General features: G+C 58.0%; 48 protein-coding genes. 43 read left to right on the forward strand and 5 right to left on the reverse strand.

Going from position 1 to position 42,906, the window contains the following annotated elements; all coding sequences use genetic code 11:
- From KDG50_06880 to KDG50_06920, 9 genes are all read left to right on the forward strand, one after another.
- Nucleotides 1-400, forward strand: a 400-nt coding sequence (locus tag KDG50_06880) for a DUF932 domain-containing protein (protein ID MCB1865138.1), incomplete at its 5' end; no start/stop codon positions are given.
- A gap of 64 nt (nt 401-464) precedes the next feature.
- Complete coding sequence (locus KDG50_06885; protein MCB1865139.1) at nt 465-617, forward strand: hypothetical protein; 153 nt, start codon at nt 465-467, stop codon at nt 615-617.
- A gap of 249 nt (nt 618-866) precedes the next feature.
- Entirely contained in the window at nt 867-1,064 is a 198-nt protein-coding gene (locus KDG50_06890; protein MCB1865140.1) for a hypothetical protein, read from the forward strand.
- A 3-nt stretch (nt 1,065-1,067) separates the two neighbouring features.
- Nucleotides 1,068-1,508 (forward strand): hypothetical protein, encoded by a 441-nt coding sequence (locus KDG50_06895; protein ID MCB1865141.1) that lies wholly within the window; start codon nt 1,068-1,070, stop codon nt 1,506-1,508.
- Nucleotides 1,505-1,822, forward strand: coding sequence for a hypothetical protein (locus KDG50_06900; GenBank protein ID MCB1865142.1), 318 nt, complete (start codon nt 1,505-1,507; stop codon nt 1,820-1,822). The genes KDG50_06895 and KDG50_06900 overlap by 4 nt, the downstream gene beginning before the upstream one ends.
- A gap of 19 nt (nt 1,823-1,841) precedes the next feature.
- Nucleotides 1,842-2,090: a hypothetical protein gene (locus KDG50_06905; GenBank protein ID MCB1865143.1), complete on the forward strand. Its 249-nt coding sequence runs from the start codon at nt 1,842-1,844 to the stop codon at nt 2,088-2,090.
- Nucleotides 2,091-2,092: 2 nt separating this feature from the next.
- Nucleotides 2,093-2,476 (forward strand): hypothetical protein, encoded by a 384-nt coding sequence (locus KDG50_06910; protein MCB1865144.1) that lies wholly within the window; start codon nt 2,093-2,095, stop codon nt 2,474-2,476.
- A complete protein-coding gene (locus KDG50_06915) occupies nt 2,473-3,084 on the forward strand; it encodes a hypothetical protein (protein MCB1865145.1) in 612 nt (203 codons plus the stop codon). Before KDG50_06910 ends, KDG50_06915 begins: the two co-directional genes overlap by 4 nt.
- A 12-nt stretch (nt 3,085-3,096) precedes the next feature.
- Nucleotides 3,097-3,291: a hypothetical protein gene (locus KDG50_06920; GenBank protein ID MCB1865146.1), complete on the forward strand. Its 195-nt coding sequence runs from the start codon at nt 3,097-3,099 to the stop codon at nt 3,289-3,291.
- Between the two features lie 581 nt (nt 3,292-3,872).
- Here KDG50_06920 and KDG50_06925 read toward each other — a convergent pair.
- The 4 genes from KDG50_06925 to KDG50_06940 all read right to left on the reverse strand — a co-directional run bounded on the left by KDG50_06925 (nt 3,873) and on the right by KDG50_06940 (nt 8,229).
- On the reverse strand, nt 3,873-4,265 hold the full coding sequence (locus tag KDG50_06925; protein ID MCB1865147.1) for a hypothetical protein: 393 nt from the start codon (nt 4,263-4,265) through the stop codon (nt 3,873-3,875).
- Between the two features lie 31 nt (nt 4,266-4,296).
- A complete protein-coding gene (locus tag KDG50_06930) occupies nt 4,297-4,647 on the reverse strand; it encodes a hypothetical protein (protein MCB1865148.1) in 351 nt (116 codons plus the stop codon).
- 760 nt (nt 4,648-5,407) lie between these two features.
- Nucleotides 5,408-7,837, reverse strand: a complete 2,430-nt coding sequence (locus tag KDG50_06935) for a PriCT-2 domain-containing protein (protein ID MCB1865149.1) — start codon at nt 7,835-7,837, stop codon at nt 5,408-5,410.
- Nucleotides 7,838-7,932: 95 nt separating this feature from the next.
- The gene (locus KDG50_06940) at nt 7,933-8,229 is read right to left on the reverse strand and encodes a hypothetical protein (GenBank protein ID MCB1865150.1); all 297 of its coding nucleotides are present in this window, start codon (nt 8,227-8,229) and stop codon (nt 7,933-7,935) included.
- A gap of 105 nt (nt 8,230-8,334) precedes the next feature.
- Between KDG50_06940 and KDG50_06945 the strand changes: the two genes are divergently transcribed.
- From KDG50_06945 to KDG50_07110, 34 genes are all read left to right on the forward strand, one after another.
- Nucleotides 8,335-8,805: a hypothetical protein gene (locus tag KDG50_06945; GenBank protein ID MCB1865151.1), complete on the forward strand. Its 471-nt coding sequence runs from the start codon at nt 8,335-8,337 to the stop codon at nt 8,803-8,805.
- 48 nt (nt 8,806-8,853) lie between these two features.
- Nucleotides 8,854-9,198, forward strand: a complete 345-nt coding sequence (locus KDG50_06950; protein ID MCB1865152.1) for a hypothetical protein — start codon at nt 8,854-8,856, stop codon at nt 9,196-9,198.
- A 115-nt stretch (nt 9,199-9,313) separates the two neighbouring features.
- Nucleotides 9,314-10,630: a DUF2800 domain-containing protein gene (locus KDG50_06955; GenBank protein ID MCB1865153.1), complete on the forward strand. Its 1,317-nt coding sequence runs from the start codon at nt 9,314-9,316 to the stop codon at nt 10,628-10,630.
- Nucleotides 10,631-11,287, forward strand: coding sequence for a DUF2815 family protein (locus KDG50_06960; protein ID MCB1865154.1), 657 nt, complete (start codon nt 10,631-10,633; stop codon nt 11,285-11,287).
- A 70-nt stretch (nt 11,288-11,357) separates the two neighbouring features.
- Entirely contained in the window at nt 11,358-13,388 is a 2,031-nt protein-coding gene (locus KDG50_06965; protein MCB1865155.1) for a hypothetical protein, read from the forward strand.
- Entirely contained in the window at nt 13,385-14,188 is an 804-nt protein-coding gene (locus tag KDG50_06970; GenBank protein MCB1865156.1) for a site-specific DNA-methyltransferase, read from the forward strand. The genes KDG50_06965 and KDG50_06970 overlap by 4 nt, the downstream gene beginning before the upstream one ends.
- Nucleotides 14,189-14,192: 4 nt before the next feature.
- Complete coding sequence (locus KDG50_06975; protein ID MCB1865157.1) at nt 14,193-14,459, forward strand: VRR-NUC domain-containing protein; 267 nt, start codon at nt 14,193-14,195, stop codon at nt 14,457-14,459.
- The gene (locus tag KDG50_06980; GenBank protein MCB1865158.1) at nt 14,443-16,071 is read left to right on the forward strand and encodes a hypothetical protein; all 1,629 of its coding nucleotides are present in this window, start codon (nt 14,443-14,445) and stop codon (nt 16,069-16,071) included. The genes KDG50_06975 and KDG50_06980 overlap by 17 nt, the downstream gene beginning before the upstream one ends.
- A 113-nt stretch (nt 16,072-16,184) precedes the next feature.
- Nucleotides 16,185-16,868, forward strand: coding sequence for a helix-turn-helix transcriptional regulator (locus KDG50_06985; protein ID MCB1865159.1), 684 nt, complete (start codon nt 16,185-16,187; stop codon nt 16,866-16,868).
- 79 nt (nt 16,869-16,947) lie between these two features.
- The gene (locus KDG50_06990; GenBank protein ID MCB1865160.1) at nt 16,948-17,160 is read left to right on the forward strand and encodes a hypothetical protein; all 213 of its coding nucleotides are present in this window, start codon (nt 16,948-16,950) and stop codon (nt 17,158-17,160) included.
- Nucleotides 17,150-17,713 carry a hypothetical protein gene (locus KDG50_06995; protein ID MCB1865161.1) on the forward strand — a complete coding sequence of 188 codons (564 nt, stop codon included), beginning with the start codon at nt 17,150-17,152 and terminating at the stop codon, nt 17,711-17,713. Before KDG50_06990 ends, KDG50_06995 begins: the two co-directional genes overlap by 11 nt.
- Nucleotides 17,694-19,769 (forward strand): phage terminase large subunit family protein, encoded by a 2,076-nt coding sequence (locus tag KDG50_07000; protein MCB1865162.1) that lies wholly within the window; start codon nt 17,694-17,696, stop codon nt 19,767-19,769. Before KDG50_06995 ends, KDG50_07000 begins: the two co-directional genes overlap by 20 nt.
- 21 nt (nt 19,770-19,790) lie before the next feature.
- Nucleotides 19,791-20,015, forward strand: coding sequence for a phage tail protein (locus KDG50_07005; protein ID MCB1865163.1), 225 nt, complete (start codon nt 19,791-19,793; stop codon nt 20,013-20,015).
- Nucleotides 20,015-21,634 carry a phage portal protein gene (locus tag KDG50_07010; protein MCB1865164.1) on the forward strand — a complete coding sequence of 540 codons (1,620 nt, stop codon included), beginning with the start codon at nt 20,015-20,017 and terminating at the stop codon, nt 21,632-21,634. Before KDG50_07005 ends, KDG50_07010 begins: the two co-directional genes overlap by 1 nt.
- Before the next feature lie 147 nt (nt 21,635-21,781).
- On the forward strand, nt 21,782-23,017 hold the full coding sequence (locus KDG50_07015; protein ID MCB1865165.1) for a S49 family peptidase: 1,236 nt from the start codon (nt 21,782-21,784) through the stop codon (nt 23,015-23,017).
- Nucleotides 23,018-23,070: 53 nt separating this feature from the next.
- Entirely contained in the window at nt 23,071-23,445 is a 375-nt protein-coding gene (locus KDG50_07020) for a head decoration protein (protein MCB1865166.1), read from the forward strand.
- Nucleotides 23,446-23,494: 49 nt separating this feature from the next.
- Complete coding sequence (locus KDG50_07025) at nt 23,495-24,550, forward strand: major capsid protein (protein MCB1865167.1); 1,056 nt, start codon at nt 23,495-23,497, stop codon at nt 24,548-24,550.
- Nucleotides 24,551-24,612: 62 nt separating this feature from the next.
- On the forward strand, nt 24,613-24,876 hold the full coding sequence (locus KDG50_07030; protein MCB1865168.1) for a hypothetical protein: 264 nt from the start codon (nt 24,613-24,615) through the stop codon (nt 24,874-24,876).
- A complete protein-coding gene (locus KDG50_07035; GenBank protein MCB1865169.1) occupies nt 24,876-25,235 on the forward strand; it encodes a hypothetical protein in 360 nt (119 codons plus the stop codon). Before KDG50_07030 ends, KDG50_07035 begins: the two co-directional genes overlap by 1 nt.
- Entirely contained in the window at nt 25,232-25,822 is a 591-nt protein-coding gene (locus KDG50_07040; GenBank protein ID MCB1865170.1) for a hypothetical protein, read from the forward strand. The genes KDG50_07035 and KDG50_07040 overlap by 4 nt, the downstream gene beginning before the upstream one ends.
- Nucleotides 25,815-26,315 (forward strand): hypothetical protein, encoded by a 501-nt coding sequence (locus tag KDG50_07045; GenBank protein ID MCB1865171.1) that lies wholly within the window; start codon nt 25,815-25,817, stop codon nt 26,313-26,315. Before KDG50_07040 ends, KDG50_07045 begins: the two co-directional genes overlap by 8 nt.
- A gap of 60 nt (nt 26,316-26,375) precedes the next feature.
- Nucleotides 26,376-27,194 carry a hypothetical protein gene (locus tag KDG50_07050; protein MCB1865172.1) on the forward strand — a complete coding sequence of 273 codons (819 nt, stop codon included), beginning with the start codon at nt 26,376-26,378 and terminating at the stop codon, nt 27,192-27,194.
- Nucleotides 27,195-27,197: 3 nt separating this feature from the next.
- The gene (locus KDG50_07055) at nt 27,198-27,686 is read left to right on the forward strand and encodes a hypothetical protein (GenBank protein ID MCB1865173.1); all 489 of its coding nucleotides are present in this window, start codon (nt 27,198-27,200) and stop codon (nt 27,684-27,686) included.
- Nucleotides 27,687-27,884: 198 nt separating this feature from the next.
- A complete protein-coding gene (locus KDG50_07060; protein MCB1865174.1) occupies nt 27,885-32,372 on the forward strand; it encodes a tape measure protein in 4,488 nt (1,495 codons plus the stop codon).
- A 201-nt stretch (nt 32,373-32,573) separates the two neighbouring features.
- Entirely contained in the window at nt 32,574-33,515 is a 942-nt protein-coding gene (locus KDG50_07065) for an Ig-like domain-containing protein (GenBank protein ID MCB1865175.1), read from the forward strand.
- A gap of 5 nt (nt 33,516-33,520) precedes the next feature.
- A complete protein-coding gene (locus KDG50_07070; protein MCB1865176.1) occupies nt 33,521-34,684 on the forward strand; it encodes a hypothetical protein in 1,164 nt (387 codons plus the stop codon).
- A complete protein-coding gene (locus tag KDG50_07075; GenBank protein MCB1865177.1) occupies nt 34,681-35,217 on the forward strand; it encodes a hypothetical protein in 537 nt (178 codons plus the stop codon). Before KDG50_07070 ends, KDG50_07075 begins: the two co-directional genes overlap by 4 nt.
- The gene (locus KDG50_07080; protein MCB1865178.1) at nt 35,210-36,667 is read left to right on the forward strand and encodes a hypothetical protein; all 1,458 of its coding nucleotides are present in this window, start codon (nt 35,210-35,212) and stop codon (nt 36,665-36,667) included. The genes KDG50_07075 and KDG50_07080 overlap by 8 nt, the downstream gene beginning before the upstream one ends.
- The gene (locus tag KDG50_07085) at nt 36,664-37,182 is read left to right on the forward strand and encodes a hypothetical protein (GenBank protein ID MCB1865179.1); all 519 of its coding nucleotides are present in this window, start codon (nt 36,664-36,666) and stop codon (nt 37,180-37,182) included. The genes KDG50_07080 and KDG50_07085 overlap by 4 nt, the downstream gene beginning before the upstream one ends.
- Nucleotides 37,179-38,570, forward strand: a complete 1,392-nt coding sequence (locus KDG50_07090) for a hypothetical protein (protein ID MCB1865180.1) — start codon at nt 37,179-37,181, stop codon at nt 38,568-38,570. Before KDG50_07085 ends, KDG50_07090 begins: the two co-directional genes overlap by 4 nt.
- On the forward strand, nt 38,570-39,610 hold the full coding sequence (locus KDG50_07095; protein ID MCB1865181.1) for a hypothetical protein: 1,041 nt from the start codon (nt 38,570-38,572) through the stop codon (nt 39,608-39,610). Before KDG50_07090 ends, KDG50_07095 begins: the two co-directional genes overlap by 1 nt.
- Nucleotides 39,610-39,813 carry a hypothetical protein gene (locus KDG50_07100; protein MCB1865182.1) on the forward strand — a complete coding sequence of 68 codons (204 nt, stop codon included), beginning with the start codon at nt 39,610-39,612 and terminating at the stop codon, nt 39,811-39,813. Before KDG50_07095 ends, KDG50_07100 begins: the two co-directional genes overlap by 1 nt.
- 348 nt (nt 39,814-40,161) lie before the next feature.
- On the forward strand, nt 40,162-40,668 hold the full coding sequence (locus KDG50_07105) for a hypothetical protein (GenBank protein MCB1865183.1): 507 nt from the start codon (nt 40,162-40,164) through the stop codon (nt 40,666-40,668).
- A 17-nt stretch (nt 40,669-40,685) separates the two neighbouring features.
- Nucleotides 40,686-41,063, forward strand: coding sequence for a hypothetical protein (locus KDG50_07110; GenBank protein MCB1865184.1), 378 nt, complete (start codon nt 40,686-40,688; stop codon nt 41,061-41,063).
- A gap of 45 nt (nt 41,064-41,108) precedes the next feature.
- Here KDG50_07110 and KDG50_07115 read toward each other — a convergent pair whose 3' ends face one another.
- On the reverse strand, nt 41,109-42,230 hold the full coding sequence (locus KDG50_07115; protein ID MCB1865185.1) for a tyrosine-type recombinase/integrase: 1,122 nt from the start codon (nt 42,228-42,230) through the stop codon (nt 41,109-41,111).
- Nucleotides 42,231-42,906: the final 676 nt, after the last annotated feature.

Here is a 42,906-nt window from a genome sequence, read left to right on the forward strand (position 1 = left end):
CGCCGAGCAATTGACCGTGTTGCAGGCAATGGCCCGTGTCGAGCTGGAGTCGGAAGATAGCCAAGAATTGCTTGCGCGGATTCTCGGAAAGCCTTCGATTCAAAACCGCGACAAAGGCGACGATGGCGCCCCGAAAATCAGCAAACCCGAGCAAGAGATTCTGCGTCTATACGCTGGCGATGCACGGGGCGCCGATATGGCGGGACAAACCGCTTACGGCCTGTTGAACGCTGTCACGGAGTACACGGACCATCATTATGGCCGCAGTGCCGATGCACGAATCAATTCGATGTTGATGGGACCGAATGCCCAGCTCAAAGACAAGGCGTTCTCCGTCCTCGCCGAGCATACGCGCGAATGCACGGGTTCTGATTTGCTCCGCTCGCTGCTGGCCAAGTAACTTTTCAAGGAATGGCCCGCCATCGTGCGGGCCGACAATCCACATTCAATTGATAGGTGCACTCATGAGTGAATTTAAAACCCTGCTGGCCCGCCCCGTGAAACTCGGCGATCACAAAACCAAGTTTGCCAAGGATGGCGTCGACGTCCTTCTGGCCCGCCTCATGGAACCCGCTGGCAAGGCTCAAGCGGAAAAGGCGAAGGCCCGCGCAAAGTAACTTTCTAGGGTTCCAGCTCATACCCATTCGATTGAATGGGCATGTGCGGCAATCCTGCCGATTCAGATCATAGGGGCAATCATGGCGTCCAATCTCTGTTTGAAAGCAAAGCATGCACTGCGTGCCGTCGACCTTGAGCATTCTTGCGGTCCACGTACGGCAAGAGCCTATGCCGCGGCGCATGGGGTTTTCCGCTTGTACATTCTCGCGCGTCTCTTGCGCCGCAATTCGATTTAACAGGGGATTGCCATGAAAACGGTCCACGAATTCGTCGACGGGGATTTTCCCGTCAAACTGGAGCAATCGGCGCGGGGAAAATTCCGCGCCACCTATGGCGCGGAAGTCCACGCCAATTTGGATTATGCGATTGCCGCCGAGCAATACGGATACTGCGTTTTTCATTCGCTGGCATGTGCGGGAAAACTCGATAACGGCGCGGGGGATTGAATCATGACTGGATCGAATCACGTTTTCAGTAGCAGTGCCCATAGTGGCGACGTCGAAAGCCGAATTGATGAGCTGTTCACAATGGCCCGCTTGTGCCATTGGTCGCATTCGGAAATTCTTGAGCATTTGCAAACCCGTGTTTACGCCCCGCTGGCCATGCGCGCCCCGAATGGTCGACGCAAGCATTCGCAATGGCTGGCAGGGTTCGCCAACGGATACGTGCACGCCAAAATGAAAGAGATTTGGCGAATGGTCGAATTTGTCTATCAAGACGTGGACGGCACGTTGTATTCAACTTACCGCGATTCAACCTTGCGCAAGACTGCCGAATGGCACGAAGCGGGGCGGGGCGCCGAGCTGGGCAAACTCCCGCGCGGGTTCGTATGGTCGGATTGTTCGAAGCCTTTCACGCCGATTCAACCCGAGCAAAGGACCGCATCATGAATTTCGTCGACCGCAATGGCGTGCACCTATCTATTGGAGCGCGAGTGCACGTCCACCGTCCTCGGGGCGCGCATGGCCAAATGGAAACGATCGAAGGCAAAATCATGGCGCTTTACGACAATCCGCCGTCCGTCACACTGCTACTGCTGGCCGCCTATCGGCGTGAATTCAAAAACGTAGTTGAATACCTTGAGCGGGGTGCTGGCTTCTTCGTCGCTCTTCCGGGCCGATGGAACGGCGAGCAATTTACTTGCGACACGGTGCACGACGACATCGAGCATTCTTTTCACGCATGGGCTGAAGTCCAAAAGTAACTTTTCTGGAGCGCACATAATGCCCACCGTTCAAATCAAAACCTACACGTTGCCCTATTTCTGGTCGTCCTATCTGGTCAACGGCGATCATTCCGGAATGGATGATTCCGAGCTGAAAGGCATTCTCGAATGGCTGGCGCAATTCGACGCGCCCCACCATTGCGTCGACGTATCCGAGCAATCGCAATTCTGCTGGCGCCATGATGCAATCAACTATGCAAAGGCTTGCTCTTGCTACGTCTACACTTTCGAAATTTCGGGGAATTGAAAATGAAAAAGAAACTTTACCGGGCCATTGCGTCGCGGATCGCTGCACAAGCAAATTGTCTTGAACGCGGCAATTCGGAATGGCATGCAAAACACGGTGCCGTTATCGCCGAATTGATCCGCGACCATTCGCCCAGCGGATCTGGTTTCGACGCTGGCACTCAATTGGACAACAAGTCCACGCCCGAAAGACTGGTATTCAAAACGTCCTTTCATCACATGAACGACGGTGGCTATTACGACGGGTGGACGGAACATAGCGTTATCGTCACGCCTTCGCTTGTCTTTGGTTTCAATCTGCGCATTACGGGGCGCGACAGAAACGCAATTAAGGACTACATCGCCGATTGTTTTAATACGGCACTGAGGAAGGAAGTCGACGCATGAGCAAACTAACTTTCGCCAGCAGCGTCAACCGCTGGCACGATGAAACCGCGCTAGATCATGCGATGCACGACGTCGACGGCGTGAGCCTTCCAATCTGCGGCGCAAAGCAATACGCTTTCACGGGCCATCGTGCCGCGCCGTCAAAATCACTTTGCGGCAATTGTCGGCGCATCATTGGCGGGGCGATAACCCGCGGCATGCGTCGCGCGTTCTTCGCCAGTGCATGGGCCGAGCAAGCGGAGGAAACCGGGCATAGCGCCGAGCTGGTAGGCAAAGACATTATGGAAATAATGCCCCGTACCGTCGACGCGTCGTGCCATTGCGCCGCGCGTACGCTTTGGTTTGACATGGAGGCACGCAATGGCGGGAGCCTGGACGTCGTCGACCTTTTCGCCCGTGCATGTGGATTGCCGACCGATGGCGCCGATAGAGAATTGACGCCGGAAGCATTCGGCCACTATTGCGCAATGCAAGCAATGGGGCATGGTGTCGGATTGGAATCATTCGGCCATGCGGTCAACGATTCAATTCATGTGCCCCGTGTTGAATTTGGATCGTATTCGCTGGCCCGCGATTATTTCGTCGACCTTACTTCCACCCATGATTGAGGCGTGCACACCATGTTGATAGACATTCTCAGATTGATCGGCGCGGGGTTCGCCTTTGTGTGTGCCTTTCTGGCACTGCTGGCCAAAGTGATCGAAGGCGATTTAATCAGCGGTCTACTCTGCTGGGGCGGGCTGTTTGTCGTTGGGGTTTTCACGCTACCCGACCCGATGCAAGCGGAAAGAATCCGCCGAGCTGTGCGGGATTGAATCCGCCTGTCACTAAACCGAAGGTTTAGATTCAACCCGTTTCAGCCATTGGCCCGCGCAATGCGGGCCTTTTGCTTTCCGCCCCGCTGGCGCCCCGTGAACCCCGCTTGGCTATCTCCCCACCTTGGCCCATGCGATCGGCTGGCCACGGGGCGCGTATTGCGTTCTAGCGGCATGTCTTGAGCTGGCCCGCCCCGAGCTGGGGTGCATGGCTGGCCCGTCCTTCCGTCCTTGGATTGAAACCCGCTGCACTCGGATGCGCCGAGCTGTGCATTGCATCGTGCTGTGCATTGCATCGTGCCCCGAGCTGGCCCGCTGTGCCCCGAGCTGGCCCGTGCTGCTGTGCATTGCGTAGATAGGTCAAAAGGTACTTTCTGGACTTGCTTTCCGGGGCGGGGGTGCGCCGAGCCCCGATTTCGAAGAGGTTATGAAATGCATAGAGGCACCTACTGAAGAAATTTACTTGGACCCCGTTTTTCCGTGCAAAAGGAAACCCCCGTACAGAAAAGCACGAGTGTGCGGATCTGCCGGGGGCCGGTTACGCCAAATTTTTTTTGGATTCAGGTCATGGGCACCGATCCTTACTCGGCGTGTCCTTTATATGTGGGGCTCGTGATTTCGATGATCCGGGTCGCATTGCCCATCATGTCGTGTGCCGTTGAGATTGGGGCGCAGACAATCCACGAATGCACTTCGCCGATGATCCCCTTCAATCGATCAATCTCCTGGCTGGCGCAATGTTGGTGGTAGTCCGCCATGCTGACTGGGGTATGTCCAGAATCCAGCGGGTCGGGGTGCCCCTCCATCGGGGCTCCGCAGCAACACACGTCGACGCCTTCCCCGTATTGCTGGAGGGCTTCATAAAGCCGGCTGACGGCTTCGGCCGCTTCGATGGGGTTGCAGCCCTCTTGCCTAGACTGGCACAGCAGGCATTCACCGCCCCGCTGTTCGTAGATTGACGCGAATGGGGTCATCCGTACCCCACACCGGGTGCACGTGTTCGATTTAGAGGTCATCATCGCTCTCGTCCTCGTTGTCCTCGCTCTCGGGTGTCCAGGGGCCGTCCAAGTCCTCATCCCAATCCGCGGGAGCTGCCGCCGCGCCCTGGGTCTTCGCCGCGCCCGAAGTGGTCTTCGCCGCGCCTGCCGGGCTCTTCGGTTGAAACGGTCGGTAGGCGTGAAGGGGGCAGAGTTCGACGGTGCAATCGCGAACTTCCTGGCGATCGTAGTTTGTGCATTGCAGACATTTTCCTTTCAGGGCGTTCGTCCGCGAGCTGGATTTCGCGAAAGCGCGTTCGAGAATCCCCTTTGCAGAGGGTGGGACGGTGTTCAGGTACTCGGCTTGCTTCGGGGTCATGACTCCTCCGGTGTAAACATGGGTCGTGCGTCGTGAACGATACCAGAAAAATGAAGTGAATCGTCCACTTCAGGTGGAAGGTGCTACCAGGGTACTTGCAGGGGGGGTGTGTCCTCCAAAAAAGGTCAAATTTGCGGGGGTCGGCCAGGTGGGCTTTTTCGCCGAGGTCGGACCGGGGTCGGACGGTGGTCGGCGGATCGACGATAGACCCGGATGGCCGGAAAATCAAAAAACCTCAAAAAATGCACTGTTTCCGAAAAGTCGCCGGATAATCGCTGGATCGCCGGAAAAAGGGCATATTTGCCTTTGTGTACGCTGTCTTTTTTTTATTTTTTTTCCCTGGGGGCGCGGAGTCAAAACAGGGGGTTATCCAGCGATTCAGCGATTATCCGGCGACTTACCTGGTTTGCTCGTGAAAATTTTTTCGAAAATGTGCAGAAATGGCCAAAATAGTAGGAAAATTGCAGTCTTCCGACCAAAACTCGCTGGATAATCGCCGGATACGGGTTAGGGGCGGCTTCGAATTTTCGAAATTCTGACGGTCCGTCGCCCCGTTTTTCACGATTATCCGGTGATTCGATTTTTTTCGGGCTTCGGAAAATTTTTTTCGCGGTTTGAGCAGTTGACACACTCGTGCAAGAAATTTTTTTTCCGATCGTCGTTTTTCGCACTTTCGAACTCCCGCCGGCCGCGATCGGGTCGCGTAAACGTAAAAAAGGCGACCCCTTGGCCGCCTGGTGGTTCTCGGGTCCGAGCCCGACTACAAGTCATCGTCGATTTCCGATCTGCGTTGTTCGAGCAGCTTTCGGACGATCGTTTTGTTCGGAATCGGGTTGCCGTAATCGTCCCTTTCGTTGAATACGTCAGGCTCGCGGGTCCACATTCGATGTTCCCTTTCGTTGTTGATTTGGAACCTGCCGACCAGCTCGAACCCGTATCGCTGAAGGTGCATGGATAGCGTTTTCGGTGGCGGAACTTCGATCCCGACTGCCGCCATATAGTCGACTGTGAAGGTGATATCGAGCAGTTGCGAGCTGATTTCCGCGATGCGGTTTTCGGCGATTGCGTCTTCGATCCACTGGATGCACTCGGGCATGGCGTTTCGGATCATCTGCCCCCTGGCCCCCGTAATCGGGGCGGTCCCTTTCGGGTTGAATTTGGGGGAGAACTCGTGTTCGAGGAACCAGCGACGAATAGCGCCGGGGTATTCCTCGATCTGGCTATACAGGGTCGAAAAGTAGTTTGGGTTCTCCCGCGTGAACCTGTCGATCGCCTGCCGGCTCTGCCACTGGCTGAACAAGACCAGGTATCGCCGGTCGTGGTCGTCGATCGGGATCGCGTCCTTGTAATTGGTGAACAGGATGTAGGCCGTAGTGTTGCGCACGTTGCGCACCGCTTGGCCCTTGGGGTGTACCTCGATCACCGAGTTCGTAATGAACGGCTTGATGCGGTTCAGCGTCTCGTACTTGTTGCGGTCAGCGATCAAGCGCACTTCTTCGACCGCGGCTAGGCACTGCCCTTCGGCCCAATCGGTAAACTCACTTTGGAGAATGTGGGCGTTGAGCATGGACACGTTCGACGGCCCCATGGTCGCCCGCATCATTTCGGCAAGGAACGTCTTACCATCACCCGGCGTGCCTTGGAGAAGGATCGCGTAGTTCGGGCGTTCGCCGGGGTTCTGGACGATGTAGGCCAGCCAGTCGATCAACATCAGCCGTTCCGTAGGGTCTGGCAGTAGGTGGGCAAAGTGAGTTTCTATAATGCGGACGGCGACGGAGTGGGCGGGTAGGTGGTCCTTCGGGATTTTCGGGATTTCGTGTTCAGGGTAGGTGTTCGCGTAGCGTCCCTCGACAGTGGAGAAGATCCGGTCGCGACCCGGCTCGTAGCGCTGACCGTCAATGTTCTCGATGCGGTATAGATTCAAAGCAAGGCTCGATGCGTTCTGCGACGGCATGGCCCGGTTGTTCAGGATGTCGCTCTTCGTCAGGGCGTGCCGGTCGTGCATGGCGTTAAAGCCCTGCTGCGTGGCCGACAGCTTCGTTTCCAGATTGAAAAAGCGGTCCAATCCGACGTTGTAGACCCACGGGCGACACCACTCGGGGGCCAGCTCGCCGATCTTGGGGACGTAGGAAAGAGCCTTCTTGACATCGACGAGGGGGACTTTCTTCCCGGTGATCCGCTCCCAAGCGGCTTTCGCCGTATTGGCCAGGCCCGAGCGGGCGAGGATGTTGATTTCAGCCGTGCGTGCCTGCTTCTTGGCCCGCTCCCACTCGCTCATGTTCTTGGCAACGAGGAAGGCGTGATTCAGCTCCATCGACAGCTTGGTTTCGGCTTCCTCGGCCGCCTCTTGGGCGAGGCGCAGGATGTAGCGAGCGGTGATTGGGGCACGCTGCTTGCCGTCGATGCGGAACTTCTCCCAGCGCTTGTCCAAGGCTTCGCGCTCATAATTCTCGGCTGTCTCGCTCCATTCGTTCCAAAGCTCGAAGCCGAGTTCGTCCCCGTTGTACTGGTGATAGAGCGCCATCCCCACCCGTACCCAATAGTCGTACTCTTGATTACAGGGGATCACCATCAAGTGCCGTCGTAGGTCGGCGTCTTGGATGTCGATCGGCCGACTGTCTTCGACGAAGGGGTTGTCGGGATCGATCGCCGCGGCCTTGCCGTGCCCGTTGGCTACCAGCTCCCACCCCTCGCTACTGGCCAGTCCTTCGAAGAACTCGATCAGGTCGTCGACCAGGTCCGGGGTCAGCGTGGGCAGCTCGTGCGCGGGCACGTCCAGTAACGACTCGCCGCCGACCCATCGGTACGGCTTCCCCGTCTCGGGGTGGGTGTGGAACGCCACGTACTGCTGGCCGTCCCCGAGCACTTCGATGCGGTTCGTCTGGCCCCATTCGTCTTCATACTTGGACGAGGCGCGTTTACGCATGGGCTCGTCACAGCGAAAGGGCAATAGGCGTTTCGGGGCGCGACCGATTCGAACGGGGGTGAACCCGATGTTCTCGGTGCACCAATTCTCGATCTTTTTGGCCGCATCTTCGTCGAGCACGTCAATGTCGATCGCCGGGTGATCCCTGGTCAAGATGCCGACCCCCGACCATTTGTGCCCGTTTTCGATCCATTCCCGCAACTGGTCGGATGTTGCTTTGGAGTTCTGCCACCCTGAGAAGCCCGGTGATTTGCTGCCGATCAAGATCGGGACGATTCTGTATCCGTTGGAAAGCAGTCTCGCTCCGTACTTGACTAGCGGCCCCCCGTTATTCTCCAGGCGTTGATCGCCTTTTTTCGTCATTTGGATTTGATCGCCAGGGGGTTCAGCAGGTCTTCAATCGTAAAACGCACTTTCCCGTCTGCGCTCGTGCCGCAGGCGTCGACAATCTTCTGTGCGACTGCCTCGCTCAGTCGCCCTCTTCGCAGATTCCAGAACAGCGTGGAATGATCGAGTCCGCATGTTCTCGACAGCGCACGAATTGATGGCGCCGGCAGGATCTCGACAGCGGTTCGATTCATTATGTACGTCAGCCGGGCTTTCGCGCGTTTCTCGTCGCCTTCTTTCGGGTCGTCGACCCACGGGGGGAACTTCATTGGTTTGACTCCTGGTAATGGGGCGGGTGCCAGATTACACAAATGTATTGACAGAATCAACCGACAGTGGAATCATGGCGCCGAAGTTGAATTCGGGGGCGGCACATGCCAACATTGGGCAACTTACCTGAAGACGTCGAACGCTACATGCGATTTGGCGGTTACAAGATAGAGACGAGAGACGTTCACCAGACCATGCAATTCACGGCAAACCAGCTCGAATCTTTTGCATCGAAATTCGTCGCCATTGCCGGCGGTTGCGTGGAGCCTGGGCGAAGAGCCCACTTCATGAACCTGGCGAGCATCCTCCGGTTCGAAGCGGCGGAATTCAGAGCCGGGAAACACCGTGGCGACATCATGCGGTCCACCCTGGCCGATATCCTTGCTGCGGATCTCGGGGGTGCATGGTACTCCCTCTGTTGTGCGTTCTCGAATTGCCAGAACATCGGCGGTGCGATCACCGAGTTTGCGTCGCATCAAATCTCTGCCGTTCGGCAAAGTCAGTTGTTCCCCAAGCCCGATTTATCCAGATTCATCGCCTCGTTTGAACGAGACGACGGAGATCCTGCGCGCTAATCGGCTCGCAGTCGTTGCACCATTCATTTCAACAGCAAGGAATTCGACATGCTCGAACAGAAAATCGAAGCACTCGCGGAAGCGATCAACAACCTGGCCGCAGCGTACAAGGCCGGCGGCGGTGCCGCTCCGTCCGGTTCGACCGGCGGCGGTCGCAAGGGTGGTGCTGCCAGCTCGTCGGCGTCCAAGCCGAAGCACAGCAAGGCCGAAATGCAGGCGGCGGTGAACGAGGTCAAGGAAAAGCTGGGCACCCCGGCCGCGAAGGAACTCATCAAGTCGGTCGGCTTTGAGAAGCTGGCCGAAGTCACCGAGGACAAGTTCGACGCGCTCTACGAGGCCGCGAAAGCCAAGGTCGCCGACGACGGCGACGGCGAGGGCGAGGGCGGCCTGTAACCGCCAGTACCGAGTCTCCCTCTTGGCCAGTCGCGAAGGTCTGGTCTTGAGTTGACGCCGGGGGTGCACCCCCTCCCTCCCTTTGCACCCCCTGGCGTCCTTTTTCCGATAAGCGATGAGCGAACACAAAGTCAATTTGACGGCATTGGCGAAAGGTCGGAACGGCCATTCGGCCTACGGGCCGTCCTCGTCGTCGATGTACCTCCATTGCGCTGGATCGTTGATCCCGAACCTATTGGCGCCTGACGATGCCGGCGAAGACGCGGCATACGGCACGGTGGGTCACATGGTCACGGAAACCTGGCTCACGAGTGGTAAGCGACCCGTCCATCTGGTAGGTCAGGTCGAGTGGGTCGAGGCCGGCGATTGGGGCTTCTTGATTGAAATCGATGAAGTCATGCTGGATTACGCCCAGCAGTGCGTCGACTGGGTCGAGTTCCTGCCCGGCGACCATTTCATCGAGATCCGTGTCGACATTTCCAGACTGACGCCGATCCCGAATCAAACGGGGACCGCAGACTTCATTGCGTGTCGGCCCGGCCGGATGGTGGTCGCGGACTGGAAATTCGGCAAGGGGTACATGGTCTTTGCCAGGGAGAATACTCAAGCCCTCTTGTACGCACTCGGGGCGTTCTGGCAATACGACGCGAAATATCACTTTGAAGAGATCGAAATTCGGATCGGCCAGCCACGGCTCGATCATTTCGATGTTTGGATTATTTCCCGAGCCCAATTGCTTGAGTTCGCGAAATGGGCCAAGCCGCGGATGCATGCCGCATGGGAGATCAACGCCCCTCGTACGCCAGGCCCGAAGCAATGCCGCTGGTGCAAGGTCAAGACCACTTGCGGGGCGTACGCAAAGTCGCTTTCCGACATGCTGGAAGGGGTCTTCGACGACCTGGTGGAGCGGGACATCACGCCGAGCGACGTCGAGGAATTCAAGGACCATCTTGATTTGACGGTGATCCCCAAGGTTGCCGATCTCATGACGTTGTCCACGGTGCACATGGAGCAGATTTACGCATGGCGCCCGACCGTGGACGCGTGGTTCAAGGCGATGCAGCTCGAACTATTCCGTCGCCTGTCGCGCGGCGAAAAAGCTACCCTTTGGAAGATTGTCGAAGGTCGCTCGAACCGGGCTTTCCGTTTTCCGAACGATGCCGGCTCAAAACTGGTCGAGTACGGCTGTCCCAAATCAAAGGTGTTTGTCGAATCCGTCGTGAGCCCTGCCGAAGCGGAAAAATTGCTTCGAAAGAGCGGATACCGGACGCGGCAACTGCCGGAATTGCTCGACGGCTTGGTCTACAAGCCGAAGGGCAAACCGACATTGGCGCCGGCCGCAGATCCGCGACCGGCGCTGGTGGATCTATCGGACGGGGTGTTTGACGATCTGGTAGAAAACTGTGAAACCCGTGAAATCGAGGATATGTAAATGTCGAATCTGACAGTGGTAAAGAAGGTCGAAAATGCGGTGCTGTATACGGACAGCTCGGGTGGCCGTGTGATCCGCTTGGATAACGTCCGCCTGTCCTATCCGTTCCTCGGAACGCCGAGCGAGGACGAGAGCGACGACGGGGACAAAAAATTGTCCTGGCGCGTGCAAGGCATGCTGCCCAAGGCGACGCACGTCGCGGCGAAAGACATCTGCAAGGAAGTCATTCAGAAGTTGTGCGCCACCAACGAAGTCAAGATCCCGCAGGCCCAATGGTTCTTGTCGAACGGCGACGACAAGGAAGCCGAGGAAATGCATGGGCATTTCCTCGTGTCGGCTTCGGACATGAAGGTGCGCCCGCGCTGCCGTGACCGTAAGGGGGTCGTGATCGACGACATCGCCAAGATCGACGACCTGTTCTACGGCGGTTGCTGGGGTTCGATCCTCATCCGCCCGTGGTATTTCAACGGCAAGCGGAAGAACTCGGCGAAGATCTACCCGAAGCGGATCGTTGCCGGCTTGAACTCCGTGATGTTCCTGCGCGACGACAAGCCGTTCGGCCAAGGACGGATCGACGATAGCGAGTGCTGGGACGATCTGGCCAGCGGCGACGACGGGTACGACAGCGGCGGTTTCGACGACGACGACGGCCTTTGATCGGCCTCCAAATCAACTTTTGATGGAGTGCGCCCCGAGCAGTGGAAAGCTGTAGGGGCGTTTTCATTTTATGCGCTATTCGGAAACCCGACCGATTGCAGTCTGCGATACCGAGTGCTACCCGAACTACTGGTCGATCGCGTTCAAGTGCCTTGAGACGAACCGGGTGAAGCTCTTCCGGCGCACCCGATCAAACGAACTTGACCGGGTAGGTGTTGCTCGCATCATTCGAAATTTCCGAATCGTCACGTTCAACGGCAACGGTTACGACTGCCCCATGATTGCCCTCGCCATGAGCGGGGCTACGAATTCGCAGCTCAAGCAAGCGAACGACGACATCATCATGGGTGGGATGAAGCCTTGGGAGTTCCGGGACAAATACGGTGTCAGGCTTCCCAAGTATTTCGATCATGTCGACTTGATGGAGGTTTCCCCCGGAAGCCCGCAACACCCGTCACTGAAGCTGTACGCCGGCCGGATGCACTCGCGCCGGATGCAGGATTTGCCGCTAGATCCGGATCGCTCACTTTCGGAAGACGAGACTAGAGCCCTGGACGATTACCATATCAACGACCTTGATGTCACTGCCGACCTGTATTTCGAACTGCGTGAACAAGTCACTTTGCGGTCGGTGATGAGTGATGAGTACGGCGTCGACGTGCGCAGCAAGTCAGATGCACAAGTCGCTGAAGCCGTTATTAAGGTCGAGATCGAGCGTATCACGGGCAACACCGTGCGAAGGCCCGCCAATGTGACGGGGGTGTTCCACTATCGCCCACCGAACTGGATCACGTTCGAAACCCCCGAGCTAAAGGACGTTTACAGCAAGCTCGTCACGGCTCGATTTGCCGTTGGATACGACGGCGTGGTCAAGATGCCCGAGCGGCTAAAGGGCCTGACTGTTTCGATTGGAAATAGCGTCTACCGGATCGGCATCGGCGGGCTTCATTCGAGCGAAGAGAAAGTAACGCACCGTTCCGACGATCAGTTCGTTTTGATTGATCGTGACGTGACCAGCTTCTACCCGAAAATCATTTTGCTTTTGCGCCTTTTCCCTAAACACCTTGGGGAAGTATTTCTTCAGGTCTACGAAAAGCTCTTCGACCGCCGAGTGGATGCAAAGCGGAATTCCCTTGCGACCATTGCCGAAACGCTGAAGATCGTTTTGAACGGAACATATGGAAAGTTGGGGTCGCCCTACTCGATCCTCTGTTCTCCAGACCTGATGCTGCAAGTCACTTTGACCGGGCAGCTCGTGATACTGATGTTGATCGAAAGGCTGCACCTGGCTGGCTTCGATGTCGTTTCGGCGAACACCGATGGGATTGTGATTCGAGTTTGCCGAGATCGTATCGACGATTTCAACACCTACATTTTCGATTGGGAATGCGATACGGGGTTCATGACTGAGGAAGTGCGATACAAGTCCGTGCATTCGCGAGACGTCAACAACTACATTGCAATCTACGACGACGGCAAGAAGGTGAAATTGAAAGGTGCTTTCGCGCCCCCTGGACGGGGGCAGAAGGGGGCATCTGGATTGAAGAAGAACCCGACCGCCGAAGTGGCGATCAGTTCGGCAGTCAACTTCCTTCGCGATGGTGTGCCGATCGAGACGACGGTTCGTGAGTGCGACGACGTGCGGCAGTTCTTGACCGTGCGCAAGGTGGCCGGCGGTGCGGAGAAGAACGGCGAGTACATCGGAAAGGCGATTCGCTACTACTACGCAGAGGACGACGTTACGGCGATCCATTATCGGAGCAACGGCAATACCGTGCCTCGAACGCTCGGGGCTCGTCCCATGATGGAACTGCAAAGTGACTTGCCGGAAGACTTGGACCTGTCCTGGTACATCCGAGAGGGGTACGCGATCTTGCAGGACGTCGGCGCCTCGTATAGCGACCCCGAGCTAGTCGGACGAACCGGCCGAATGTTCGCACGCTTACCCGATCAAAAAAATTTCCACATTGTCGAGCTTCCGAGTGGTGTCGCGATCTGCGGCAAATCGCGCGAATCGATCCGCGACGCTTGGGTTGAACGGGCCAAAATCCCCGATGGGCACAGGTTGTGCCCTCATTGCCGCCGGGAGGATTCACTTTGACACGGGCCGAAATTTACTTTGGCGACTGCCTGGACCTGATGGGCGTATTGCCCGACGCAAGCGTCAATCTCATTTTCTGCGACCTTCCCTACGGTACGACAAACTGCAAATGGGATTCGCCGATTTTGCTTTCGGAGTTGTGGCGCCAGTACAAGCGAATTCTCGCGCCAGGTGGTTGCGTGGTCCTGTTCGGGGCGATGCCGTTTACCGCCCACCTGGTCATGTCGAATCCGTCCTGGTTCAAGGATCACCTGGTTTGGAATAAGAACAAGTGCGGGTCGCCGGGCCTGGCTAAATACAGACCGATGCGCGTGCACGAGGACTTGCTTGTCTTTGCACCTGGCACGACGGTCTACAACCCGCAGATGGAAGAAGGCGAGCCGTACGCGAGAAAGAGCAAAAACCCTGACGGGTATGTCGGCAGAAAGAACGATCACGGGTATGGGCTGAAGCCTCGCACCGAGTTCAAGAACGAAGGCACCCGCTACCCAAAGTCGATTTTGAATTTCTCGCGGGACTTTTCGGCGCAACAGCAGATCCATTCCGCGCAAAAGCCGGTTTCCCTGTGCAAGTGGGTTGTGCTGACCTACAGCAAGCCGGGGGATGTTGTCCTTGACAACACGATGGGCAGTTCGAGCAGCGGGATCGCATGCCATGAGACGGGGCGTTCGTACATCGGAATGGAAAACGATCTCGAAGAATACCGAAAGGCCAAGGGGCGCGTCCCGCACGCAACCCGAATGGTCCAAGTCAGTTTGCGAGTCGCAATCGAAGGGCTTGCGCGCCACATTGGAGAGTAGGACTGTGACAAGAGAATCGGATATTGAAGCTGCAATCACGCAATACGCGGAAGTGCACGGATGGTGGCAGTGCAAATTCACTTCTCCGTCGTTTCGAGGCGTGCCGGATCGGATTTTCATTCGAAAGGGGCGTCACGTCTTTATCGAGCTGAAGGCGCCAGGTGAGACGGCGAGTCCCCAGCAGCAGAAGCGCCACCGTGAAATGAGAATGCACGGGGCTGAAGTCTACGTCGTCGATTCGATTGAGGAAGGTTATGCAGTCCTTCGATGAGCGCATCGCGGGCCTACTGTCCAAAGTCACTTTGAGTCGGGACAGGTTGCACCGTTACCAGGGCGAACTCGCGATACCGTTTCTCTATGAGAACCCGTACTCGGGCCTTTTCATTGATATGGGGCTCGGAAAGACGATATCGAGTCTGACGGTGATTGCCGACTTGCTCGGCCGGTTTGCTATGGAGCAGTTCTTGATCGTCGGGCCGCTGCGCGTGGCCACGGAAACCTGGCCCAATGAGATCGAGTCTTGGGAGCATGTGGCACCGTACGGCTACAACCTGATTCACGTCTTCGACGATGATCCGCGAGTCGATGCGGTTCGTGATCGAGCCCGAAACAAGGCCCGCCGGGATGCGGCCGAGCTGGGATTGACTCCGCGCGAGTGGCAGCAGTTCGTGACCCATCAAGGGCAGAAGGCGGAAACGGCCGAGAAGAACCGCATCCGGGCCGAGGCGGCAAGGCGGCGCAGCTCGATCAACATCATTTCTCGCGATTGGGTCGAATGGCTCGTAAATTTCCACGGACCGAAATGGCCGTATCGGGGCGTGATTATCGACGAGAGTTCGAGTTTTAAGGATCACACGTCGTCGCGCTTCAAGGCACTGGCCAAGGTGCGCAATACGCCGGGATTGATTCAGCGTTTGCACATTCTGACGGCGACGCCCGCGGCCGAGACGTACGAACACCTTTTCGCGCAGATATTTTTGCTCGATGGCGGGGAAAGGTTCGGCAAGGGGATCACGAAATTCCGGGAAAGGTACTTTGTCGAGAACAGGTACAACCGGCGGCGGAAGTTGCGCCCAGGCGCGAAAGACGAGATCACGGAGAAGATCAAAGATATCTGTATGGTCCTCCGTGCCGAGGAATACCTTGATGTCAAGAAACCAATCTTCGTCGAGCGGAAGATTTGTCTTTCCAAGTCACAGATGGACCTATACCGCAAGCTGGAAAAGGACTTTGTGATTACCCTGCCTGACGGGACCGAGATCGAAGCGGAAACAGCGGCCGAGCTTTCGCAAAAGTTGCTTCAGATGGCTTCGGGCACGTTGTACGAAAGCTACTTGGAAGAGCAGGAAGACGGAGAATTCGTTCGTAGGAAGCGGGTTCACCATATTCACGATGCCAAGCTGGACGTGCTTCGCGAGATCGTAGAGGAATCGCAGGGTGAGCCGATCTTGATCGCATATTGGTTCAAATCTACTTTGGACCGATTGAAAAAGGCGTTCCCGAAAGCCGTTCTCATGGACCGCGAGGGAAAGTGCGTTAAGGATTGGAACGCGCGCAAGATCCCCTTGCTGTTCGTGCACCCGCAATCGGCCGGGCACGGCCTGAACCTGCAACATGGTGGGCATACGGTCGTTTACTTCGATCTGCCTTGTAGTCTCGAACTGTACCTGCAATTGATCGGTCGGCTTGCGCGCCAGGGTCAAAAGTCAGTTGTCACAGTACACATGCTGATGGCGTCAGGGACGCGGGACGAGGAAGTGTACGCGGCATTGCAGGACAAAGAGAATTTTCAAGATGCTTTCCTGGAGTCCTTAAAGCGTCGAGTCCGGAAGTACCGAGCGGAGCTGAAGAAGGGGTCAGTGGCGGATTTTACGGACTTGTAATAATTCTCTCGTTCGATAGTTGATTTCCCTAGTTGCAAGGTTGGCCTTTATGTTCCACAATCGGTTGAACCCTCACAATCCGTGAGGTTGAATTGTTGAACACGAGGAACACCATGTCGTCAACTGAAGAGTTTCGAAGGGAGTTCGTAGCTCGCCTGGTACTGGCGTGCGATGAGAGTCAGACAATCCCACCCAAGGATCAAGGGCGTCAACAGTACATATGTGAACGCCTTCAGGTAGCCCCCGAAGCGGTGAGCAAATGGTTTAACGCGAAGTCGATGCCGCGCCCGTTGCTAATGCAGAAGTTGGCATCGCTGCTGGGCGTGGATCACACCTGGCTGCACTACGGCATCAAGCCCGAGCTGGATCGCCGGGAGCGCCAGATCCATGCCAAGGGCTTGGAGGGGGCCGTGCACCTGGTGTGGGGGTTGATCGCACTGGCCGGCGGTCATTGTGGCACGCTGTCGGAGAAAGACCCACGACGCGACTATGTTGATTTCGTCGCAATGGTGAAGGGGGTTTCCTACCCCATGCGCGTCACCCTGGCCCGAGAGATCGCGCCGGATGTATACGAAGCCACTGTCGCCAAGGAATTCCGCGAATTGCGAAACGTACTTGTTGTCCAGATCGCGGACGGGAAGTTCCATTTTCTCGATCTTCCGTCCGATCTGGTCGAGGCGAAAAAGGAATTGAAAGAGGGCAATTTCGCCCTTCGTATCAAACGAGATTCCAAGCGCTACACGGTCGACGGGGAGTTGATTCCAAGGATCGTATCTTTCACCGACTTTTCGGATTGAAAAGCCGAAAGGTGGAGGACTTGCCGAAAAGTTGAATTTGATGATACTGTGCATTGCATAATGGTGCGGTGCGCAGATCGTGAATAACACAGTCCTCGAATTCGAAGACCAAATTGGTTTGAAACCGACGTCAGCTTGCCGGCTGATGGGTGTCGCCTATTCGACGTACGCGCAATACCGTTCCGGTCGACGCGATCTCCCCCTGTATCACGAACATCACATGCGGGCCTTGTTGTTGCTCGCCAAGGGGGAGTTGCGTTCATTGATTCTGGAATATGTCGATGACCTCTAGCATAAAAAGGTCCGCCGGCCTGGATGATGCGAGCAAAGCTCTTTTGTTTGAGGGTGCGAACCTTTCTCAACTTGGCGTGTTGTTCCGGATGGATCACCGGGTCCTGGTGGAGAAATTGCACGGCGTTGCGCCTAGCGGAAAGCGCGGTCACGCGTCAACATGGATGGTTCACGAAGTTGCCCCTTACTTGGTACGGCCTCACTATGACATTGAGGCGTACATCAAGCGGATGAACCATGCCGACTTGCCGAAGATGCTCACAAAGGAATTTTGGAGCGGGCAGCGGGCGAAGCAAGAATACCTGTTACTCGAAGGCGACCTTTGGCCGACTGCGAAGGTGGTTGAGGAAGTCGGCGAGCTGTTCAAACTGATGCGGATGCAAATCCGTCTCGCGAGCGATGCGGTTGAGCGTCAAACCGATTTGACGCCTCGCCAACGGACAATCATTCGCGGCCTGCTTGACGGCACGCTGAGTGATCTAACCGAGGCGATCAAGAAAAAATTTGCCCCGAAAGAAAGTGGTAATGCGGACCATGACGACGAAGAACTATGAGTCTGTCGGGGAAATCATTGCCGACCTTTCCGCATTCCTGAAGCCCCCCGAGAGATTGAGCGTAGCAGGGGCGGCAGAGAAATACCGCTATGTGAATCAGCCTGGCGCATTCGTCGGGCAGTGGGACAACACGGTCGCCCCGTACATGGTCGAGCCGATGAACGTCTTCGGCTCGCTTGAATACCAGGGGTTGATTTTCTGTGGCCCTGCGCAGTGCGGGAAGACGGACGGATTACTTATTAATCCGGTCCTGTATTCCGTCGTTGTTGATCCGATGGACACGATGCTTGTCTGTCCGACACAGGCCGCAGCGCGCGACTTTTCGATTCGACGGATCGACCGTTTGCACCTTCATTCGAAGGACGTCGGCGCGATGTTGTTGCCGAAGTCTGACGCCGACAACGTGTTCGACAAGCGCTACCGAAACGGGATGATCTTGTCCTTATCGTGGCCGACAACGACCGAACTTGCAGGTAAGCCGGTCGGCCGGGTGATCCTCACGGACCGCGACCGGATGGACGACGACATCGGCGGCGATGGTGAGCCCTACGACCTGGCCGCCAAGCGGACGACGACCTTCGGCAGTTACGCCATGACAGTGGCTGAATCTAGCCCGAGTCGATCAGTCAAGGACGACGGCAAGAACTGGATTCCATCGAGCCCGCACGAGGCGCCGCCGGCCGGCGGGATCATGGCGCTCTACAACCGCGGGGACCGCCGCCGCTGGCAATGGCCCTGTCTCTCGTGCGATCGATATTTTGAAGGGAAATTCGAAGACCTCCGTTACGACCGGCATCCGGGCATGACGAACCTCGAAGCGGCTGATTCCGTGCGTATGGTGTGTCCCCATTGTGGCGCCGAAATGCGCCCCGAAGATCGCGAGGAAATGCAGGCGTGGGGTCGCTGGGTCAAGGATGGTCAGTCGGTCGACCGTAGCGGCCGAATCGTGGGGCCTTCGCCGAGGACGATGATCGCATCCTTCTGGCTTCGCGGGGTGGCCGCTGCGTTCGTCTCGTGGCGAAAGCTACTTGCGCTCTACCTGGACGCTCTTGATGATTTCGAGCGCACCGGCAATGAAGAGTCATTGAAGAAGTTCTATAACAACGATCTCGGGGAACCCTACTATCGTCGCGCGAATAGCGATGTTCGAGTTCCGGAAGCGCTCAAGGGTCGGGCTGAAAATCTCCGGGAACGGCATATTCCCGTGGGTGTCCGCTTCCTGGTAGCGACGATCGACGTTCAGCGTAACCGTTGGGTGGTGCAGGTATTCGGCATCTTGCCAGGCACGCCGTTCGATACCGTGCTGATTGACAGATTTGAAGTGAAAAAGTCGAAGCGCGAGGACGAGGACGGGGAACGGCTATGGGTCAAACCTCACGCTTACCTGGAGGATTGGGACGAGTTGATTGAGCATGTCATCCTCAAGGAATACCCGCTCGATGATGACACAGGTCGAATGATGCGCTTGCGCCTTGTCGGTTGCGACTCGGGCGGTAAGGCCGGCGTGACCATGATGGCGTACAACTTCTATCGTCGACTGCGTAAGGACAACCTGCATCGCCGGTTCACCCTGGTCAAAGGTGAGCATACTCCGGGTCATCCGAGGGCTCGTATCTCCTATCCGGATAGCGATCGCAAGGACCAGAAGGCAGGGGCTAGGGGCGATATCCCCGTGCTGATGCTGAATTCGAATGTGCTGAAAGACGACTTAAACGGGCGCCTCGATTGTCTGGTGCCCGGATCTGGAATGTTCCGAATCCCAAATTGGATGCCGGATGCGGTTTACAACGAACTTTGCGCGGAGGTTCGCGGGGAAAAGGGATGGAAGAAGGTTCCAGGCAATCCGAACGAATCCTGGGATTTGAGCTATTACTGTATCGGGATGTGCGTTTCCGAGCTGTTGCGGGTCGAGCATTTGGATTGGAACAACCCGCCGGGGTGGGCCGAGGAATGGGACAAAAATGATTTGGTCCGTACGGCTGACGCAGAGCGCCGCTTTACAACCGGGGCCGAATCGGCTTACGATTTCGCCAAATTCGCAAAAGCCCTAGCATAATTTCGCCGGAGTTTCAACCAAATGGCAACGATTCAACAGCAATTGGACGAGGCGAAAGCCGCTTACCACGCTCTCAAGACGGGCCGTTCGGCGCGCGTCGTGGTGGACCAGAACGGCGAGCGGGTTGAATTCACCGCAGCGAATCAGGTCGGCCTCTACAACTGGATCAAGAGTCTCGAACAGCAGTTGTCGGGCTCGATCGGTGTTGTCCCGCAGAACATCGGCCCGGCGAGGTTCATTTTCTGATGGCTGACGTGACGATTCTCGGAGCGGATCAGAAGCCGCTACAGAAGGTGGCGCTAGGGGGCGGCCTGGAGGGTGCGGATCGCAGTAATCGCGAGCTGGCCCGCTGGTCCCCTTCTGTCGTGTCTGCCGACCAGCAAATCAACCCGGTCAAGGACGATGCCGATTTCCGTTCTCGTGACACGGTGCAGAATGACGGTTACACCGCAGGCGCCGTCTTCGTCCATCGAGATTCGATCGTAGGTTCCCAATTTCGTTTGAACGTGCAGCCGGATTACGACCTGTTGGGTGGTGACGAGGCTTGGGCCGAAGAGTATCAGCGGGTTGTCGAGTCTCGATTCAACCTGCTGGCCGACAGTGAGGAATGTTGGTTCGACGCCGGGCGAAAGCGGACGTTGACCGGCCTCATCCGTCTGGCTGTCGGTGGCTTCCTGTATACCGGGGAGATCCTGGGGGCGGTCGAGTGGATTCGCGAGCAGGATCGGCCGTTTCGGACCGCAATCCAGCTCACTTCGCCGAGCCGGCTATGCAACCCAGATGGGCAGTCGGACACTCGGTTCCTCCGTCGCGGTGTCGCTTCGAACTATCACGGTGCCCCGGTGGGGTACTGGTTTCGGAACGGACATGCGACCGAGACGTACGATCACCTGTCGTGGACGTGGCGCTACGTGGAAGCCCGCAAGCCGTGGGGTCGTCGGCAAGTGCTGCATATCTACGATCCGTTGCAACCCGACCAGACCCGCGGCATCGCCGACATGGTTGCAGCCTTGAAGCAAATGCGCATGACGCGCAAGTTTCAGGAAGTTGTCTTGCAGAACGCCGTCGTCAACGCGACCTACGCGGCAGCGATCGAATCCGAGCTGCCCCGAGAAGTGGTGTTCGGGTCGCTCGGCGCCGGGCAAACTGGCTTTGCCGAAACGCTATCGTCGTACATGGGTGCGCTTTCCGATTACGTCGGCAGCGCGAACAACATCGCGATTGACGGGGTGAAGCTGCCCCACCTGTTCCCCGGAACCAAGCTGAATTTGAAACCAATGGGCACGCCCGGCGGGGTCGGTAGCGGATTCGAGGAAAGCCTGTTGCGCTACACCGCGGCAGCGCTCGGGGTGTCGTACGAAGAACTTTCGCGCGATTACAGTCGCGGTAGCTATTCGTCGATTCGGGCCTCTGCGCTCCAGACCTGGCGGCACATGCAGGGGCGCAAGAAGAACGGCGCCGACAAGCTCGCGACCATGATTTTCACGCTTTGGCTTGAAGAAGAAATCAACGCGGGCAATATCCCGCTACCTCCGGGCAAGAAGCGCGACATCTTCTATGATCCGGTCATGCGCGAAGCGCTGTGCTCGTGCACCTGGATCGGATCGAGCCGGGGCCAGGTGGATGAGCTGAAAGAGACGCAATCGGCCTTGATGCGGATCAAAGGTGGCTTGTCGACGTACGAGAAGGAATGCGCGTCGCTGGGTGAGGACTATCGGCGGGTGTTCAAGCAACGTGCGCGCGAGCAACGAATGATCGACAGTCTCGGCCTTGAGTTCGACATGGACGCCAGGAAGTCGGGTTCGAACTCGGCGCAGAAAACCATGAAGGAAGACGAAGAAAGCGAGGATGTGGAAACGACCTGATGTCGAAAGTTACTTTTTGCTTTCTATCGGGTATAGTGCCGCATTGAATTCAACGCAAAGTGGAGCGCAAACGAAAAAGTGGATACCTCTCCGATTGAAAACCGCAGTGCGACGCGCGAGTTCGTGGCTCGACAAGCCATCGAGCGCATGAATCTGCGACAGGTTGCAGTAGCCCCGCATTACGGCGCCTTGATGGCGGATTTGCGGCGCATGTCTGCAATGTCGAACGAAGAGGCGACGGAAGCACTTTTCGCCAGGCGTTCCGAGCTGTGCGCCGCGTACGGGTTTGGTCCCGACAATCGGTCCAAGCCGTTCGCCTTCGCCAATGGCGTTGCGATCATTCCCGTGTCGGGGACACTCATCAATCGGTTCTCGGGTAGCTACGGCTTCGTTACCGGCTACAACTTCATCCGTTCGCAGAAAGACCTCGCGATGGGTGACGACGACGTGGACGGGATCATCTTCGATCTCAGCTCCTACGGCGGCGAGTACGCCGGATGCCTCGAAACCGCTTACGACATCATGTCGTCCCGCGGGCAGAAACCGATGCTCGGGGTGATCGATTCGAACTGCTATTCGGCGTGCTATGCCATCGCATCGAGTCTCGATCGTGTCGTGTCGATCCCCAGCGGCGGGGCCGGCTCGATCGGCGTCGTCACGATGCACGTCGACATGAGCAAGCTCCTGGACGATTGGGGCATCAAAGTTACTTTCATCCACTCGGGCGATCACAAGGTCGACGGCAATCCGTACGAATCCCTGCCCGACGATGTGCGCGCGAACATCCAGGAAGGTTGCGACGTCGCGCGCAAGGAATTCTGCACCCTGGTATCGGAGGGCCGTTCGCTTGATTTCAAGAAGGTCTTCGATACCGAGGCGCGATGCTACCGGGCCGAGGAAGCCGTGAATCTCGGCCTTATCGATGCCATCGCGTCGCCTCGTGAGGCGGCGTCGGCATTTCTGAGCGAGCTTTCCGGCTCGACACGTCAAAAAGCCAGCAAGGAACCTACCATGACCACCGAAGCGAATCAGCCGGGAGCTGCCAATACCCAACAGGCCGCGACCGAAGCCCGCAACACCGAACGTGCCCGGATTTCGGGGATCGTCGGCTGCGCCGAAGCCGAAGGCAAGAGCCAGCTCGCCAATCACCTGGCGTTCAAAACCGACATGAGCGTCGACGAGGCGAAGGCTGTTCTTGCCGCTGCCACGCCCGCCCCCGCCGCCGACCCGGCACCCGCCGCCGAGGCGAACCCCTTCAAGGCCGCGATGGATCGCGACAAGCATCCCGAGATCGGCGCCGCTGGCGACAGTGGCGAGAAGATGACGCCCGCGCAGCAGATCATGCGCGCCCAGGCCGCGGCGCACGGCAAGCCGTTGAACTGAACGGCGACCGGCATCGAGTTTCAATCGAACATCCATCATCGGAGAACTGAAAAATGAGCATCCTTGCATCGAGCGAGTCGCAAGACCTGAGCCCCGTCACCCCGTTGTTCGCGGGTTCGGCGCCGATCACCACGAACCGGGCGGCCGGCGGCGCGAACGTGAACCTCGCGGCGGGCACCGTTATCGCCCTGGTGAACGATCTCATCGTCGCCCATGACGCGGACGCCGTGAACGGTTCCGAAGTCGCGGTCGGCATCCTGACCGAAGCGCTGAACACCGTCGCTCAACCCGGCTCGTGGGCCGCCTACTACACGGGCGGCGACTTCAACCACGAGGCCCTGGTGTGGGACGCTGCCTTGAACACCCTGGCGCTTCGTCGCGCGGCGTTCGCGCAAACCGACACGATCAAGATCAGCGCAGTCAAGTAAGCGACTCGACGCGCGAACCAAACTCACTTTTGAATAGGAGTCCGCAATCATGGCATTCAGCCCCTTCGATCTCGCGACGTTGCAGGAAGTGCAGCGTCAGCAGATCACCCTTCCGATCTTCTGGCTGGCGTTCTTCGGCCGTACGATCAACTTCGATACCCCGTACATCGATTTCGAGACGGTCGATCGCCGTTACAAGAAGCTGGCCCCCTTCGTGGCGCCGACTGCGCAAGGCCGTATCATCAAAACGCAAGGCTCTTCGATGAAGCGGTTTTCGCCGGCCTACGTCAAGCCGAAGTCGGTCGTCGACCCGGCCAAGGTGTTCTCGCGCCAGCCGGGCGAGTTCATCTACCGGCAGATGAGTGCCGGCGAGCGGCGCCTGGCCGTCATCGCTGAAGAGCTGAAAGAGCAGAAGCAGCGCATCCAGAACCGGCTCGAATGGATGGCCGCGCAGGCTGTCATCATGGGATCGGTCACGGTGGCCGGCGAGGACTATCCGACCCAGGTCGTCGACTTTCAGCGTGACGCTTCGCTGACCGTCGTCCTCGCGGGCGGTGCGAAGTGGGACCAGGCCACGGGCGACCCGCTCGGCGACCTGCTGGACTCCCGTCGCAACGTGAACAAGCTGGCCGGTGTCACGGTGCGGCGCGTGGTCTTCGGTGCCGGCGCGTGGGATCTGCTGGCGACTCGCCTGGAGCTGAACAACCCGGCGAACGGCAATCTGCTGGATACCAACTTCCGCGGCAGCACAACCGACGTTTCGCGCATTCTCGAAGGCTTCGAAGGCGCCGAGTACGTGGGCACGCTGGCCGGTCGTAACGGGCAGGGCGCCATCGAGTGCTGGGTCTACAGCGCCACGTACGACGACGACTCGGACGCCGAGCAAGCCATGATGCACACGAACGACGTCGTGGGTGTCGGCCCGATCGACGGCGTTCGCTGCTTCGGCGCGATCCAGGACGCACAGGCCGGATACCTGCCGCTGGAGACGTTCACGAAGAACTGGTTTTCGGACGACCCCAGCGTCGAATGGCTGATGAGTCAGTCGGCGCCGCTGATGGTCCCGGCCGAGCCGAACGCCAGCTTCCGTATCCGCGTCGCCTGATGGCAACGAGGCGGCCCCCTTGACCGGGGGTCGCCAATTCAATTTACAAAGGAACTTTCAACATGCCCAAAATGGTCCCCCTGCAATCCGTCGTGCTCTTCCGCGAAGGCAAGCGTGTTCGTCCGCAGATCGGCAAGGTTTTCAATTTCACTGCCGACGAGATCGAAGAGCTGACCGAGGCGTCGCCCGAGTGTCTGCGCAAGCCGATCGCCGAAACGGACGGCGACCAGGCCGCCGACGCCAAGGAAGCTGCGGTCGGTAAGGCGCCGACGAAGGAACCCGCAAAGTCGGCGGCCGGCGGCAAGAAAGGCAACGACGAGCTGTAATGGCTTTCGATTTCGCCGCTTTGAAGTCAGAAGTTCGCCAGGCCGTCCACGACGTCCTGGCGGTTTCTGCTGTCTACTCCGACAGCGTTGTTCTCGAACCCGTCGAGATCACCGTTCGGTTTCATACGAAAATCGATCGATTCGGCGACCTGACGGAAGCCGGATGGTCCGAAGTGGTGGAGAACATCAATCGGGTCATCCTCAACGTGCCGCAGCTCGATGAATTGAACATCACTCCCCGCCGGGGTGGGGTCATCCAGATGACCGGAACCGGATTCGATGGTGTTCAATTGATCCTGAATGTGCAAGAGGCCGACACAGGTCCGATCGAAGAAATTTGGCAGGTGACGCTACCATGACGGTCGGCGTTGTCTTGCTCGGCGGAACGGATCTCGCGCGCTATTTCGAAGAGCTTCCCGAGATCGCGGAAAGAGCCGCGTCCCTGGCAATCAATCAGGTTGCCGAGCGTGACGGCATGACGCTGATTCGTCGCGACATGCGCGAGCAAATCGACTTTCCCCCGCGCTACCTTGAAGACGGGCGCCTGCGCGTCAAACGAAAAGCGTCCCCTTCGAACCTGCAAGCTGTGATCTCCGGTCGGGACCGCCCGACGTCCCTCGCTCGGTTCGCCGCCGGTCAGAATCCCGAGAACACCCGAGGACGTGGGGTTCGTTTGACCGTCAAGCGCGGAAAACGAGTGCTACTTTCGAAGGGTTTTCTAGTCAAACTCAAGGGCGGCAATACCGGACTAGCTGTGCGCCTCAAGAAAGGCGAAAAGCTCGCGAATTCGCAGGGCGCCCAGCGGCTCGCGGACAACCTGTATTTGCTGTACGGCCCTTCCGTCGATCAGGTGTTCCGCGGTGTCGCCGACGATCGCACCGACGATCTCGGGCGGATGGTGACAAACCAATTCCTGCGACAGTTCGCGAGGCTTTCCCGTGGCTGATTCCTACCGACTGGCAGTCCTCAAGGCTCTGACGGCCCAACTTGAAACGATCGCCGTTGCCGATGGCTATACGCACGACCTGGCGGGCCTCGTCTTCCGCGGTCGCAATCGCTGGGGTGAAAGCGACCCCGACGTCATGATTTCAATCCTGGAGAATCCGCGACCCGACATCGGCCAGTTTGCGGGCGAGCCGGAAGGGGCGCGGGCCGAGTCCTGGCCGCTCTTCGTTCAAGGCTGGGTGCCCGACGATATCGAGAACCCGACCGACCCGGCTTACGGGCTGATGGACGACGTTGAAACGTGCCTTGCCCGGATTACGGCAGTTGTCGACGCCACGGGCGAGCCGAAGTATCAAAGTGAGTTTTTGTTGGGCAACCGGATCACGAGTTTTCGATTCGGACCCGGCGTCGTTCGGCCGCCGACTGACGGGCTCTCGGTCAGAGCGTTTTTCTACCTGCCCGTCTACGTGGGTCTTGCCGTCACCTACGGCTAGGCGTATCGTTTGCGGGCGAAATCCACCGCAAGTTGAATTCAACACAAGGAGTTTTCAATCATGAGTATCACCGCAGACCTGAACGGCAAGAACTACGTCCTCGGCCGCGGCCGGGTGTATTTCGATCGCTACGACAGTAACGCCACCATCGACGCGAACACGGTCGGCCAGGGCGAGCTGTATTTCGGCAACACGCCCGAGTTCAACACGACCAGCGATTCGGAGAACCTGGAACACTTCGACAGCGACGACGGTATCAAGGTGAAGGACGATGCCGTCCAGCTCACGATGAACCGTTCCGGCACTTTCAAGTGCGACAACATCGCGTCCAAGAACGTCGCCCTGTACTTCCTTTCGGACGTCACCGCAGTTGCCCAAGCCGCGGCCGTCGACACCACCTATCAGGTCACGGTCAAGCCCGGCCTGTTCTACCAGATCGGCGCCGATGCTGCGAACCCGACCGGCGATCGTCTGATTTCGAACGTCACGATCGGCAAGGGTGTGGGCTTCGCGACCGACGTGCCGACCGCGGGCAACTGGCAGGTCGACGAAGTCCTGGGCCGGCTCTACGTGCTGCCCGAGTCGACCGACATCGACGCCGCCGGCACCCTGGTGCAGATCACCTACGACACGGCGGCCGGCAGTCGCGAGCAGATCGTTTCCAGCTCGGACTCGATCTACGGCGCCCTGCGTTTCGTGGCGAACAACCCGAAGGGCGAGAACAAGGACTACTACTTCCCTTATGTCAAGCTCGCTCCGGACGGCGACTACAACCTGAAGGGCGACGACTGGCAGGTGATGGGCTTCAAGTTCGAGATCCTGACGAAAGCCAGCAACATCAAGTCGGTCTACATCGACGGTCGCGCGGTCGCCGAGTAATCCATGCTGCGCGATTTCAAACCAGAAACGCGCGGGGTCAAGTTCTCGGGCGGTTCCTTCGAAGTTCGGGGGATCTCGCTTGAGGACTTGGCCGTCCTGGTGCGCACCCACCTTCCAGACCTGGAAACCCTGTTCCAGCTTTTCGAGCGGGCCGAGGAAATCGACGGCGGGGATCTCGACTCCCTGGCCGCTGCGGTCTTCCGCGAGGCGCCCGGCTTCGTGGCCAATGTGATTGCCCTGGCCGCGGGTGAACCTGACGAGGCGCCGACAGCTCAATTGCTCCCGTTCCCTGTGCAGGTCCAGGTCATCAAGGACGTCGCCGAACTGACTTTCAGCGAGGTCGGGGGCGTAAAAAAGTTTCTGACTATCGTCGCCTCTATGCTGGGGAGTCCGACGACGATAGGGGCGATGCGGGACAAGATTTCGAAGGGATTGGCGAAGGCTACGAAAGCCCCGTCATTCGCAGTTACATCGGACTCCGAAGAGACGTAAGCCTACTGCTGAGCGAAGGACATTGCGAGGCCAGGCGATACCCGATCGCTGTTGCCTGGTCCGAAGCCAGGATCGTGCGACAACGACACGGGGCGCGGGCGAAAAGGGACGCAGTAACTATGCAAATGGTTCTGGCGTCCCTTTTCTCAAAGGACGCCGGCAAGGCACTAGAAAAGCAACTTTCGAGGCTTGACGAAAGTGATTGATCGCAAAGAAATCGAACTTCTAATTCGTGCCCAGCTCAAGGGCAAGCAAGACCTTACGACAATCACGAAGTCGATTCGGGATCTCGAACTTGCCATTACCGAGCAGGCCGCGGCAGCAAAACGTGGCGAATCGTCGATCGACGATCTCAAAGCTACTTTGCTCGGGCTCCAACAGGTCCAGGATCGCCTCGCGTCGAATGCCGACCTGATAGGCCGTTTCCAGCGGCAGTCCGATGCGATCGGAAAAACGGCCGAACGGGTCGAACGCACGGCGAAGGCGTACGAGGAATACCAGAAGAAGCTCGCCGCCGCCGATTCGGTGACGGAGAAGCAACAGGATCGGCTCGTCAAGCTGTCTGTCGCCGCAGAGCGTGCACAGACCGCATTTGACCGGCAGAAGGGCAATATCGAGAAACTGGCGTCCGCCCTGCGGGAAGCCGGGGTCGCGACCGACGATCTTGCAGGCGCCGAAACCCGAGTACGCGACATCGCGGCGCAGATCGGCGTGGCGATCGGCACTGCCCAGCAAGCCATTGCAACCTATGCGACCGACGTGCGGTCCGCTCGCGATGCGCTGCGCGAGAAAGAGCAAGTCGAGAAGGACGCAATCAAGACCGCGCGCCAGTTTGCCGAGGCCGAGGATCGAGCCGCGGACGCCGAGCGTCGACGTGCCGAGAACGCCGCCGAGGTCGACCGCATCCTGTCGGAGCGGAAGGCCCGATCGGCAGCGCAAGGGAACGAGTTCCAAGCCCTGGCCGAAGAGTCGGCCCGAGCCCGCACCCTGGCTGAATTGAAAGCCGACATCATCGCTCGATCTGAAGAGCAGTTGAAGATCGAGAAAGAGCTGGCGAAGACCGATGCCCTCGGGAAGACCGCGGACGAAGCCGTTACGGCAGCTCGGGCTTACGGCACGCTGGGCAGGGCGTCCGACGATCTGCGCAACAAGGGGGCATCGCTGCGCGATACGATCGCCGGCATCGTCAACCCGGCTCAAGGTGCGCGCCGTTCAATCGAAGGGATCGAGCAAGAGCTGGCCCAGCTCGCGACCGGCATCCGCTTGATCGACGGCCCGGTTCAGGAAGCCAACGGCAAATTCACCGCCCTGGCCGCAGTCAGCCGGGAGCTAGGCAAGCAAGCCACCCTGGTCGACGGATTCCGGAACCAGGTGGCCGCATTGCGCGCCGCTCGTGCCGAGTACGTCAAGGCTCGCGATGATGTGCGCAAGTTCGCCGACCAAGTGCGCCAGGGTGGCGTCGAGGGTGAGCAGGCGACAGCGAAACTCGCATCCGCATCCGCCCGAGCAAAGGTCGCCGGGCAAGCCCTCCGTCAACAGGTTGAGGCGGCCCGTGCCAGCCGACAAGCCCTGGCCGACGTCGGTCTTGAAACGAACAACCTGGCAGCGTCCGAAAAGCGTCTGACCGATGCCGCTCGATCCGCCACGTCTTCGGTCGAGAGTCTGTCGCGTGCGGTGAATCAGTACGGCCGGGCAACGGAGGATGCGAGCAAGAAAGTTCGTTTGTTCGGCGACGGCGGTCGGACGACCCTTTCCCTGTTGCAACGGATTCGAGGCGAGATCCTGGCTCTTGCGGCAAGCTATGTCGGCTTGTACGGCGCCGTCCAGCTCGCGGGCGACGCGATCCAAGCGGCTTCGGCTCGCGAGGGGATCAAGAATCAGTTGTCCCTGTCGGTCGGGAACAACCGCGAGGCGATCGACGCCGAATACGCCTACGTCAAGGCGCAGTCAGACCGTATCGGAATTGAGTTCGAAACGGCGGCACAGGGTTACACGAAGTTCGCTGCCGCCGCCGCCCTGGCCGGTCGAAAACGCACGGAAATTCGCTACATTTGGGAAGCCTTCGCCGAAGTTGGACGGGTTGCCAATCTTAGCGCCGCCGACATGCAGGGCGTTTTCAAGGCAATCGAGCAGATCACTTCGAAAGGAAAGATCCAGGCCGAAGAACTTCGGGGACAGCTCGGCGACCGGCTCTTCGGCGCCTTCCAGGTGGCCGCAAAGGCACTTGAGGACCAGTTCCCGAATCTCGATAAGGCGATGGAGCGGGGCGAAGTTTCCGCGAATCAGCTCATCGCGATTGCCCTCAAGTACCGCGAGATCGTCGGCGCCCAGCTTCCCGCGGCAATCAACAGCACGTCGGCCGCGCAAGCGCGGTTTGCGAACGCCGTTCTTGATTTCAAGCTGGCCATTGCCGACTCGGGCTGGCTGGAAACCTACACCGAGACGATCGGCAAGCTGACCGAGTTTCTGCGAAGCGATGACGGACAGCGCACGGCGCAGAACATTTCAAGGGCGTTCGAGGCGTTCGGTAGCTTGGTGATCTTCCTGCTGGACAACCTGGAAGCCGTGAAAGTTGCGGCCGGCGGAGCGGGCCTGGCACTAGGTTCGATCATCGCTGCTACGACTATCCGTTCGATCGGAACCCTCGTGACCGGCCTCAAGGCTCTCCGTTTGTGGGCCGTACAGGCAGGGGGTGCACTCGGGGCGTTCTCCGCTCAATGGCCGATCTTGGCGACCGTGGTCAAAGGGGCGATCGGGGTCATCGGTTCGGCGTTCCTCGGCTGGCAGATTGGCACATGGGCAAATGAGCAGTTCGCCATCGTGCGGAAGGGCGCCGTCCTGCTGGTGACGGGGCTCGATGAGGGCTGGACGCGGATCAGCTACGGTGCACGAATCCTGTTCGCCGACCTGGGCGAGTTCGCTCGCCGCGGGTTTGCAACGATGGTGACGGCTGCATCGAACGGGCTGAAAGGCATTCTTGGCACGTTCCGCGATGGCCTGCTGGCTCTCGGCAACACGGAAGCCGCGGAAGGGCTCGGCCGGATCATCGACGGGTTGACGGTGAGCTTCGACGTTCAGGGGAGCAAGGCCGGCGAGCTGCGTAAACAGATGGAGCGCGACCTTGCGCAGATCCGGGCCATCCGAAAGGACATGCTCGCGGATGCTGAAAAGTCACTTTCCGAAGCTGGCAAGTCGACGAAGCGGGCCGTCAACCAGCTTGGCCAGCCGACCCCGTTCCCCGGCATCACCCCCGGAGGGAAACCCCCCGCTGCGACAGAAAAGGACATCACCGCTCGCCGGAATTTGATCGAAGAGATTACCCGTTCCCTGGAAACCCTTGATGCAAAAATCGACCGGAGTTCGAATCAAACTCTTGCGAACCAGCTTGAAGCGGTGGATCTTCAATATGCCGCTTTGGCGCGCAAGATCGAGAAGGTGGGTGGGGATACCGGCAAAGCGTTCATGACGCGCTTGGCCGAGTCGACGGGTGAATTGAAGGTCCAGATCACGGACAAATTCAATCGAGACTTGGTACGTGCGCAAGAAGAGCTGCAAAACAAGTTGGAGGACGGCGAAGCCCTGGCCGGCAAGCGTAGCAAGTTCGAGCTGGACAAGCGACTAGATGCAGTCGCCAAGTCGTACGCCGACAACTACCGGAAGATCGCGGATCTCCGGGAAACCCTGTTGCGCAACGACCTGGACACGACGCCCGCCGATCTTCAGCGGGATCGCCTGGACGGCCTCGTCCTTGAATTGCAGAACATCGAGCGGATCAAGTTCGCCAAGGAAGAATTGAATCGACTCGACGGGCAGGCCATTGACTTGATCGATCTGCGCCGCGAGCGTATCGAAGCGGTGCGATCCGCTCTCGAAGCGGGCTTCATCGACGACAAGGCGGCGGCCGAGCAGATCAATCGAATTCACGCCGAAGCGATCCCGAACATCGTTGCTGCCGCCGAGGCTACGAAGGCATGGGCTATCGCTCATTCCGCGATCTTCAAGAGTCCCGAGGACATGGATCTCTACATCGCGCGGCTCGACACGATCATCAATCGGGCTCGAACGGTGCAGACCGAGTACACGACGCTGGAGAAGGTGGCGATCCGCTCGGCGACAAACGCTGCGAACGAAGGTATCGAGAAGATGGTAGACGCCTTCGCCGACGTGGTGAGTGGGCAGAAAGGCGTCGTGAGTGGTTTCGAAGCAATCCGCCAATCGACGATCGGGCTGTTCAAACAGTTCTTCAAGGATATCGTCGTCGCGATTGCCAAAATGGCTTTTTTCAATGCCCTCAAGCGTTCGTCGATCCCGTTTGTTTCAGACATCGGGCAGGCGGGCCTGGCGAGCGTCGGTGTCTTTCACTCGGGCGGCATCGTCGGCGCCGGCCCAAGTCGTACTCGGGTCGTGCCTTCCGCCCTGTTTGCGAATGCACCGCGGTATCACTCGGGCGGATTCGTGGGCCTGCGACCCGACGAGTACGCGGCAATCCTGCGCAAGAATGAAGAAGTCCTTTCGGAAAGCAACCCGAGGAACATCCGGAACATCGGGGCAGTTCCGGAGAAGCGCGGAAGTGGTCAGCCGGTCGTGCAGGGGCCGCTTCAAGTCCAACTCCACCCCGACGCTATGCGCATGACCCTGCGCGACTGGTTCGAAGGTGAGCTTACCCGTTCCCTGGCTACCCGATGATTATCGCCCTCCCGTCCTCAGTTCGCGCTGATGCATCCACCCTGGTGGTTGTTTTGGCACAGCCGTTTCGCGGCGTGACCTGGTCCCTCGATGGACCCGGTACCCTCGATGTCATTTCAAATTTCACCGACGATGCCGGTCGTGCGTACGCGAGGTTCACGCCCGCTGCGGCCGGCGACGTCGCGACCGTGAGCGCAGAATATGGCACTTAGTTTACTGGCCGGTCCGATCACCCTTACTTACAAGGGTCAGCCTGTCGTCCCTGTGTCGAGCAAAGCCACCATGTGGGCCGACGAGGTCGGTTTTGTTTTCGGGGCAAATACAGTCGACGGTTACCTTGGGGGCCTGGTGGCAGGGCTAGACGGCGTTGCGCGGCACCGTGGCAGTTCGCATGGGGACGTGTTTGCGGCGATCGTTCACAATCTATCAGATAAGACGCTCGCGCTATGGTTATCAAACGCCACTGAATACGACAGCGCCGATCCGTTCGTTTTCGCAGGGCAAGGGGTGTCGTACCCTGTCGACTGGCAAGGACCGTTCGCGATCGTCAAAGACCGCTGGTTGAGCTGTCTGAATCAGACCCTATACTTCATCCCACTGCACACCGCCGCCGCCGCAGTGAGCGAAGTCGCGTTGCCTGTGCATCTGAATCAGTACGGGTGGATTACTCCGGGCAGGTTTCGCAACTCGATGATGATCGCCGGGCAATCCGGGGTGGGCTTTGAATACGATTGGGTTGAAAAGTCATTTTTCGGATTCACTCGTCAATTCGGAATTACTTGCAGTGATGGCGTTTTCTATTCAAAACGACTTGGCGTCTGGTTGACTTTTTCGAGAGCTACCGGGCCGACTCGAACCGAAATGCGAATTTGGGCCGATGAAGTTGTGCCTGTGAATGCTTCCGACCCGGTTGCAGGCGGGAACGTTGAGAAGGGGCGTCCAGTCACCATGCAATCGACTTTGACCGGCGCGCATGGTGATCCCTGCATAGGGTTTCCGGTAAATTGGTCGATCGTTGCTGGCCAGGGTTTCATCAACCCGACCCAATCCGTGAGCAATGAAAACGGGACCGCCGAAACCACTTTGATACTCGGGGCTCAGGCGAGCGGCAATATTCAAATTCAAGCAGACTGGGTGTTTTGATGCCTTTGAAGAAAGTCTTCGAAACGGTAAATATCCCTTACCGAGATTATCGGCGCCCATTCGGCACCGGGATTTATGCATCATTTCCGGATTCCCACCCGGAACTCATTGCGCCGCCACGTCAGTATTACGAAACCCTATGGTTTTCGAATCAAGGGGGGATTCAGGGGTTGTTCACAGAAGGCGGTCAAGATAGCCCTGTTATCATTTGTCTGCAGGCCAAAGTTCAGACTGTCGAATGGCCTGGCTATCAAATGGTGATCTATCGTTTTAACGGGGTCACGGGTGATGCATATTCATACGAAGAACTGCCATTCGATATTGATGCCCTAATTTCGCCGGCTTATCTGTATATGCGGTATATGACGACAGTGGGTGACGGAAACTACTGGAGTTCAAACGGCCTGTCGCAGCCAATACGGAAATTCGATCGGCCGTTGGGTTCGGTGATAGCCTCTATTGAAAATAACTTTTGGGGGAAAAATCCGGATGACAACCCGTCATTGCAGCCTGCCCCTTATCTATTCTTTATCGATGAACCTAACGATCTGGTAGTAGGGTATCCCTATTATTTCGGATCTCCGTACGGTAATGTGAAAACTGGTCTTTACGTGTGGCGTTTTTCTGACGGTGCCTTTATTCGTCGGATACCAGTGATCGGGCAAGGCAGTGATGTTTTCCGCGAAGACGGCACGCGCTGCTACGCAGTTTCAACAACCGGAATTCTAACCCTGGTTAATTACGCGAGCGGCGAAGTTCTCGGGGTGCTTGGCTTTGGTACACAATTTGAAAAGGCTTACGGCAGAGTTCGATTTGCATGGGATCGTTTCTATCGAAGGATTCTCGTCGCAATCTGGACATCAGATAACGCCGATGGATCTTCTACCGTCAAGGTCGAAGCGTACTATCCACAATCGTCTGTCGTTGGAATGAGTAAGCCGATCCCTCTTGCGGTTCCACGAAAAGGGCGTACAGTTCCACTTTTAGTTGAAGTGCGAGGGGACGCCGGGGAATTTGTACAGGCGCAAATGATCGACCAGGTGTCGTCAGGACAGGCGAGCGTCAAGCCGGCCCGGAAAGCGACCGATGGTTACGGGTGCGCGACGTTCTCGATGAAATGCACGGATACCGGAACTGTAACAACTGACGCAAGCACGGTGATTGAATGACAACTCTTACCAGCTCGGCAACCCTGGCAATCGGTGACGCCCCGACCGCGGTCGAGTCCGTTCAAATCAACGTCATTCCCGTTGCTGCCCCTGGCACTGGCAAGGGGCGCCTCGTGCACCCGACTCTCGGGACGTACGATTACCACTACAAGCCCGATGCCTGGCGCAATTTCGACGGCGATATCGTCGTCCCGCCGGTATGGGGTTCTGCGCAGACCCTGACGAGTGCGACCAATGCCGTTTGGCCTGGCTCCATCCGTGATGTCACCGTGGAAGAGCTGTGGACCGGCGAAGGCGGGATCTCGATGCGCACCGAACAACTGCGCATGTTCCTGGCCATGTGGGCGACCCCGGTCGATCCGGCCGATGGTGCAATCGAGTGGTATCCGAGCTACACGTCATCACTTGGATTCAAAGTCGCAATCGTCGAAGTGATCTCGGGCCAGCAAGTTACTTTTGACGACCTGGCCCGTGCCAAGGATCGATTGCGCTACCCGGTCACTTTGAAAATGAGGATTCTCGATCGTGCGTGATGACGTCAGCGCGTATGCATCGAAAGACGTTGCTCGGAACGTCTCGATCAAGGTGTTTGCGAGTTCGACTTGGGCCGCCCTCGTGTCCGAAACCGCAACTGGTGGTTTCGAGCTGGGGCCGTTCGCCGCATCTTGCCGTCACTCTTCGTCTGAGCTTGCCGTCAACCTGACGTTCTCAAATGAACTGTATGGGGCTAATCAGCCGAAGCCGGGCGACCTGGTTTCGGTCGTTGTCGACGGCATGGTCAGCTTTAACGGCCAGATCGAATCCGTGTCGGACTATCGCGAACAGCGGGGCAATCGCAGCATGTCGATCACCGCGAGATCGCGCGACGCCACGCCAAACTGGCGGGATCTGCGGTGGACTACGGAAATCTACCCCCCTGGAAGTGACGTGATGCAGATTGTGCGCGACGTCTTGCGGGGCCTTGGCATGACAGGGACGCAAGTCCGTCTGCCGAACACCAGTGTTCGTACAGTGCATTCCGGGGTACAGCTTGCCGATATGGACGCCTGGCGGATGCTGGAAGCGTTGTTCTTCCCGCTGCTGGCCTATCCGACGATCGATGCGGTCGGGCGTTTTCATTTCATGGACCGCGACGTCACCCGAGAAGCCGACGTCGAGCTGGGGTCGGATCGGGTAGTTTCGATTCAAGGGTCAAGGTCGAAGGCCCCGATTACGGCAATGCGGATCAAATGGCTTGACCCGAGCATGACCAAGTCGATTCAGCAGTCGCAGAAGCTTGCGACAGTGAGTCTGACGGCTGGATTCTTCCAACAGCATCAAAAGCAACGCACTTATTGGTCTGACGATCGCAGGCAGCGCGCGCAAAACACTTACATGGAAATCATTCAGTCGGTGAACAGCGGCTTATTGCCAGTCGGCGATGAGGATTATGAAATCATCGACGACTGGCACGGGAAAGTCACAGTTACTACAAAAGCCTGGGTGCCAACCTTGGCAACGGCCGCAATCGTTGCAAAACTCGCGGCTCACAAAATTCCGGATTACGCACCCCCTTTCGGTGGGCCGACGATTCCGATCGGCCGTATTGTTGAGGGGACGGCGGACGTGTTTCTGTTTTTAACGATGATGTCAATCGGCAGTGGGGTCTACGACATCTACGGTGAACCTTTCGAGTGGATTCACCAAATCAACACGACCGAAGCTTACAACGATGCTTCGCCAGATTGGATTCGAAATGAAGTTGAAATCGAATCCGATTTGATCGTATCAAGCGAGCACGCGCAATCACTGGCCGCATCTGAGCTGCTGTATCGCAGCTATGAGCCGCAGTCCTGGAATGCCACGATCGTCGACGATCTGCGTATCGAGAAGGGCGATATCGTCGCCCTGGCTGACGGCTCCAGGCTCTACGTGACCGACTACAACCGCGATTTGAGCCGCGGGGCACCGGCCGTCCTTGCCTTGCAGGGGTTCCGGGTATGAGCGGGCTATTAACCTACCTTTCGCAAGCGGTCGTCGACGGCAGTGTGCGCGAGATCGACGGAAAGGTGCTTTCTCGCCCGGCCTTACTCGTGTCGGACGGGGTTGGGGCCACCTATGCCTGCGACGTCGACATCGGCCAGGTGGGGCGCAATGCCGTGACGGCCGAAGAAGAGGCCGTCCCGCTGCGAAATGTGCCAATTTCGACCGGCGTGCGCGAGCTGACGTATGCCGATGTCGGTTCGGCGGTGCGCTTGCGTCGATCGGACAGCGGGCGTTTCGAGATCGTCGGCTTTTCCCGTCGCGCGCCTGGCAACTACACACGGGTTCCGGTGACGGTGCCCGAGCCCGCCATCGGTCCGGTTCAGTACGACATCGGCGCGGTGGTTGAAATTGGATTGAGTACCAGGGTCATCCCATACGACGAGCTGCAGGATCTGCCCGGAGGTTACGGGGCCGTCCCGTATGGCGCTTACGGTATCTATCGCGGATCAATACTTATTGAGATCAAAGCATGACTATTGCATTGCAACGATTCGTCAACGGCGACACCGCGTACATCGGAAAGCACAATTCAAACGCGAGTGCGATCGAAACGGCGATCAATTCGCTCGAATCCGCTGTCGCCGCACAAGTGGCCGCCGCTGGAAAGTTCCTTGCCTTGACCGATGCTCCAGGTAGCTACGTCGGTAGCGCCAACAAGGTCGTCACGGTAAAGGCAACGGAAGACGGCTTGCAGTTCTCCGATGCCGCGGCCCCATCATCCTTCGTTGGATTGAGCGACACCCCGGCGGCATTCACTGCGCACGCCGGGCAGCGGGTTGAAGTCAACGGGACGGAGGACGCCCTTGTTTTCGTCGATAACGGCTTTCTCAATCTCGGGGACACGCCGACAGACTACGGCGGGCACGGCACAAAGTTAATTGCGGTCAAGTCCGACGAAAGCGGGGTCGAGTTTGTCGCGGCTTCCGCCCCATCCAGTTTGCTTGGATTGAGCGATACGCCCGCGGCTTTCACGTCTCAAGGGGGCAAGGTTCTGGCGGTAAACGTTACCGAAGATGCTGTCGAGTTCATCGACATTGTCGGAGCCACTGGCGGCACGTTCCTCGGGCTGACGGACACCCCGGCGGCCTTCACAGGCGAAGCGGGCAACGCACTGGTTGTTAACGCCACCGAAGATGGCGTCGATTTTGCGCCAATCGTACCGACCAGTTTTCTCGCGTTGAGCGATACTCCGGCAGCTTACACAGGGCTTGCTTACAAGCTTCTGATGATCAACGGCGACGAGGACGGCATCGAAGTTACGGACGCCGCAACGCCGACCAGCTTCATTGGTCTGACGGATTCGCCGGGTTCCTACGCGGGCCAGGGTGGACGGTTCGTCCAGGTGGCCGGGGACGCCTCGGGCTTGACCTTCGTCGACATTGTGAGTGGTGATATTTCCGACATTTCGGAAACGATCCAGGACGTAGTGGCCGCAGCTTTGATCGGGGCCGGGCTCACTGTCGGCTACGACGATCCCAGCGGTCAAATAACAATAACTTTGCCGGCACAACCGTACGTGATGGGAACGACCATCAACGGTAAGCCGGCGGCAAACTCCAGACTGTTGTATCACCCTGTCCCTGGTGGAATTACTGCAACCATCCCTGCGGGAATGACCAATACGCGATTTGAAGCGTCGACGGCGGCAACAGCTCAAACAGATTTTGACGTTCAAAAAAACGGGGTCAGTGTAGGCACGATTCGATTCGCTGCCGCCGGTACTGTGGCCACGTTCATTGCGGCGTCCGCGATCACCCTGGACGGCAGCGCAGGCGATTACCTGGAAGTTTTTGCGCCAGGTACTCAGGATGCAACGCTGTCCGATATCGGCGGTTCAATTTATTCGACGAGGGCTTCGTAATGGCACTGCTTTGGCACGACGGGTTCAATCTCCAGGACGCCGACGACGTAAAACTGTTTTACGACTCCCTGGCTGGAGGGGTCAATTGCGGTAATACGCAACCCCGTACCGGGCAAAGTTACTTCAGGGCGTTTGCCAGCGGCACCGTCGATATTCGAAAGAATATTTCCCCTGGCAGCACTACGCTAATCATTGGTTTCGGCTTTCGGATCGACAGCGGAAGCAGTGCGACAGAAACGACGATTTTCGAGGTAGGTGAAAGTGCGATCACGCACTTGACGCTTCGGCTCGTGAGTTCAACCGGGCTTATTCGTCTTTACGATGGGGCCGGTTCCATGCTTGCCGAGGGGGCTACCGTGTTTCCGATCGGACAGGGTGCGAACGACTGGCGATTTGTTGAACTGAAAGTCACCCTGGCGGACTCCGGTTCCTACGAATTGAAAATCGAAAATGCGGTTGAGTTTTCCGGGTCTGCGGATCTCAATAACGGCGGGACCGGGGTTGCGACCTATGTCGCGATGAGAAACACAAACGGTTCTGTTTTCGCTGCATGGGACGATTTGTATGTACTCGACAACACAGGTTCGGATTTGAACGACTATTTGACAAGTTCGTTCAAAATCGAAAGCCTCTTCGTCACTGCAGCCGGGGACTTGGCGCAGTGGACTCCCAGCGCCGGATCGAATTACCAGAATGTCGACGAGAACACAGCGTCTGGCCATGACGGAGACACGACATACAATTCTGCAGGCTCTACGGGCCTGATCGATGCGCACAATTGCGCGGACTTGACCGGGAGCCCGAGTACGATCCTGGCTGTTTGCGGAGGGATGATTGCTCGAAACGACGACGTCGGATCATCGGCAGTGAAAATTGGGGTGCGTAGCTCCGGTGTTGCCAGCACAGAAACCGAGCGAACGCTTCAGCCGGCCTACGATGGGTATCACGGTGATTATCAAAAACTAGATCCGAACACCGGATCGGCATGGGCGTTGTCTGCGGTTAATGCCGCACAGGTGCAGTACGAGAGGACGACATAATGGCTGCGCGCGTCACGAAAGTATGGGTTGACGCGATCAGTCTGACCGATCCCAAACCTCGCGTTACGAAGGTGTGGGTTGACGTGCTGAGCGGCACAACGCCAGACCCACGTGTAACCATGAGCTGGATCGACGTTATCTATATGGAATCGCTGGCCCCTGAAAGCGAACAACAACAGCCGATCGTGAGTATTTGCACATGACCAGTTTGTGGAGCTTTTTACCGGCGCACGGGACCGTCTGCCTCGCCTACGCGCCCCCGTGGTACGTCCCGCTCCTGGCCACATTGCTCGCAATCACGGTCGCAAGCTACTTTGCGATAGGCATCGTGCTTGTGTCGCACGCCCTCCGTCGACGTCTTGCGATAGCCCGAGAATTGGCATGGATGTATGGTGTTTTTGTTTTTGTTTGCGGAATTACACACGCTGTTGCTGCTGTGACTTTGTATGTCGGAGGGAAAGCATACCTTTGGTTGCTAATCACGACACTCGTAATGGCGTCGACATCACTAGCAGCGGCCGCCGCAACCGTCGTATTGAAAAGGAAAGCTGATGCTATCGGATCCCGCATCGATCACATATCGCTGGCTGACAAGCTTCGCGACAACTGATTTTGCCAGTCTTTTAAAAGCGGCTTTCGGTGGGTTTTTTGCAGCCGGTGGGGCCGTACTTGCTGGCGTTTCGGACGGCGTGCTTGTTGCGACGATCGGGGCGATCGGGACTGTTTTGGTTGCGATCGTCGGGGTTGTGCCTGCCATGCGCAGGATCGGTATCGAGCAGTCCGATAGCTTAATGCGGGCTCAAGTTGGCCTTGTCGAACAGCTACAAGATGAAATCAAACGTTTGCACGACGAGCGTATAGCTCGACGTTCGGAGTTCGCGATAGAACACGCATCGATGCGCGCTGAAGTGGCGCAGCTAAGGCAAGACCGTGATGTAACAATGAAGGCACTTCGGGAGGCGCATGAAAAATTGTGCGAGTGCGTTAAATGCCGTGACGATCTCGCGTCCAAAATTGGTGGACGTCGATTCACAGACCAGCCGGGCGACGGGTCGTGAAACAGGAGGTTAGGAAGATGGGAACGAAAGATTCAAATCAAGCGAAACACATCGTGGACAGTCGGACATTTATTTCGGTGTTCGCGATGGCGATCCTGACGTACTTCACGGAAGAGCACGGGTTGCTTGTCGAGCTGCTGGGTGAAAAAGCGGCATCGAAAGTAGCAATCATCATCGGCGCAATCGCCGTTGGCTGGAGAGCGGTCACTACTCAGCGGATATCGATGAGTGCGCCGATCACGTTCCTCGGATTGCGGAAGCCCCGAGATCGTCAGCGAGGGTCGGCAGTCTGGCAGATCCTCGCGGTGATCGTGCTCATTGCGATCGTTGTAACACTAATCGAAGTGGAAGCTGTGCGCTTTTTTCTTCGATCCCTAATTTGGCTACCCATCTAAGGGACGCCAGCGGAAACCGACTAAACGATTCAAATTTCGCAGTGTTTAGTCGGTTTCCATCGGTGTTAGAGACTCGGGGAGAAGGGCGGCCGATCGCGAGGCGTCAGCAGCGTAGTACGTGTCCCTGAGCAAGCGGACGTCCTTCGTTCCAATCGCGTACGAGAGTTCGAGCACGTCCAGGTGCTTCGCGAGCCGCGTCGCCGCCTCGTGCTTCAGATCGTGGTAATGCAAGTCTTCGATCCCCGCCATGTCGCGGGCCTTGCGCCAAAGGCTGTCCCGCTGGCTGTCGTCAAGACCCACGATGTAGGGTGGCCGGGTAAAGCCTGGCTTGGGGAGCTGGTCCGCCGGCATCGAGGCAACCAGGGCGTCGAGTACCTTGATCGCCCGCCTGGTCAACGGCACGTTGCGACTCGGGTCGACCTGGGCTCGACCGCTGCGCGAGGACTTGCGCCCGCCTCGCTCGATCGCGGCAACGTGGATGGTCTTCCGATCGCGCCAGTAGTCGGCGGGCCTCAGTCGCAGGATCTCGCCCGAGCGCATGCCAGTCTCAAGAGCCAGCAGGAACGAGGCGCCCACCCTGGCCGTCAGGGTTCGCAGCTCGGGATCTGAGGCTAGGCCGGTGCTGATTTCAAGGGCGCGAATCTCGCTTGGGGACAGCAGGGGACGCTTGCGGGGACGGCCCCGTTCCGGACGGCGTGCCCCGTAGCATGGGTTCACCATCAGCCAGTGGCGATCCTTGATCCCGTAGCTGAAGGCGGCCGACATCAAATTCAGTTCGCGGTTCACGGTGGCCGGGCTGACGGTGCGCCCTTTGCTGTCGGGCGTCGTGAGGCGCCGTTCAATCCATTCGTTCACGTCGTGGGTGATGACCTTGCCCAGCTTCAGCTCGGCGATCGGGTCCGAAAGCCACTTGACGATCCGTAGGTGGTTCCACTTGGCCGAGTCGGTCTTGCTCGCGACCGCCACCAGGTAGGCATCGAAGAGCTGGCCGACCGTCATCGAGGCGCCCCGGATGCCTTCTACCTTGTTGACGGCCTTCCGGCGCTCCATTTCCTCGCCCCAATACTCGGCCTCGGCCATCGTGTCGAAGGTGGCCGACTTCTTCTTGCCCCCCGGCAGTCTGACCACGGCTCGCACGGAGTCGCCGCGAGGTTCGTACGATGCCATACTGTGTCCCCAACCGATTGTGTGGGGACAGTTTTGGGGACGTCCGGGGGGCATGTCAACCGGGAAGAGGCGCAGATAGTGGGGTTAAAATGGGGGACAGTGTCCCCAAAGAATCGTAGGGCGTGGAAAGAAAAAGCCCCGCAAATCAAGGATCTACGGGGCTCTCTCGGTTTTAGGTTTGGTGCCCAGAAGAGGACACAGAGGGTGCGCCGTTGCTGGGATTCCGGAGGTTTGGGGACAGACCTGTCCCCTAGTTCTTACGGTCGTCCGTCGTTGCGTAACTGATTCCAGCCAGGAACGCCTCGCGGATTGCCCATCCGTGCCATGCCGGCGGATCTGTAAAGTCGCTCGTTGGGAGTACGGAGTTCACGTACGCATAGGCCGCCTCAACGTCTGCGTGGAGCGGCCCACCATCGGTAGGAGCGCGTTTGTCGTGCTCCGGTGTTATCACCGCAGGGTAATTCAAAGGACTTCTGCGTTCCATTGCTCTTCCTCGAAAAGTTACTTTCTATATCCTGGAGATATTTGCCTGCGGGCATATTAACGTCTGTTATGCGGCATCAGCATTCAGCTTTTCCATGATGTCAGCCGCAAGCTGTTCCAGCGCCTCTGGTGGCATTTCAATCTCAGAGGGCGTCTGCGCTCCACGCGACCGAACAGAAAGAGTCAACGTGCC

The organism is Chromatiales bacterium, from assembly GCA_020445605.1.
GTDB lineage: Bacteria > Pseudomonadota > Gammaproteobacteria > JAGRGH01 > JAGRGH01 > JAGRGH01.

What these genes read in the sequence shown, in the direction of transcription:
- KDG50_06885 (MCB1865139.1), top strand. Translation starts at nt 465, where the DNA reads ATGAGTGAATTTAAAACCCTGCTGGCCCGCCCCGTGAAACTCGGCGAT.
- KDG50_06890 (MCB1865140.1), top strand. Translation starts at nt 867, where the DNA reads ATGAAAACGGTCCACGAATTCGTCGACGGGGATTTTCCCGTCAAACTG.
- KDG50_06895 (MCB1865141.1), top strand. Translation starts at nt 1,068, where the DNA reads ATGACTGGATCGAATCACGTTTTCAGTAGCAGTGCCCATAGTGGCGAC.
- KDG50_06900 (MCB1865142.1), top strand. Translation starts at nt 1,505, where the DNA reads ATGAATTTCGTCGACCGCAATGGCGTGCACCTATCTATTGGAGCGCGA.
- KDG50_06905 (MCB1865143.1), top strand. Translation starts at nt 1,842, where the DNA reads ATGCCCACCGTTCAAATCAAAACCTACACGTTGCCCTATTTCTGGTCG.
- KDG50_06910 (MCB1865144.1), top strand. Translation starts at nt 2,093, where the DNA reads ATGAAAAAGAAACTTTACCGGGCCATTGCGTCGCGGATCGCTGCACAA.
- KDG50_06915 (MCB1865145.1), top strand. Translation starts at nt 2,473, where the DNA reads ATGAGCAAACTAACTTTCGCCAGCAGCGTCAACCGCTGGCACGATGAA.
- KDG50_06920 (MCB1865146.1), top strand. Translation starts at nt 3,097, where the DNA reads ATGTTGATAGACATTCTCAGATTGATCGGCGCGGGGTTCGCCTTTGTG.
- KDG50_06925 (MCB1865147.1), bottom strand. Translation starts at nt 4,265, where the DNA reads ATGACCCCATTCGCGTCAATCTACGAACAGCGGGGCGGTGAATGCCTG.
- KDG50_06930 (MCB1865148.1), bottom strand. Translation starts at nt 4,647, where the DNA reads ATGACCCCGAAGCAAGCCGAGTACCTGAACACCGTCCCACCCTCTGCA.
- KDG50_06940 (MCB1865150.1), bottom strand. Translation starts at nt 8,229, where the DNA reads ATGAAGTTCCCCCCGTGGGTCGACGACCCGAAAGAAGGCGACGAGAAA.
- KDG50_06945 (MCB1865151.1), top strand. Translation starts at nt 8,335, where the DNA reads ATGCCAACATTGGGCAACTTACCTGAAGACGTCGAACGCTACATGCGA.
- KDG50_06950 (MCB1865152.1), top strand. Translation starts at nt 8,854, where the DNA reads ATGCTCGAACAGAAAATCGAAGCACTCGCGGAAGCGATCAACAACCTG.
- KDG50_06955 (MCB1865153.1), top strand. Translation starts at nt 9,314, where the DNA reads ATGAGCGAACACAAAGTCAATTTGACGGCATTGGCGAAAGGTCGGAAC.
- KDG50_06960 (MCB1865154.1), top strand. Translation starts at nt 10,631, where the DNA reads ATGTCGAATCTGACAGTGGTAAAGAAGGTCGAAAATGCGGTGCTGTAT.
- KDG50_06965 (MCB1865155.1), top strand. Translation starts at nt 11,358, where the DNA reads ATGCGCTATTCGGAAACCCGACCGATTGCAGTCTGCGATACCGAGTGC.
- KDG50_06980 (MCB1865158.1), top strand. Translation starts at nt 14,443, where the DNA reads ATGCAGTCCTTCGATGAGCGCATCGCGGGCCTACTGTCCAAAGTCACT.
- KDG50_06985 (MCB1865159.1), top strand. Translation starts at nt 16,185, where the DNA reads ATGTCGTCAACTGAAGAGTTTCGAAGGGAGTTCGTAGCTCGCCTGGTA.
- KDG50_06995 (MCB1865161.1), top strand. Translation starts at nt 17,150, where the DNA reads ATGACCTCTAGCATAAAAAGGTCCGCCGGCCTGGATGATGCGAGCAAA.
- KDG50_07000 (MCB1865162.1), top strand. Translation starts at nt 17,694, where the DNA reads ATGACGACGAAGAACTATGAGTCTGTCGGGGAAATCATTGCCGACCTT.
- KDG50_07005 (MCB1865163.1), top strand. Translation starts at nt 19,791, where the DNA reads ATGGCAACGATTCAACAGCAATTGGACGAGGCGAAAGCCGCTTACCAC.
- KDG50_07010 (MCB1865164.1), top strand. Translation starts at nt 20,015, where the DNA reads ATGGCTGACGTGACGATTCTCGGAGCGGATCAGAAGCCGCTACAGAAG.
- KDG50_07015 (MCB1865165.1), top strand. Translation starts at nt 21,782, where the DNA reads ATGAATCTGCGACAGGTTGCAGTAGCCCCGCATTACGGCGCCTTGATG.
- KDG50_07020 (MCB1865166.1), top strand. Translation starts at nt 23,071, where the DNA reads ATGAGCATCCTTGCATCGAGCGAGTCGCAAGACCTGAGCCCCGTCACC.
- KDG50_07025 (MCB1865167.1), top strand. Translation starts at nt 23,495, where the DNA reads ATGGCATTCAGCCCCTTCGATCTCGCGACGTTGCAGGAAGTGCAGCGT.
- KDG50_07030 (MCB1865168.1), top strand. Translation starts at nt 24,613, where the DNA reads ATGCCCAAAATGGTCCCCCTGCAATCCGTCGTGCTCTTCCGCGAAGGC.
- KDG50_07035 (MCB1865169.1), top strand. Translation starts at nt 24,876, where the DNA reads ATGGCTTTCGATTTCGCCGCTTTGAAGTCAGAAGTTCGCCAGGCCGTC.
- KDG50_07040 (MCB1865170.1), top strand. Translation starts at nt 25,232, where the DNA reads ATGACGGTCGGCGTTGTCTTGCTCGGCGGAACGGATCTCGCGCGCTAT.
- KDG50_07050 (MCB1865172.1), top strand. Translation starts at nt 26,376, where the DNA reads ATGAGTATCACCGCAGACCTGAACGGCAAGAACTACGTCCTCGGCCGC.
- KDG50_07055 (MCB1865173.1), top strand. Translation starts at nt 27,198, where the DNA reads ATGCTGCGCGATTTCAAACCAGAAACGCGCGGGGTCAAGTTCTCGGGC.
- KDG50_07065 (MCB1865175.1), top strand. Translation starts at nt 32,574, where the DNA reads ATGGCACTTAGTTTACTGGCCGGTCCGATCACCCTTACTTACAAGGGT.
- KDG50_07075 (MCB1865177.1), top strand. Translation starts at nt 34,681, where the DNA reads ATGACAACTCTTACCAGCTCGGCAACCCTGGCAATCGGTGACGCCCCG.
- KDG50_07085 (MCB1865179.1), top strand. Translation starts at nt 36,664, where the DNA reads ATGAGCGGGCTATTAACCTACCTTTCGCAAGCGGTCGTCGACGGCAGT.
- KDG50_07090 (MCB1865180.1), top strand. Translation starts at nt 37,179, where the DNA reads ATGACTATTGCATTGCAACGATTCGTCAACGGCGACACCGCGTACATC.
- KDG50_07095 (MCB1865181.1), top strand. Translation starts at nt 38,570, where the DNA reads ATGGCACTGCTTTGGCACGACGGGTTCAATCTCCAGGACGCCGACGAC.
- KDG50_07100 (MCB1865182.1), top strand. Translation starts at nt 39,610, where the DNA reads ATGGCTGCGCGCGTCACGAAAGTATGGGTTGACGCGATCAGTCTGACC.
- KDG50_07105 (MCB1865183.1), top strand. Translation starts at nt 40,162, where the DNA reads ATGCTATCGGATCCCGCATCGATCACATATCGCTGGCTGACAAGCTTC.
- KDG50_07110 (MCB1865184.1), top strand. Translation starts at nt 40,686, where the DNA reads ATGGGAACGAAAGATTCAAATCAAGCGAAACACATCGTGGACAGTCGG.
- KDG50_07115 (MCB1865185.1), bottom strand. Translation starts at nt 42,230, where the DNA reads ATGGCATCGTACGAACCTCGCGGCGACTCCGTGCGAGCCGTGGTCAGA.